At 49.7% G+C, this 57,671-nt stretch carries 55 protein-coding genes, 1 pseudogene and 1 riboswitch (1 of these 57 running past the window's edge); of the genes and pseudogenes, 30 read left to right on the top strand and 26 right to left on the bottom strand.

The features are described 5' to 3' along the window. Positions 1–132: 132 nt before the first annotated feature. From R5268_RS19425 to R5268_RS05595, 4 genes and pseudogenes are all read right to left on the bottom strand, one after another. Positions 133–897: a hypothetical protein gene (locus R5268_RS19425; RefSeq protein ID WP_410795823.1), complete on the bottom strand. Its 765-nt coding sequence runs from the start codon at positions 895–897 to the stop codon at positions 133–135. Continuing rightward, positions 895–2,946: pseudogene (locus R5268_RS05605) on the bottom strand (RHS repeat-associated core domain-containing protein); the annotation flags it as partial. The gene R5268_RS19425 and the pseudogene R5268_RS05605, both read right to left, overlap by 3 nt. A gap of 70 nt (positions 2,947–3,016) precedes the next feature. Next, complete coding sequence (locus R5268_RS05600; protein ID WP_317418920.1) at positions 3,017–7,327, bottom strand: SpvB/TcaC N-terminal domain-containing protein; 4,311 nt, start codon at positions 7,325–7,327, stop codon at positions 3,017–3,019. A gap of 102 nt (positions 7,328–7,429) precedes the next feature. Continuing rightward, complete coding sequence (locus R5268_RS05595) at positions 7,430–7,579, bottom strand: transposase (RefSeq protein WP_410795822.1); 150 nt, start codon at positions 7,577–7,579, stop codon at positions 7,430–7,432. Between the two features lie 267 nt (positions 7,580–7,846). Here R5268_RS05595 and R5268_RS05590 point away from each other — a divergent pair, with 267 nt between their 5' ends. The 3 genes from R5268_RS05590 to R5268_RS05580 all read left to right on the top strand — a co-directional run bounded on the left by R5268_RS05590 (position 7,847) and on the right by R5268_RS05580 (position 12,133). Further along, positions 7,847–8,491: a hydrolase gene (locus R5268_RS05590; protein ID WP_317418919.1), complete on the top strand. Its 645-nt coding sequence runs from the start codon at positions 7,847–7,849 to the stop codon at positions 8,489–8,491. Between the two features lie 105 nt (positions 8,492–8,596). Then, a complete protein-coding gene (locus R5268_RS05585) occupies positions 8,597–10,465 on the top strand; it encodes an amidohydrolase (RefSeq protein ID WP_317418940.1) in 1,869 nt (622 codons plus the stop codon). A 72-nt stretch (positions 10,466–10,537) separates the two neighbouring features. Next, the gene (locus R5268_RS05580; protein WP_317418918.1) at positions 10,538–12,133 is read left to right on the top strand and encodes an MFS transporter; all 1,596 of its coding nucleotides are present in this window, start codon (positions 10,538–10,540) and stop codon (positions 12,131–12,133) included. A 1,363-nt stretch (positions 12,134–13,496) separates the two neighbouring features. Here R5268_RS05580 and R5268_RS05575 read toward each other — a convergent pair. The 3 genes from R5268_RS05575 to R5268_RS05565 form a co-directional block, all read right to left on the bottom strand. After that, positions 13,497–14,834 (bottom strand): YadA-like family protein, encoded by a 1,338-nt coding sequence (locus R5268_RS05575; protein ID WP_317418917.1) that lies wholly within the window; start codon positions 14,832–14,834, stop codon positions 13,497–13,499. A 181-nt stretch (positions 14,835–15,015) separates the two neighbouring features. After that, positions 15,016–15,753: a VWA domain-containing protein gene (locus R5268_RS05570; protein WP_317418916.1), complete on the bottom strand. Its 738-nt coding sequence runs from the start codon at positions 15,751–15,753 to the stop codon at positions 15,016–15,018. Positions 15,754–15,858: 105 nt separating this feature from the next. Next, positions 15,859–16,905: a hypothetical protein gene (locus tag R5268_RS05565; RefSeq protein ID WP_317418915.1), complete on the bottom strand. Its 1,047-nt coding sequence runs from the start codon at positions 16,903–16,905 to the stop codon at positions 15,859–15,861. Between the two features lie 82 nt (positions 16,906–16,987). On the opposite strand from R5268_RS05565, the gene rlmA reads away from it, so the two are divergent. Then, positions 16,988–17,803, top strand: a complete 816-nt coding sequence (rlmA, locus tag R5268_RS05560; RefSeq protein ID WP_317418914.1) for a 23S rRNA (guanine(745)-N(1))-methyltransferase — start codon at positions 16,988–16,990, stop codon at positions 17,801–17,803. 62 nt (positions 17,804–17,865) lie between these two features. Here the strand turns inward: rlmA and mntP are convergent, their stop codons facing one another. The 8 genes from mntP to pabB form a co-directional block, all read right to left on the bottom strand. After that, a complete protein-coding gene (gene mntP / locus R5268_RS05555; RefSeq protein WP_317418913.1) occupies positions 17,866–18,435 on the bottom strand; it encodes a manganese efflux pump MntP in 570 nt (189 codons plus the stop codon). A gap of 45 nt (positions 18,436–18,480) precedes the next feature. Further along, positions 18,481–18,639, bottom strand: a riboswitch (yybP-ykoY riboswitch). 157 nt (positions 18,640–18,796) lie between these two features. Then, positions 18,797–19,255, bottom strand: a complete 459-nt coding sequence (locus R5268_RS05550; protein ID WP_046892284.1) for a DUF986 family protein — start codon at positions 19,253–19,255, stop codon at positions 18,797–18,799. A 121-nt stretch (positions 19,256–19,376) separates the two neighbouring features. Further along, positions 19,377–20,234 (bottom strand): PTS mannose transporter subunit IID, encoded by an 858-nt coding sequence (locus tag R5268_RS05545; protein ID WP_004237386.1) that lies wholly within the window; start codon positions 20,232–20,234, stop codon positions 19,377–19,379. Positions 20,235–20,247: 13 nt separating this feature from the next. Continuing rightward, on the bottom strand, positions 20,248–21,045 hold the full coding sequence (locus tag R5268_RS05540) for a PTS mannose/fructose/sorbose transporter subunit IIC (RefSeq protein WP_046892283.1): 798 nt from the start codon (positions 21,043–21,045) through the stop codon (positions 20,248–20,250). A gap of 63 nt (positions 21,046–21,108) precedes the next feature. After that, positions 21,109–22,092 carry a PTS mannose transporter subunit IIAB gene (manX, locus tag R5268_RS05535; protein WP_317418912.1) on the bottom strand — a complete coding sequence of 328 codons (984 nt, stop codon included), beginning with the start codon at positions 22,090–22,092 and terminating at the stop codon, positions 21,109–21,111. Between the two features lie 483 nt (positions 22,093–22,575). Next, the gene (locus R5268_RS05530; RefSeq protein WP_107679806.1) at positions 22,576–23,940 is read right to left on the bottom strand and encodes an L-serine ammonia-lyase; all 1,365 of its coding nucleotides are present in this window, start codon (positions 23,938–23,940) and stop codon (positions 22,576–22,578) included. A 190-nt stretch (positions 23,941–24,130) separates the two neighbouring features. Continuing rightward, a complete protein-coding gene (locus R5268_RS05525; protein ID WP_317418911.1) occupies positions 24,131–24,697 on the bottom strand; it encodes a CoA pyrophosphatase in 567 nt (188 codons plus the stop codon). Next, positions 24,684–26,072, bottom strand: coding sequence for an aminodeoxychorismate synthase component 1 (gene pabB, locus R5268_RS05520; protein WP_317418939.1), 1,389 nt, complete (start codon positions 26,070–26,072; stop codon positions 24,684–24,686). The genes R5268_RS05525 and pabB overlap by 14 nt, the downstream gene beginning before the upstream one ends. 124 nt (positions 26,073–26,196) lie before the next feature. Between pabB and R5268_RS05515 the strand changes: the two genes are divergently transcribed. Continuing rightward, entirely contained in the window at positions 26,197–26,388 is a 192-nt protein-coding gene (locus R5268_RS05515) for a YoaH family protein (RefSeq protein WP_046892279.1), read from the top strand. A gap of 143 nt (positions 26,389–26,531) precedes the next feature. Then, positions 26,532–26,915 carry a protein YebF gene (gene yebF / locus R5268_RS05510; protein ID WP_046892278.1) on the top strand — a complete coding sequence of 128 codons (384 nt, stop codon included), beginning with the start codon at positions 26,532–26,534 and terminating at the stop codon, positions 26,913–26,915. A gap of 54 nt (positions 26,916–26,969) precedes the next feature. On the opposite strand, the gene R5268_RS05505 is transcribed toward yebF, so the two are convergent. Beyond that, a complete protein-coding gene (locus R5268_RS05505) occupies positions 26,970–27,203 on the bottom strand; it encodes a DNA polymerase III subunit theta (RefSeq protein WP_004239531.1) in 234 nt (77 codons plus the stop codon). 237 nt (positions 27,204–27,440) lie between these two features. On the opposite strand from R5268_RS05505, the gene ftnA reads away from it, so the two are divergent. The 9 genes from ftnA (at position 27,441) to R5268_RS05460 (ending at position 34,837) form a co-directional block, all read left to right on the top strand. Next, positions 27,441–27,947 carry a non-heme ferritin gene (gene ftnA / locus R5268_RS05500; protein ID WP_107679807.1) on the top strand — a complete coding sequence of 169 codons (507 nt, stop codon included), beginning with the start codon at positions 27,441–27,443 and terminating at the stop codon, positions 27,945–27,947. 191 nt (positions 27,948–28,138) lie between these two features. Further along, positions 28,139–28,522 (top strand): copper homeostasis periplasmic binding protein CopC, encoded by a 384-nt coding sequence (gene copC, locus R5268_RS05495; RefSeq protein WP_046892276.1) that lies wholly within the window; start codon positions 28,139–28,141, stop codon positions 28,520–28,522. Positions 28,523–28,529: 7 nt separating this feature from the next. After that, the gene (gene copD, locus R5268_RS05490) at positions 28,530–29,429 is read left to right on the top strand and encodes a copper homeostasis membrane protein CopD (protein WP_317418910.1); all 900 of its coding nucleotides are present in this window, start codon (positions 28,530–28,532) and stop codon (positions 29,427–29,429) included. Between the two features lie 34 nt (positions 29,430–29,463). Further along, positions 29,464–29,799: a YebY family protein gene (locus R5268_RS05485; protein ID WP_171819800.1), complete on the top strand. Its 336-nt coding sequence runs from the start codon at positions 29,464–29,466 to the stop codon at positions 29,797–29,799. Positions 29,800–30,178: 379 nt separating this feature from the next. Beyond that, on the top strand, positions 30,179–30,676 hold the full coding sequence (locus R5268_RS05480) for a GAF domain-containing protein (protein ID WP_317418909.1): 498 nt from the start codon (positions 30,179–30,181) through the stop codon (positions 30,674–30,676). Positions 30,677–30,771: 95 nt separating this feature from the next. Beyond that, on the top strand, positions 30,772–31,464 hold the full coding sequence (gene proQ, locus R5268_RS05475; RefSeq protein WP_052927446.1) for an RNA chaperone ProQ: 693 nt from the start codon (positions 30,772–30,774) through the stop codon (positions 31,462–31,464). 18 nt (positions 31,465–31,482) lie between these two features. Beyond that, complete coding sequence (gene prc / locus R5268_RS05470) at positions 31,483–33,528, top strand: carboxy terminal-processing peptidase (protein WP_107679811.1); 2,046 nt, start codon at positions 31,483–31,485, stop codon at positions 33,526–33,528. Positions 33,529–33,971: 443 nt separating this feature from the next. Continuing rightward, positions 33,972–34,487 (top strand): methylated-DNA--[protein]-cysteine S-methyltransferase, encoded by a 516-nt coding sequence (locus R5268_RS05465; protein WP_317418908.1) that lies wholly within the window; start codon positions 33,972–33,974, stop codon positions 34,485–34,487. Then, entirely contained in the window at positions 34,484–34,837 is a 354-nt protein-coding gene (locus R5268_RS05460; RefSeq protein WP_317418907.1) for a DUF488 domain-containing protein, read from the top strand. The genes R5268_RS05465 and R5268_RS05460 overlap by 4 nt, the downstream gene beginning before the upstream one ends. 156 nt (positions 34,838–34,993) lie before the next feature. Here R5268_RS05460 and hemB read toward each other — a convergent pair whose 3' ends face one another. Next, positions 34,994–35,968, bottom strand: a complete 975-nt coding sequence (gene hemB / locus R5268_RS05455) for a porphobilinogen synthase (protein ID WP_046892269.1) — start codon at positions 35,966–35,968, stop codon at positions 34,994–34,996. A gap of 741 nt (positions 35,969–36,709) precedes the next feature. Here hemB and R5268_RS05450 point away from each other — a divergent pair. From R5268_RS05450 to R5268_RS05440, 3 genes are read left to right on the top strand one after another with little or no spacing between them, the layout of a single operon-like run. Next, positions 36,710–39,382, top strand: a complete 2,673-nt coding sequence (locus R5268_RS05450) for a DUF2339 domain-containing protein (protein ID WP_317418906.1) — start codon at positions 36,710–36,712, stop codon at positions 39,380–39,382. Beyond that, positions 39,379–39,585 carry a hypothetical protein gene (locus R5268_RS05445; RefSeq protein ID WP_317418905.1) on the top strand — a complete coding sequence of 69 codons (207 nt, stop codon included), beginning with the start codon at positions 39,379–39,381 and terminating at the stop codon, positions 39,583–39,585. The genes R5268_RS05450 and R5268_RS05445 overlap by 4 nt, the downstream gene beginning before the upstream one ends. Then, a complete protein-coding gene (locus R5268_RS05440) occupies positions 39,549–40,829 on the top strand; it encodes a DUF3999 domain-containing protein (RefSeq protein WP_317418938.1) in 1,281 nt (426 codons plus the stop codon). Before R5268_RS05445 ends, R5268_RS05440 begins: the two co-directional genes overlap by 37 nt. A 183-nt stretch (positions 40,830–41,012) precedes the next feature. On the opposite strand, the gene R5268_RS05435 is transcribed toward R5268_RS05440, so the two are convergent. Beyond that, entirely contained in the window at positions 41,013–41,234 is a 222-nt protein-coding gene (locus R5268_RS05435; RefSeq protein WP_046892266.1) for a DUF2594 family protein, read from the bottom strand. Between the two features lie 154 nt (positions 41,235–41,388). On the opposite strand from R5268_RS05435, the gene R5268_RS05430 reads away from it, so the two are divergent. The 3 genes from R5268_RS05430 (at position 41,389) to R5268_RS05420 (ending at position 43,354) form a co-directional block, all read left to right on the top strand. Continuing rightward, on the top strand, positions 41,389–42,252 hold the full coding sequence (locus R5268_RS05430) for an NAD(P)H-hydrate dehydratase (protein ID WP_317418904.1): 864 nt from the start codon (positions 41,389–41,391) through the stop codon (positions 42,250–42,252). Between the two features lie 78 nt (positions 42,253–42,330). After that, positions 42,331–42,759 carry a universal stress protein gene (locus R5268_RS05425; RefSeq protein ID WP_046892264.1) on the top strand — a complete coding sequence of 143 codons (429 nt, stop codon included), beginning with the start codon at positions 42,331–42,333 and terminating at the stop codon, positions 42,757–42,759. Positions 42,760–42,916: 157 nt separating this feature from the next. Further along, entirely contained in the window at positions 42,917–43,354 is a 438-nt protein-coding gene (locus R5268_RS05420) for a universal stress protein (RefSeq protein WP_052927453.1), read from the top strand. A 58-nt stretch (positions 43,355–43,412) separates the two neighbouring features. Here R5268_RS05420 and R5268_RS05415 read toward each other — a convergent pair whose 3' ends face one another. After that, positions 43,413–43,706, bottom strand: coding sequence for a DUF5339 domain-containing protein (locus tag R5268_RS05415; protein ID WP_046892262.1), 294 nt, complete (start codon positions 43,704–43,706; stop codon positions 43,413–43,415). Positions 43,707–43,963: 257 nt separating this feature from the next. Between R5268_RS05415 and R5268_RS05410 the strand changes: the two genes are divergently transcribed. Then, positions 43,964–44,374: a hypothetical protein gene (locus R5268_RS05410; RefSeq protein ID WP_218455487.1), complete on the top strand. Its 411-nt coding sequence runs from the start codon at positions 43,964–43,966 to the stop codon at positions 44,372–44,374. Between the two features lie 26 nt (positions 44,375–44,400). On the opposite strand, the gene R5268_RS05405 is transcribed toward R5268_RS05410, so the two are convergent. After that, on the bottom strand, positions 44,401–45,039 hold the full coding sequence (locus R5268_RS05405) for a TetR/AcrR family transcriptional regulator (RefSeq protein ID WP_218455488.1): 639 nt from the start codon (positions 45,037–45,039) through the stop codon (positions 44,401–44,403). Positions 45,040–45,244: 205 nt separating this feature from the next. On the opposite strand from R5268_RS05405, the gene R5268_RS05400 reads away from it, so the two are divergent. Both R5268_RS05400 and R5268_RS05395 read left to right on the top strand, forming a co-directional pair. Further along, entirely contained in the window at positions 45,245–46,033 is a 789-nt protein-coding gene (locus R5268_RS05400) for a threonine/serine exporter ThrE family protein (RefSeq protein WP_182107803.1), read from the top strand. Next, on the top strand, positions 46,033–46,506 hold the full coding sequence (locus R5268_RS05395; protein WP_247716798.1) for a threonine/serine exporter: 474 nt from the start codon (positions 46,033–46,035) through the stop codon (positions 46,504–46,506). Before R5268_RS05400 ends, R5268_RS05395 begins: the two co-directional genes overlap by 1 nt. Here R5268_RS05395 and R5268_RS05390 read toward each other — a convergent pair. Next, the gene (locus R5268_RS05390; protein ID WP_166707674.1) at positions 46,503–46,676 is read right to left on the bottom strand and encodes a hypothetical protein; all 174 of its coding nucleotides are present in this window, start codon (positions 46,674–46,676) and stop codon (positions 46,503–46,505) included. The two genes, R5268_RS05395 and R5268_RS05390, sit on opposite strands and share 4 nt — an antisense overlap. 179 nt (positions 46,677–46,855) lie before the next feature. Here R5268_RS05390 and R5268_RS05385 point away from each other — a divergent pair, with 179 nt between their 5' ends. Continuing rightward, the gene (locus R5268_RS05385) at positions 46,856–47,854 is read left to right on the top strand and encodes an endonuclease (protein ID WP_317418901.1); all 999 of its coding nucleotides are present in this window, start codon (positions 46,856–46,858) and stop codon (positions 47,852–47,854) included. Between the two features lie 310 nt (positions 47,855–48,164). Then, on the top strand, positions 48,165–48,950 hold the full coding sequence (phoH, locus tag R5268_RS05380; RefSeq protein ID WP_218455489.1) for a phosphate starvation-inducible protein PhoH: 786 nt from the start codon (positions 48,165–48,167) through the stop codon (positions 48,948–48,950). Between the two features lie 44 nt (positions 48,951–48,994). On the opposite strand, the gene R5268_RS05375 is transcribed toward phoH, so the two are convergent. From R5268_RS05375 to R5268_RS05360, 4 genes are all read right to left on the bottom strand, one after another. Beyond that, on the bottom strand, positions 48,995–49,819 hold the full coding sequence (locus tag R5268_RS05375) for a siderophore-interacting protein (protein WP_317418900.1): 825 nt from the start codon (positions 49,817–49,819) through the stop codon (positions 48,995–48,997). 200 nt (positions 49,820–50,019) lie between these two features. Beyond that, positions 50,020–50,175, bottom strand: coding sequence for a DUF2474 domain-containing protein (locus R5268_RS05370; RefSeq protein WP_072056843.1), 156 nt, complete (start codon positions 50,173–50,175; stop codon positions 50,020–50,022). Continuing rightward, positions 50,156–51,163, bottom strand: coding sequence for a cytochrome d ubiquinol oxidase subunit II (gene cydB, locus R5268_RS05365; protein ID WP_317418899.1), 1,008 nt, complete (start codon positions 51,161–51,163; stop codon positions 50,156–50,158). Before cydB ends, R5268_RS05370 begins: the two co-directional genes overlap by 20 nt. Beyond that, the gene (locus tag R5268_RS05360; RefSeq protein ID WP_054423600.1) at positions 51,153–52,493 is read right to left on the bottom strand and encodes a cytochrome ubiquinol oxidase subunit I; all 1,341 of its coding nucleotides are present in this window, start codon (positions 52,491–52,493) and stop codon (positions 51,153–51,155) included. Before R5268_RS05360 ends, cydB begins: the two co-directional genes overlap by 11 nt. Before the next feature lie 134 nt (positions 52,494–52,627). On the opposite strand from R5268_RS05360, the gene R5268_RS05355 reads away from it, so the two are divergent. Beyond that, positions 52,628–54,049 (top strand): PLP-dependent aminotransferase family protein, encoded by a 1,422-nt coding sequence (locus R5268_RS05355; protein ID WP_052927460.1) that lies wholly within the window; start codon positions 52,628–52,630, stop codon positions 54,047–54,049. A gap of 86 nt (positions 54,050–54,135) precedes the next feature. Here R5268_RS05355 and R5268_RS05350 read toward each other — a convergent pair whose 3' ends face one another. Beyond that, positions 54,136–54,744, bottom strand: a complete 609-nt coding sequence (locus R5268_RS05350; protein ID WP_107679827.1) for a LysE family translocator — start codon at positions 54,742–54,744, stop codon at positions 54,136–54,138. Positions 54,745–54,937: 193 nt separating this feature from the next. Here R5268_RS05350 and R5268_RS05345 point away from each other — a divergent pair, with 193 nt between their 5' ends. From R5268_RS05345 to R5268_RS05335, 3 genes are all read left to right on the top strand, one after another. Beyond that, complete coding sequence (locus R5268_RS05345; protein WP_046892251.1) at positions 54,938–55,402, top strand: Lrp/AsnC family transcriptional regulator; 465 nt, start codon at positions 54,938–54,940, stop codon at positions 55,400–55,402. Between the two features lie 251 nt (positions 55,403–55,653). Beyond that, entirely contained in the window at positions 55,654–56,499 is an 846-nt protein-coding gene (locus R5268_RS05340) for an AraC family transcriptional regulator (protein WP_317418898.1), read from the top strand. Positions 56,500–56,628: 129 nt separating this feature from the next. Beyond that, positions 56,629–57,671: the beginning of a TonB-dependent siderophore receptor gene (locus R5268_RS05335; protein WP_317418897.1), read on the top strand. Its footprint extends 1,129 nt past the window's final position; 1,043 of the gene's 2,172 nt are visible here — the first part of the coding sequence; the start codon lies at positions 56,629–56,631; its stop codon lies off the right edge, out of view.

Below are 57,671 nucleotides of genomic sequence, written 5' to 3'. Positions count from 1 at the left end.
TTCAGATAAGGGGGAGTGGACAACAGAACTCCATCTTGTTTAGAAGGAGCTCTGACCTAATGATACCGGAACAAGAATAACTGGCGGTAGTGGCTTTACTGCTTACGATAATATTGGCATCTGTACCATCTATCAATGAATAGTTGAACGAGACTTTCCATCACCTTCATAGCGTTTATTCCTGCCAACACGATACCAACCTACTATTTTTCTCCCTTCAACACCATGTGGAACAGCTATTTCCTTCGCATATTCATAGAACCTTCTTCCTAAGGATTTACCCGATTTATCCTGCCAGACTCCCGGATGACTCAAGACCTCATTCACATCAATATGTTCCTTCTGGCGTTTTACGATATACATATAACCTTCAGTTTCTTTTTGTACAGCATATCTTCTTGCGATTTTTTCATCTGTTGTGAAACTTACAAATACACTCTCTGCATTACTATGCACATATTTAACTAAATCTTCATTATTACCTCTTGGGGTAAAGCCCTCCTTTAAAATAATATCAGGTGAGCGCGTATCCCCTCTGAATATGATATTATCACCCATGTTTTTTAATTCTCTTTTTATCACTCTGTGAGGATATTTACTGACCGCAAGCTTGTCTGTATTGTTGATATCAAACAAAGCTCTCAAGTCATCTGTAATATCATTGTCTGTATCGAATATATCATTTCCTTTTGAAAGTGAAATCTCTGCATCAGCTTGTGCACTACTAAATAGTGCTTGTGCATTTTGCGATAGTTCATCAAATTCATCATCAGGTAAGCTGGAGTATTGATTTTTAAGAAGAGCGATTAACTGAGCCCACGCATTTGTGTCCTGAAAAGCATGCAGGATCCCTTCCCGGGGTAAGCCATCATTAACAAGATCGTCAACAGTTATCAACCCCGAACTATCAAAATTTGATACAGGATTATTCCGTACCATCCGGAACAGATTCAGGCCATCGACGGTCCCTGCGGGGTCGGCAGACAACCATCTGCCTGCCCATGGCTGATAATACCGGTAACCTTAGTAATACAGCCCCGTTGCATCCCGTTCTTTCCCTGCGTATCTGACCGTTTTACAGCTGTCCGCCACGTTGCGTGCCGTCCATATCGCTGTGCCGCCATACGGATAATATTCCTCCCGGCTGATGAGGTTCCCGTAGCCGTCCAACTCCAGAGTGCTGCTGCCGCTCAGGTTGTCATAGCCGTATCTTATCTGGTCGTTGCTGATACCATCCGGCCTGCCGCTCTCCCAGTGCAGCACGCGTACCTGCGCACGGCCACCCTTGCTCATGGTAACCACCTGCAGGCTCTCCATTTCCGTGTTACCGCGGATTGTGCTCCGGTGTTCCAGACCCGGCAGGTACAGCGCATGCTGTGTCTGCGTACTGTTGCCGGTCTTCTGTATGCTGACCTTCAGAATTCGCTGGCTACCCGCGTCGTAGCGGTAGCTCTCCCTGTCATCGGCGTCACCCTCACGCACCACTGGTGCCACCTTCAGTAACTCGCCGCGTGATGTCCAGCTCAGTACCTGCCCCGGCAGTAACTGCATCTGTTGCCCGCCGGGGGTAAACAGTGCATCAACGTCTGAGGGGTTTTCCGTCAGCGTGCTCAGTACCCCGCGGTTACTGCAATCGCTGACGGTGATGCGGGTTGTGTAACCTCTGCCGGTTGCCGGGGAATGGCGTATCTGCGTCAGGTTGCCGCCGCTGTCGTAGCTGTAGATGCGGGTGTAGTTCGTGTATGTGGCACTGTCGAAGAGGGCAGCATCAGGAAGGGCATGACTTTGCCGGCCGGCGTTTGCCATTTCACGCCCGGTGGCGCTGACCAGCCGGTAGAGACTGTCATACGTATACCGGTTCTCCGGTGCCACTTTCTGGTTACGCCAGAAGCGCGTCTCTTCAGCGTCGTTACTGACGCCCAGCACGTTACCCACCGGGTCGTACTCATAGCGCAGGTCCTGCAGTACCTTCGTCCCGGAGGCGTGTCCTGCCGGCCGTTCCGTTTTAATCCCGATCAACCGCTGCGTCTCTGCTTCATACGTGTACGCGGTTACCACGCCGTTGCCGTGCTCCTCGCGCAACTTTTGCCCTGCGGCCGAGTATGTCAGGGAGGCAACGATGGGCTGCTCTTTTCCGCCCTTAAGGGTCAACCAGCTGCCCGACAGCTGGCCCGCCACGTTATAGGCCACCCGCTGCCGGTTGCCTTTTGCATCCGTGGTTGTCAGCACTGCGCCGGTGGCATCTGCTGTGTTCAGGGTGGTGTACGCCTCGCCAGCCAGCAGTTCGCTCAGGGCCGGGGTATCGGCGCCCTGCCAGTCGGCCACAGTATCCGGATTGTCCGCGTCATTTAGCAATCGGCGGGTGACGGAGAGCGGGACGCCGGTCATGGAAATACTGTCGGTCTGTGTTAAGCCGGCCGTGTCGTAATGGCAGACGCAAGCACCGGCGAGGTTCAGAACTTTTTCCGCATCAGTATTTCCGCCATAAACAAAGCGCTCCGTGATGCGGGCGGTATCATCAGCTATCTGTTCAGTTATACTTAGCGGACGGCCGGGAAGCGCTGCGTCCTCATATTGCCAGGTATGCGTCACGGCCTGGTCTCTGTCCCGGGTGCCATCGGCGGTGGTGCTGATATTGCTGACCGCGATAAAGGGGCGGCCTGCGATATCGTTCAGCGCCACAGTCATGCCGTTATCCACGCCCTGCGAACGCAGAACGTTGCCGGCCAGGTCCGTAAGATATGTGAAGTTCGCCAGTCCGGCGTCGTGCATGCGCGGGTCAGTACTCTGCGTCAGAAAGCCGCGGGCGTTGTACTGATGACGGGTGATACGCTCACGGGTAACGTCCGGGGAATCCGGATGGCGGTAGTACGCGATGTCGCGCACGGTCAGGCCACGGTTATCCAAAATGGATACTTCCGGAGTTTTGCTATATATATTATTCATAGTGCTTTCTCTTATATGTACAGCATAAATATTGCTGTCCTTTGATACACTGATGTCAAGTCAAAGAGAACTATTCACCCGCAGTGTCGTTTTCATCCTCACTCACTGTAAACCATGGCGTAAATAACTGGTGACGCAGACCCCCCTTAGCTGTTTTAACTTGCCACTCACGCCCTGCAGGATCGTAATAATGCGTATCTGCATACAGATCTGATCGTGCAGATTCATCTCTCACATACTTCCAGCTATCAAGAAAATAGGGTTGATAGCTACGAATTGGTTGCCCTTTATTATCAAATTCAGTTTTGCCGGTGACGACCCAGCGTGAATTCGTATACACTGCTTCGGGTAAATTATCAGCACCGACTTTTAATACGCCTTCATCGGTACGCTGCCAGGCTTCACCAGCTTCAATGCGTACAGAGCTTTGCAACTCCCGGCCAAATCCGTCACTGAATACAACACTCTGTCTGACTTGCTGATTTGAATCACTGTCATAGAGGTCGGTGGTGAGTACAACGATATGAGGGGGTAATTTAGACGTATTTTCCCATGTCCAGCTATCAGAAATATAAACATAGCATTGCGTAACAGGGAGTGGGGCACTAAGTGCCAGTGCATTTTCAGCATTAACCGGGACAGTAAATAATCTGTCACTGTACCCTGCCACGGCACCATTCTCTGCACCACAGAAACGACTGCTGGTCACCCGCCCCAGTGCATCCAGCGTAATGCTGTGAACATTATTGTTAATATCCGTAATTTGAGCCGGCTTCAGGAATCGCCAGTCATAATGTACTTTCACGGTGAATCCTGCAGCATCTCTGTATTGGGTAATAACACAACTGTGCGGGTCCCGGGTGATCGTATTTTTCCCGGTTAACGGCGAGTTGCGATAGGCGAGAGGGTGCCAGAATAGAGACTTACCGGCATATTCCGTACTCCCTGAACGAGTGACCCAGAGTTTTTTCGTTTTTTCAGCATTTCGCGTAAAGAGGTAATCGGCCTGTTGATAACCAGCCTTTAAAAACTGTTCGGAAATGTCATCATCAGGCAATGAAATTTGTATCTGTTGCAATATTTCCTTATCGAAGATGGCTGTATCGCTAAAGGCTGCGCGGGGAGGAAAGGCTGGCGTTGTTGCCACCGGCGTGTTGTTTATGTCCAGCCAGTAAGTCTGTTGTTGTCCTGTTAATGAATAAGGATTGCTGTCAGCAATGGGGCTGTCATCGCTGTTCAGAATCTCCAGACTCATCTCCCCGGATGGGATCTTACCTGATTCGACAGTAAAGATATCACTGCGGGTTTTGTCCGGCAGAGCAGTAATCCATTCGCCTTTTGGCAGATTATCCAAATGATGCCAAGAGGACTGTGAAAGAAGCAGATACAGATTTTGCTGTTGCTCATCATAGCTACCGGCAAACAGAGTCTCCGGCAGGGTATCGGGGTAAGGATTGACAGCAGGTCGGGTTCGGCGGGGATAATTGACACTAACCATCCGTAAAGGTTGACCATACCGGTCGCTGCTCAATATGATTTGCTGAGAGCACTGCGGATCGGAGGCAACGCGTTCATAGAGGTAACTTCGGCTTTCTATGACGGAGGACCAGACGGTTGGTGTACTTCCTTTTTTTTCAATCAGTCGTGTCTGTAAGCGTTGCTCGGTAATACTATAAGGTGTATTTGCCAACTCACTGCCATCAAGGCCATATAATTCACTGCGCAACAGTAAACCTTTCATTGCCCGGGTAAGCCAGAAAGCATATTGCTGTTGCTCTTCTGCGGAGCAGTCAGTCTCATCATCGCTTTCACCCGTAGTAAAACGAGGAGTGAATGCTGAAAATGAATTATCATCGCCAGACCAAAATGAGGATATACATGCGGTGTCAATTGCATCAATGCCTGTGGCATACCAACTACACATTAAAGACGGGAATGCCACGTCATCAGTGCCGTCATTGGTGGCAACGTGGTCAGTATCCTGCAGCGCGACATAGCCAAAACCGCGAAATTCCCGTTCTTTTCCATCCCAGGCCCCGTGACGATAGGTGATTTCACTTACCAGATGATTACCAGTGATCTCATCATTCGTTTCGGTGCGCCACAGGGTGTGTAAAGGGAAAGGAAGATGGCAGGAAGGCCGCGGTGCTCCGCGTTTCCTTGCTTCTGCTTTTTCATCCAGCCAAAACTGGGCTGAGCTGCGGTATTTTAATCGCTGGGTGGCCCCCATATTAGTTCTGCTCTCAACGAGCAACCATGGTTTCTCTTTTGTAAGATGCAGTACATAGTGGTGTGTTTTCATATGGGGAACAATAAGCAACAAACTGGCTAACCCTAATCCCTGCACATCGGCAGCCTGTAACTGACACGTATGATCGTAATGAACACCAGGTGGTAATGCGATATCCAATGGTGCTGAAAACTGATTGCCGCTCTGGTTACGAAAAATAGCAAGCCTGTCAGCATAAGCATAGATCACATCAACAGCCCCGCTGCCATCAACGTCTGCAAGACAGACTTGATCCGGATTAAAGTCCTGCTCTGGTATACTAAATCCGGGCAGGATGATAGGTTGGCCAAAGCGACCATGTCCCAGATTCGGCCAGCAGGTAACACCATTGGCATTCACCCGGACGAGATGCTGTTGACCGGAGCCAAGAGGGTCGCTAAAAGCGACGAGAGTTTTTGGATCAGCGTCAGGTATCGGTAATAAAATGTTATCTGATTGGCGGACTGTTTGACCTGCCAGCCAGTTTTTTCCCTGACCAACATAGAGTCTGACACTGTTAGGGCCAATCAAAACCAAATCGGCTATTCCACTGCCGGTAATATCGGCTCGTTGAGCCTGAGGATGGCTAAACTCTACAGGCAACGCGGATAGCGGTGAAAATTGCAGCCATTGTTCAGCATTATTCCTGTCACGACCGTAATAGCCGCTAACGCCGCCATGTATAACCAGCCACTCCAGGTATCCATCACCATTTAGATCAATCAGCATCGAACCTGAGCACAATGAAGGTATGCTGGTGAGAAGGTGAGGTTGACTCCATATTACTGCATTACGATCATTACTTTCGCTGTCGCGTTCTGGTGCACGATACCACCATGCATCACTATCCTGGTATAATATACCTGCGATACCTTCTCCCCATAAATCAACATATTGCCAGGATTGCAGAGGAGTTAAGTGTTTAAGATCGAGTTTTTGCCAGTCTGACGAATTCCCTGTTTCATCAAACATTGACCAGCGCAGTGTCAATGGTGGTAGTACTAATGGGGATGCTTTATCATTGTCCTCAAATGCCATTTGGCAGGCAGAGACTAACGTGGTGATGAAGGGCGATTCATTATAAGTTAGCAGAAACCGGGAAACTAACGCTGGTGTATCCTCGCCGGAAGCTTTACCCGCTAATGTCTCCAGCCGATGGAACATCAGAATTTGCCGGCATAGTCGCCGGGTACGAAGATCGGAACCATAGCTATAGTCAGAAAAGCAGTCCCGGCGACAAGGCCATTGCGCAGAAGCGGTAAAGCCGGGAACGTCAGTGACGGTGGTGCTGCGTGTTCCATAGTCAAAGATGAGAATAAATAGCCAACCAGCGTTAAGTGCATCTTGCCCGTTTAAACAGGGAAACTCATGTCCGGCCTTCAGATTACCGTAATAGACTTCGCTTAAGTAACGCTGGGCAGTCGCGTTTGTGTGCGCACTTTTCTCTTCAAAACTGCAATTATCGTCGTTTTCCGATTGCCATAAATACCAAATTTGTTCGCCGGTTGCAGATACAGACGCATTAAGTAACCATTGTGCCGTATGAGTATTATCGGCAGAGGCTTCTACCCGTGCTTGTGATTCATAGCCCAGCAAATGGGCCTGGCCATCCGGGCTGTAACATACCCAAAAATCATTTACATTTTCACCTTCTTCTGGTTGCCAGTATTCAAAACGGCTAAAATCATGCTCTACTCTGGAACGGTAAGTAGTTACATTGAAAGTAGTATTCAGAGTTGTTTCTAATAGAGTCTCCCTGGGTTCAACAACAAGATTAGCTTTGTCATCTAATAAAGGTACTAACACCTCACCATCAGGCGCAACAAACTCATCCGCAGGTCCATAGGCCGGAACCCCGATATGAGTGCGGCGGCTAATCGAAGGTAGCCCGATAAACCAGCCGATACCAAAAGGCCCATTGCCCGCCTGATTACTGTAATTGAGGCTAACAGAAGGGGCATAGCCTCTTCCTGCTGTAATCGGCAGAGGCAATGAGAGTGTCGCTGCACCATCAGGCCCGACAGCGCCTATCCTCCCCCCGATGTTGGTGATAGCACCACCACCTTTTGGTAGTGAGGGGGGATCTAATCGTATATTTTTGGAATACTGCATAATTCTGACTCCTTAACGGGTCGGTTAAAAGCCGGTTCTTATCTGGCTGATACTCGCCGATTCATGCTACAGGCAGGGAGCTGCTTCTCTGTAAAACCTGATTCAGTACTTGCAAAACGGAGGTAGTTCATAGATGTAATATGTGGCGTTACTGCACTCGTTCTGACGACAAATCTTATCGATCTTCATGCCGGAATCAGTCAACTTTAAAATACTGACAATCTGCGACCCGGTAAAACGTGCTTTCTTCATCATGACCTCTGCTGTTTTCACTAATTATAGTTGGTCCATTTTAGGGAAAGCGGAAAAGCCAGCTCGCAGAGCTATTCATCTGTTTTGTAAAAATCAGCATAAAAAACAACATAATCAACAGATAACAAATCTCATTCATTTTTTTTGACTTCTAAAGTCAAATTTGCCATCTGGTCATTATCAGGTGAGAACTTATTATGTTTCCTGTCAGTAAGTGAGTTTAATACTCAGGCGTTATCAACTTAACTAATTGAACAGGAATATATTATGTCTAAATTAGAGCTGTTAAGTCCGCAAAACTTCGCCGTTATTTTTATTGATCATCAGCCGCAAATGGCTTTTGGTGTAGCTAATATTGACCGTCAGCAACTGAAAAATAATACTGTTGGTCTGGCAAAAGCAGCAAAAATTTTCAATGTGCCGACCATTTATACCTCTGTTGAAACAGAAAGCTTCAGCGGATATATCTGGCCTGAATTACTCGCCGTCCATCCTGAATCAAAACCTATCGAACGTACCTCCATGAACTCCTGGGAAGATCAGAAGTTTGTCGAAGCCGTTAAAGCAACCGGCCGTAAAAAATTAGTTATGGCGGCATTATGGACTGAAGTCTGCTTAAATTTCCCGACCTTAATGGCGATTGAAGCCGGTTATGAAGTTTATATTGTGACTGATGCATCCGGCGGTACGTCAGTTGATGCGCATGAACGTTCCATTGACCGTATGGTGCAGGCCGGGGCTGTTCCTGTGACCTGGCAGCAGGTATTACTGGAGTACCAGCGTGACTGGGCCCGCAAAGAAACCTATGACGCAGTGATGGGGCTGGTTCAGGAGCACAGCGGTGCTTACGGTATGGGGGTTGATTATGCCTATACCATGGTTCATAAAGCACCTCAGCGCGTTATCAGATAACAGCGTTATAACCGGGGAGGTCACTCTCCGGTTATTTTTTTATGCCGTTTGCCACAATACGCTTTGATAAGCAGTGAGTTCCTCATAAACAGGAAACACATCATGATGAATAAAATCTTCGCATCAAAAATATTTATTAACGGTGAGATTCATACTCTCGATCGTGAAAATCCCGTTGCTCAGGCCGTTGCAGTCCGTGACGGTAAATTTATTGCTGTCGGAACCAACGATGAGGCCATGCAGCTCCGGAATGAAGAGACGGAGATTATTGATCTTAAAGGGCGGGTGATTATTCCCGGCCTGAATGACTCGCACCTCCATCTTATCCGCGGCGGGCTGAACTATAACCTTGAATTACGCTGGGAAGGGGTACCGTCATTATCGGATGCCCTGACGATGTTAAAAGCACAGGCGGATGTGACACCGGCGCCGCAGTGGGTGCGGGTTGTGGGCGGCTGGAGTGAGTTCCAGTTTGCCGAAAGACGGATGCCGACATTAGACGAGATAAATGCCGTTTCACCGGATACGCCGGTTTTTGTACTGCATCTTTATGACAGTGCGCTGCTGAATAAGGCAGCACTGCGGGTGATTGGTTATACCAGAGAGACACCAAATCTGCCGGGCGGGGAAATTCAGCGGGATGAGCACGGTAACCCGACCGGTATGCTGATTGCGAAACCGAATGCCATGCTGCTGTATTCCGCTTTGGCGAAAGGCCCGAAACTGCCTCTGGATTATCAGGTTAACTCAACCCGTCAGTTTATGCGTGAGCTTAACCGCCTCGGGGTAACCAGTGCGATTGATGCCGGTGGTGGTTTTCAGAACTACCCGGAAGATTATGAGGTGATCGCGGAACTGGCAAAACAGAATCAGCTGACCATCCGTATCGCCTATAACTTGTTTACTCAGCGTCCGAAACAGGAACTGGAGGATTTCCGCGAATGGACATCCATGGTGTCGCCGGGGGAGGGAACCGATTTTTTCCGTCACAATGGTGCGGGGGAAATGCTGGTATTTTCTGCGGCTGATTTTGAGGATTTTCTGCAACCAAGGCCGGATCTGCCGGACAATATGGATGCGGAACTTGAAGCCGTGATCCGCCACCTCGTTGAGCACCGCTGGCCGTTCCGTCTGCATGCCACCTATGATGAATCTATCAGCCGCATGCTGGATGTGTTTGAAAAAGTAGATAAAGAGATCCCGTTTGACGGTCTGCACTGGTTTTTCGATCATGCGGAAACCATCAGTGAAAAAAATATTGAACGGGTAAAAGCCCTGGGCGGCGGATTGGCAATCCAGCATCGTATGGCATTCCAGGGGGAATACTTTGCGGACAGATATGGTCATGAAGCGGTGAAACACACGCCGCCGGTGGCAAAAATGCTCAACGCAGACGTACCGGTCGGTCTGGGAACGGACGCAACACGGGTGGCCAGTTATAACCCGTGGACAGCGCTTTACTGGCTGGTGTCAGGCCGGACAGTCGGCGGTATGAAAATGTACGATGACAATAACCGGTTAGACAGAGATACCGCGTTAGAGTTATGGACTATCGGCAGTTCCTGGTTCTCTGATGAACAGGGTAAAAAAGGGCAGATTAAATCAGGGCAGTTTGCGGATTTTATTGCCTTGTCTGACGACTATTTCCGTGTACCGGAAGCAGAAATTAAAGCGATTGAATCCCTGCTGACGGTGGTAAACGGCGAGGTTGTTTACGGCAACGGTATTTTCGGACCGCTGGCACCGCCGTCAATTCCGGTTTTACCTGACTGGTCACCGGTTATTAAAGTCCCGGGGCATTATTCTTATTTACAGCAGGAAAATAAAGCCGCGATTCTGAATCAGTTACACCAGTGCTGCGGCTCGTGTCACGTCCACGGCCATCAGCATGATATTGCCCGTAAATCGTCTGTACCGGTTGCGGATGATAATGCCTTCTGGGGCGCGCTGGGGTGTTCCTGTTTTGCATTTTAATTATTGCTGTGTCTGTTAATACGGTGGCTGGTGGTGAAACATCAGCCACATTAAACCGGAGATCATATTCACATGACTAATCCGCAATCATCCGCCTGGTCACCGCTGCGTAACCGTGTTTTCTTTGTGTTATGGGTGGCGACATTATTTTCTAACATCGGTACATGGATGAATGATGTCGGTGCAGGATGGCTGATGACAAATCTGAGCCCTGATCCTGTCATGATCGCGACTATTCAGGCGATGACTACATTACCGGTCTTTTTATTAGCCTTACCGGCCGGGGCTGTTGCTGATATTTTTGATAAGCGCAAGCTGCTTATTATTGTCAATATCACGATGCTTTTTGCCGCTGCATTACTGGCTGTTCTGGTTTATTCCGGTGCGGTCAGTATCGGCTGGCTGCTGTTTATTACTTTTATTCTCGGCGCCGGAGCTGCTTTTTCTGGTCCGGCCTGGCAGGCTATTGTCCCGGGTATTGTCGCGCCTCATGAATTAAAAGCGGGGATCGCATTAAACAGTATGGGGATTAATATCAGCCGTGCCATCGGCCCGGCACTTGCCGGTGTGCTGATCTCACAGGTGGGGCTTTATCTTCCGTTTGTTCTTAACGCGTTCAGCTTTATTGCGATTATTGCGGCGGTGTGGTGGTGGAAAGGGGAGAAGCACAAAGAAAATACCTTACCGGCAGAATCTGTGGTTGCTGCGATGATTTCCGGGCTGCGCTATGTCCGTTACAGTCCGGCATTAATTAAAACCATTATCAGAGCCGCTGCTTTCTTTATATTTGCCAGTGCTTACTGGGCGATGCTGCCGCTGGTTGCCAGAGTATCACTTGAGGGTGATGCAACGTTATACGGGATCTTAACCACCAGTATCGGTATCGGAGCGGTCATCGGAGCATTCAGTCTGTCCGCGTTACGCGCACGGTTCAGCACCGGAATGTTAGTGACATCCGGGACTGCCGGTACTGTGATTGTGCTGGTGATATTTGCCGTGACCACCTCGGAATATCTGGCGGTTGCAGGCAGTATTATTGCCGGATTCAGCTGGCTGATCACACTTTCCACCCTGATGGTATCAGCGCAGACAGCGTTGCCGGACTGGGTCAGGGCAAGAGGGCTGGCGCTTTATCTGACGGTATTTTCCGGCTCAATGGCATCCGGTTCATTAATCTGGGGGCAGATTGCGTCGCACACATCAGTTACGACAGCGCTGCTTGCGGCGGCTGCCGGTACGGTAGTTGTCTGGCTGTGTGTGCTGAAAGTAAAAATTGATCACGACAATATTAATTTGTCGCCTTCTGAGCATCTTATCCTGCCGGAGGAATTTCAGTATTATCCGGAGAATAATAAAAGTCCGGTAATGGTGTGTATTCAGTACAAAGTGAATACAGAGCATCAGGCACAATTTTTTGACCTGATGGAGCAATTAAAACGGGTCCGGCTCCGTGACGGAGGATATTCAAGAGGATTATTTTCAGTACCGGGTACACACGATGAATTTATGGAGACATTTATGGTGTCATCGCCTGCGGAGCATCACCGTCAGCATAAACGGGCAACAGTGGATGACCGTCAGATTGACAGTCAGTTAAGTGCCATTATTCAAAGCAAAACTGTTGTGCATTATCTTTCATATACCCGGGAAACGAACAAACAGAAATAAAACAGGAAATAAAAAAATCCGGCAATAAATAAGTATTGCCGGATAATATCAGCTAATTAAAAAACGATTACGATATCAGCAGAATTGGAAATAACACCCTCACAGAGATCGGGCTGTTCAGCCTGCGCCAATGGCAGTTTACAGCCCGTCATCCATAAAAAAACGAATATTTTTATTCGTTCTTTCCAGATAATAAGGTTGTGTTGATTTATTGCGTTGACAGCAATAAATCCGGCGTTAATTAAATAATGTTGCCAATAAAATTAGCGATATAAATAATCTGCGTCCATCATAAAAATCCGGCCGTATTGCGGAAGTGCCGGTCGAAATAGAGTCTGCAAAATCATTGTCAGTATGAGTATGACATCAAAATCATCCGGGATGCTGATGCAAGCCGCGGGTGTCAGGAGCTCCTGTATCTGTGTGTATGGCTGCTATGTAATTTTGGGTTAAACCAATTTGGTGCGTAATTTATTGGGTTTCTGATCTTAAGGCAAATAAAAATTGCGCCTGAACACGTTTTTTTAGTAAAAAAAACAGATAAACGCCTTTTCAGGTTTTCGGGATGGGTTTTCAATCATAAAATCTGATAATTTTAATTAATTCGATATTATTAGTGTATATAATTGTGTTTGTGTCAGATGGCGGATGTGACAAATATGCGATTTACAAGATAAAAATTCATTAATAACATAATGATATAAATTTTATTGCGTTGCATCATGCTTTGGGTGATAAAGAATTATCAACTAATTGATAGCATGGAACGGATTATTTCAGGTCCCGGCCGTACGGCATGCAGATCTTTCCGGGAAGGTGTAAAGCGGACAGAAAACGCACCAAAACAAAATGAGTTTCATTATCAGGTTTGCAGGGGGAGAAGCCATTACTCATCAAAAAAAGATTTCAAAAACAGTATATTTATTGACTAAATGGATAAGTAATATCATTATACCGTGATGGGTTTCACATAACTAAAATAAAATGAGTAGCGCTATGGATTCTGAAAGAGATGGGTAACAAACACGGATTAGTATTTCTTGAGCAAACATTGAAGGGTATATTCAGAACATTACTCGCATTGATTGTAATTGTATTTTTATCCTCGGTTGTTTTATTTTCTGTACTCTGAGAAATCAGCGTTAGTCGCCTGTTCTGAACTTAAGATGAGTGCTAAATTCTGATTTTTCCGGCATATTATTGGTATTTTTGTTTTTATATTTTGCTGAGCTGCCGCTATCCGGAACCAATTGCCGGATAATGGTTAACGACACGGAAAATAAACATTATTAATGTAATGGCTGCCGGCGCAGAATAGCAAAATGGTATCCGGCCGGCAGCCTGTGTTACTTTTAGCTGTTTATTACCATTCCAGATTCATACCGGCACCGTACATAACATCTCCGCCGTTTGACGCAGAAGTCGCGAGACTGGCTTTAACCGCGACATTTTCATTGAAACGGTAGCCGCTGCCGACAGCAACGGCATTTTCAGAGTTATATCCGCCGACAGCCGCGCTGAGGTTAAATTTACCGACGCTATACGGCTGGAACAGGTTTGATGTGGCGGCGGACATTGCAAAACCGCGCTGCATTTTGTCATTCAGCTCATCATAGCGCAGCTCCAGTTTATCAATACGGGCTGAGTTGTGTGTTGCCAGGTTATACGCATTATTCGCGGTATTATTGGCTTTCTGCGCTGTGGTATTGGCGGTATAAGCCGTATTACGGGCATCAATCGCATTGGTATTTGCCGTTACCGCCGTTTTTTGTGCTTCAGTGGCTTTACCGTCTGCGGCATCAGCTGCTTTTTTGGCATCCGTTGCTTTCGTATCAGCTGCTTTGGCCGTGTTTTCTGCCGCAGTGGCGGTATTATTGACCACGTTCAGTTGGGCAATATTCGCAGCATCGGTATCTTCTGAGCCACCGGCGACATTGGTGATCCGGCGGTAAGTATCTTTTTCACCCCATTCCGGTGCTTCTGCTTTTTTACCGATGGATAATTCACCGGTGTACTGAGCTGCCGCATCGGTTTTGTCCAGGAAGCGGGCATCACCGCTGGTTTTGCCGGCAACAGAGCCGGAACCCAGGGCGATGGAGTCAATGGCGCCGCCGGTGACTTTTGCATCACGGCCGATAGCAACGCTGTTGTTGATTTCAACTGTACCACCGAACGGGTTATCAATAGTACCACCCGCACCGGCGCTGGCATTGCCGCCGATACTGATCCCGCCGTTTTTCTGTTTCGCGGCATCACCGATGGCCACACCGCCCATTCCGTCAGAAACAGCTTTGCTGCCGAGGGCAACAGAGCCTTCACCTTTGGCAACGGCGCCATTACCGACAGCCATTGACGGAGCTCCGGCCTGGCCGTCAGCGGAACCGTCAGCATAGGCACTGTTACCGATAGCAATATCAGAATCAGACTTTGCCACCGGCGGCTTTGGCTGATTGTCCGGTATTTTGCTGTTCGGGTTTTCCGGCGGGATTTCATTTTTATCGGCAGTGTTACCGATGATAATCGTGTTATTTGCATCGTCACTGATAAACCCTGAACCTAATTTAACACCGGCAGATTGTTCTATTTTACCGGTAGCAAAATCAGGCATTGAGGTTGTGACATCATCACTTTCATCAATACCCGGTGCGGCAACAGAGATAAAAGGAATCAATGCTAAAAAAAGATAAGATTTATTAAACATAATTACACCTCGTGGTTGTTATTGGCATTAATATAGTCAAATTGGCGTAATTATCCGGCTGAACTTTGGTCATTTAATGTTCACGGTAAGCAGAGTTGCGGGGAAAAAAGAATGGCGGGACGAGAAAATAAAACAGTACGGCGAACCGTACTGTTTTGGTGAATAAATAAGAGGTGTTTTGTTATTTTTTACTGCGTTCGTTGTTATCTTTTTCGACGTCAGCTTTCCAGTCGGAGGTAATTGGTTTTGATTGCTGTTTGACTTCAACAGCTTTATTCACCGCTTCATACGCTTTGCCATAACCGGCTTTATCCTGCACATAACCGGTGGCGTTGTCGCTTTTAATTCCGATATTTCCGGCTTCTGCGATCGCATCAATATTGGCACCGAGGAAAATAAAGTCCCACTTATCTTCTTTTTCAGCAGAATTAATCATTGCTTTGATCTTATCGCGACTGTATTTACTGCTGCTGTTCTCTTCACCGTCGGTAATAATGACAAATAGTACATTATTGTTTTTGGTGATTTTTCGGTTTTCGCGGATTTTTTCAATTGTTACGCCGACCGCATCGAGTAATGCAGTATTACCACCGACGGTGTAATCATCCGGGGTCAGGTTTTTGACTTTACTGATAGGTTCGCGGTTGTGCAGTGTGCTGTTTTCCTGGTTGAATAAAACCGTTGTGACGTAAATATTTCCTTCTTTTTTACGGTTTTCCGCAAGAACGGAGTTATAACCGCCGATGGTGTCCTGCTCAAAACCGGACATTGAACCGCTTTTATCCAGAACAAAGACCAGATCCAGATCAGATGCGGCGGTTTTTTCCGGTGCTGCCGGTTTGGTATCTGTTGCGGCAAACAGCGAGGCTGAAAACAGCAGCAGAAGAGGGGTAATAAAGGTACGGGTGAATCCGGACATAGGTATTCCTTATATGGCTCCGGGGGCGGAGAGTAATCTGACGGGTAAAGCTTGTATTCTGCGTTGAACAAAAAATATTCACAGCAGATTTATCCGATTAGCGGGTCACTCCGTTTCTTCTGTCCGCCGTAAAATGGCAGTGAGATGCCCGGTATCCTGATACCGGTGCAGATAGCGGGAAACATCCTCTTCCCATGTACTGCCGTCACCCAGTATTGCCCGGCTGCGGGTGGCGTGGCGTCCGTAGCGGGTCTGATACAGACTGATTAAAGTCTGGTTTATTCCGCGGATATCCGGGCGCGGATTTTTATGCATCTGATGTTCTAATGCCCGCTGTACTTTTTCAATCTCAGCCGGATCGGGTTCGTAACGGCATTCATGGTACTGACTGAGTACAATAAAGGAGGGGGGGATATTTTCATCATACGCTGCCTGTAACCGCAAATGGCCGTCCAGGATGAGGTAGGATGCCAGGCCGCTGATATACCAGATCAGTACCGGGGGCAGTTTTCCTTCACGGGCAACTTTGCGCCAGTATTTCAGGCGGCTGCTTTGCGGTTCAACCGCGTAACGCGGCAGCAGTTGATAACCGCCGAACCACCAGTCCGCAAATATCACTCTTTCGGGGGATTGCAGATCCGGCAGGTCTTCACTGTATAACCGCCAGTCCGCATTGCTGATATCTTTGGTTACGGGTGATCGGAAGCACCATTTTTCACGCGGTTGCGGGGCATTGACACTATACGGCGCAGAGGGCGGGGTGATATTTAACGGACGCAGCAGCCACTCTCCGGCGGCGAGCAACGGTGAAGAGTGTTCCTGTAAATCACGGGCAAAGTACCGGCACCACTGCGGGGTTTGTTCTTCCGCCGGCAGGGCGCTGATTTTTTGAGTCTGCTGTGCACGGATCGGGGATAACAGATTACGCTGATCAGGATGATCCTGATTATAAACCAGCCAGACACCGCAATGGTCGCGCAGAACGGTTGCCCAGAACAGCGGAGTGCCGCGCAGCTGTAATTGCATCCGGCTGTTATGACCGCTGAGCAGAGCCGGTGCATCCTTATTTGCCGTTTCCGGATTAACCCTGATGAGCAGGCTGTGCCATTGCTGATAATCATCAATTTTATCCTGCCACCAGTAGGTTTTCATGGTATGGTTTCGCCTCAGATTTTCCGTCACCGGCACAGGCCGTTGCCGGTTGCACCCTTACATTATTTCACAGTGAATGATTATGTCTTACCAATGTCCGCTTTGCCAGCACCCGCTGACACGCCGTTCCGGCAGTTACAGTTGCGAAAATCACCATCAGTTCGATCTTGCGAAAGAGGGATATATCAACCTTCTGCCGGTTCAGTTCAAGCGCTCAAAAGAACCGGGTGACAGTAAAGAGATGATGCAGGCACGCCGGGCATTTCTGGATAATCATCATTACCGTCCGCTGCGGGATCAGGTGATCGCTGCATTTGAGCAATATTTACCGGTACAGGCAGAACAGGTACTGGATATCGGTTGTGGTGAGGGCTATTACACCAGTGCGCTGGCGGAAAGCCTTGCAGCACGGCAGATTACGGTTTACGGGCTGGATGTGGCGAAGGTCGCAGTCCGGTACGGGGCAAAACGTTATCCGCAGGTCAGCTTCTGTGTGGCATCCAGTCAGCGCTTACCCTTTGAGGATAACAGTCTGGAGGGCGTGCTGCGGATCTACGCGCCGTGTAATCCTGACGAGTTAACCAGGGTAGTGAAACCGGGCGGTATTGTGATTACGGTAACACCGGGACCGCGTCATCTGTATCAGCTGAAATCGCGTATTTATGATGAGGTACATCTGCATCCGCTGAAAGAAGAACATTTTCCGGGATTTGGCCCGGCGGAGGAACAGCAGGTGGCTTATCCGATGGTACTGAACGGTGCGGATGCACTCGCGCTGCTCTCCATGACGCCGTTTGCCTGGAAAGCGACGGATGCGGTCAGAAATCAGCTGGCAGCCGAAACCGCATTTTCCTGTGAAACCGATTTTCTGATCCGCGTATACCGCCGGGAAGAATAAGTCAGATTCAAAAACAACAAGACCCGCCGGAGCGGGTCATGAAAACGTATCACCACTGCGGATTAACCGATGTGTTCATACAGAATGGTGAATCCGATAATAATCAGTATAATCCCGCCGATAATTTCAGCCCGTTTGCCCAGCAGCGGGCCGATATAACGCCCGAGTATCATCCCTGTGGTGGCCATAATCATGGTCATCAGCCCGATAGTCATCGCGGTATGGACAATATTAACTTCCAGGAATGCAAGACCGACGCCAATTGCCATGGCATCCAGGCTGGTGGCAACGGCGGTGGTTGCCAGATGTAATGCGCTGTGACGTTGTGGTTTTTCATGACGGGCACAGCAGTCATCACCGGCGGTGACACTGTTGTAAATCATGCGGGCACCGAGGATAAACAGCAGTGAGAAGGCAATCCAGTGATCCCATTCCATCACATACTGACTGGCATAAATACCAATTGCCCAGCCGATAAGCGGGGTGACAGCTTCAATTATGCCAAAGATAAAACCGGTGCGCAGTGCTTCACGTAAAGGTGGTTTGTTCAGGGTAGCGCCTTTGCAGACAGCAACGGCGAAGGCATCCATAGACAGGGCCAGGGCAAGGACGAGGGTGGCGTAAAAACTCATAAACTCAGTCTCGGTCGGGTAGCTTATCCATATACACACAATCCAACCCCGACCTCCGGTGAACTGCGTGTCTATGGTCTTGCCAACCGAAACGGCATCCGCACCATGCTGATATAATATCACGCAAGTATGTTGACACGGATTTTCTGTTATTTCTCTGTGAGGTTAATAACAGAACAGGCTACTCCCCAATGACGTGACCGGAAAGATATCACAGAAAATAAAAAAGGCAAGAATATATATTTTAATTTAGAAAGATGCTAATGAGAATGATTTTCATTACTGGGTTATTTAATAAGAAAATAAAGACTAATATTATCATTAGTCTTTATTTCTGTAGGGGGATAAAAATCAGGGGTTATTATTTATGATTAATCATAAAATTATAAATCTTTTGTAAATCATCAAGATGGGTAACTTTTATGTAAATTTTCCGATTTTCCAAACCCACAAGAAGAATGCCGTCTTCTGATAAATTCATTGTTTTTATTCTGTCATATTTAATATATGCATTGGCGTAAAAAAAGCCATCCTGCTTAAAATATAACTTTGGTGAACGAATAAAGGCCAGATAAATTGCAATGATAATACACCCGGAAAGTAAATAGGTTGTTAACGGGCTGCCGTGTCCGGTTATATTATTATAAATAACAATACCGATAAGCAGGATAAAGATCACGGCATCAGCGCGATGGTTACGGCGCAGTTTTATCCGCAGCTGTGTTTTGCCTTTCAGTGTGTTAACAATAAATTCGTCATAAACGGCAAACAGCAGCATCAGCACAATCACGGCCAGCAGAACAATATCATTTACAGTCATTGTGGTTCTTTCCCCTGAAGTGAAACAAAAAACGGGAGGCGAGCCTCCCGTTTAAACTAACATATTCATTCTGAAAATACGCGTTTTGAAAATATACGTCCGTTAACGCGTGTGTTGCCGGTTACAGTCCCAGGAAACCAAAGACGTAACCCAGAATGCCCAGCACAAAGAAGCCGATAATAATCAGCAGGGCATTCACTTTGTGGCGCAGCAGCCACATACAACCGAATGTCAGCAGCAGCGGCATCAGGCCCGGCATCAGCTGGTTAAGGATGGTCTGGACAGTGGTGATTTCCATCTCGCCGGTGGTCGGGTTTTTAATTTCCGACACCACAAGCGGGATATTCACTTTTGTCCATTTATTCACCAGCGCGCCCATAACAAACAGACCGAGGATTGACGCCCCCTCTGTCAGTTTCTGCAGGAAGCCGCCGCCCATATCCTGAACAATATCCAGTCCTTTTTTATAGCCGTAAGCCACACCGTAATAACGGGTTGCCAGGCGAACCAGGTTAAACAGGAAGAAGAACAGTAACGGCCCGAGCAGGCTGCCGGTCATGGCAATCCCCGCACCTAGGGCAGCAAAGACCGGACGCACGGTACCCCAGAAGATCGGGTCACCGACACCGGCCAGCGGTCCCATCAGACCGACTTTGATGCCGTTGATGGCACCATCATCGATAGCCGCGCCATTCGCACGCTGCTCTTCCATCGCACAGGTCACACCGAGGATAGGGGCAGCCATATACGGATGTGTGTTAAAGAACTCCATATGGCGTTTGATAGCCTGTCTGCGTTCTTCATTATTTTCCGGATAAAGACGGCGGATCACCGGTACCATCGAGAATGCGTAGCCCATCGCCTGCATACGTTCAAAGTTCCATGAACCCTGAAACAGGTTTGAGCGGATGAAAACACCCCGGATATCGCTCTTTCTTAACTGTTTTCTGCCGGTTACGTTGCTTGTAGTATCAACCATGTTGCTCACCTTCTTAGTCTAACTCGTTATCCAGGTCGTTTTTGCTGCCGGCAGCGACAACGACTTCCGATTTGTTGTATTTCGGACTGAGCTGGATATACAGCACAGCCATAACCGCACCGATAACACCCAGCGCAACCAGGTTGAAATCAGTAAATGCCGCGGTAACGAAACCCAGATAGAAGAATGGCATCAGGTAGCCGGCACGCATCATGTTGATAACCATCGCGTAACCGACCACAACAATCATGCCGCCTGCGATATTCAGACCGTTGGTGACCCAGTCCGGAATCGAGTCAAGCATTTCACGGACAACATCAGTACCGACAGACACGGCCACAATGACAGCCGGGATAGCGATACGCATTGCCTGTAACAGCAGGGCACTGACGTGGATCATCCCCAGAGCGGTGAGATTCCCCTTATCCGCCGCACGGTCACCCATGTGCTGGAAGGCAACGGTGATGGTACGGACAATAATGGTCAGTACCTGACCGGCTGCTGCCAGCGGAATCGCCAGCGCGATACCGGCACCGATGTTCTGACCCCCGGCGATAACCAGGATAGTGGAAATGATGGACGCCAGCGCCGCATCCGGTGCCACTGCCGCACCGATGTTCATCCAGCCGAGCGCGATCATTTCCAGCGTACCGCCGATCATGATCCCGGTTTTCATATCACCCAGTACGATCCCCATCAGCGTACAGGCGACCAGAGGGCGGTGGAACTGGAATTCATCGAGGATTGACCCCATACCCGCGACACAGGCAACGATGAAGACCAGGACGATTTGTACAACGGAAAGTTCCATTGTGTTTCTCCTTTAACCAGTCATTTTGCAAACAACAAATTTTGTATTGAGTAATGGGTCAAATTAACTTTCAGCTTTGCTGATTAAATCCATCATTTTTATTTTTGAATCGGTGGAGACTTTGCGGACTTCCAGCTCGATGTTGCGGTCATTCAGTGCTTTAAATGCCTCAATATCTTTCTCATCGATGGAAACCGCATTGTTAACCTGTTTTTTACCTTCGTGGAAAGCCATCCCGCCGATATTAACCGATTTGATCTCCACGCCGTCTTCCACCAGGCGCAGAACATCGGCCGGGTTGGTAAACAGGAGCATACAGCGGTCATTGGCGTATTTCGGGTTATTCCAGACACGGACCATTTTGGCGACATCCACCACGTGCGCGGTAACACCCGGAGGCGCGACCTGCTTGAGCAGTGTTGAGCGGACCGTATCGTTGGCGACATCGTCACTGACAACAATAATACGTTTGACGTTGGTTTCTTTGGTCCAGCGGGTGGCGACCTGGCCGTGGATCAGACGGTCATCGATACGGGCGAGGGCGATGATCATGTGTCCGCCCGGGCCTGCCGGTGCCGCCGGCTGTGCGGCCGGTTTTGGTGCAGGTGCCGCTTTCGGTGCCGGTTCGTCCTGTGCTTTCAGGGCGCGGATACCTTCGCGGCCGGTTTCCAGTGCGACCGCAACCAGTTCCTGTAATGACGGATTGTCATCGCGGCACATAAAGGTTTCGACCAGCATCGGTACGTTGACGCCTGTGACTATCTCATAATTACTGTTGCCGCCTGCGGCCTGGTCCTGCTCGGTTACGATGCGGTTTGCTGCGTTGAACGGGCTGCCGCCCCAGGTATCAACGAGGAATAAAACCCCGTCAGCGGTTGATAAACCGGGCAGCTTTTCATTGTACTTCGCATATAGTGTGTCGGCATTTTCCCCCGGTACGAAATCGATGAAGGAGACGTTCTCCTGTTCACCGATCAGCATTTCAGTCGTGCGCAGTAACTGCTCAGCGGCTTTACCGTGGGTGCCAATCATAATGGCTATACTCACCTCTGTTCCCCCTTAACATCAGACAGGATGGTTCTTGTGTATTACACAGAATCTTTTATGGGTCAGGAAAAAAACCGTAAGACTCCGGTGTAAAGATAGTCTCAGGCCCGTGATACCGCTAATTATTTACGTTTAAGCAGCGGTAATTAATTTCGGGGCACTAATTAAATGACAGAGTAACATTCTATGGATGTAAAAAAACTTGCTTTCCGTCAGAAAACAACAAAACAGAAACATTAAACACTTAATTATAGTTAATTATTGTGTTGAAAGAGTTATTTCTCAGAGTGATGGGTTGCGAATGAGGTATTTATCAGAGTGTTATGTTGATGAGTTTCACATATTGTTAGCATTTCTGCCTGAAAACAGGATGGTTTGATTGAAAAACAACCGGTGCTGATGCGCTTCAGGTAAAAAATATCCCTGCAATGTTGCAGGGATATTAATGTTACCGAATTATGTTTTGAGACTTAATTCACAAAATCAGTCGCACTGAACCTTGATTGCAAGACCGCCGCGTGATGTTTCACGGTATTTGGCGTTCATGTCTTTCCCGGTTTCATACATAGTTTCGATGACTTTATCGAGAGAAACGCGCGGTGCGCTGGTACGGCGCATAGCCATACGGGCGGCGTTGATCGCTTTCACGGAGGCAATGGCGTTACGTTCGATACATGGCACCTGAACCTGACCGGCAACCGGGTCACAGGTTAAGCCCAGGTTGTGTTCCATGCCGATTTCGGCTGCGACACAAACCTGTTCCGCACTGCCGCCGAGGATTTCAGTCAGACCGGCCGCTGCCATGGAGCAGGCTACGCCGACTTCGCCCTGACAACCGACTTCCGCACCGGAGATAGATGCGTTCATCTTGTACAGAATACCGACCGCGCCGCAGGCGAGGAAGTACCGGAGGTAGGTTTCCGGCGTGACTTTCTCGATGCAGTGATCATAATATGCCAGTACGGCAGGCACTATCCCGCAGGCACCGTTTGTCGGTGCGGTGACCACACGGCCGCCCGCGGCGTTTTCTTCGTTGACGGCCAGTGCAAACATGTTAACCAGATCAACCACGTTCATCGGGTCTTTGGACAGATTACCGGCTGAGTTGATCAGGCGGTTCAGCGCAGCAGCACGGCGCGGTACACGCAGCGGCCCCGGCAGAATACCTTCGGTTTCCAGACCGTGGGCGATACAGTCAGTCATGGTTTTGTAGACATCGGCGAAATACGCGTCGATCTCTTCACGGCTGTGCATATCCAGCTCATTTTTCAGCATCAGAGAGGAGACAGAAAGCCCGGTCTGATGGCAGTGATTGAGCAGCTCTTCAGCTGAAGCATACGGGTAGGAGACCGGTGTTTCGTTGGCGTTATCCTGGCCGAAATGCTCTGCATCGACGATAAACCCGCCGCCGATGGAGTAATAGGTTTTGGTGTACAGTTCTTCATCACCGGCAAATGCAGTGATGCTCATACCGTTTTCGTGCAGCGGCAGGTTACCGGTGTGGAAATTCATGCCGCCTTCACGCGGGAAATCCACAGTCTGCTGACCATTGGCCAGTGACAGACGCTCAGTCTCTTCCACATTGCGGATAAAACCGGCAATACCATCGATATCCACGGTTGCCGGTAAGTTCCCGGCCAGACCCATAATGATGGCGATATCGGTGTGGTGACCTTTCCCGGTTAAGGAGAGTGATCCGTAGACATCAACAGAAACGCGGGTCACACGGGAAATCAGACCTTTTTCAACCAACTCATCAGCAAACTGCTTCCCGGCTTTCATCGGCCCTACGGTATGGGAGCTGGAAGGACCAATACCCACTTTAAACATGTCAAAAACGCTAATCACGTCAGACTCCTTAAAAAACAATGTAATAGTGATTTATCGTAAAGCGCGTTACTTTACTGTTATTTGCTCACACGGATAAAGTAGTTTATCGCATTTTTCACTGCGTAACAGCGCTTTCGGATAAAAATCGGGCATACCTGATGAAAAAAAACAGGGGGAAATAGGGCAGAAGTGTGAAATCGGTTACAAATCAATCATTTTTCACTTGCGTTGCGAGACGATATAAAATACCGGCTGTTAACCCCCAAATCATCCGTCCTTCATATAAGTAAAAGTAGAGGCGGCGCTCCACGGTATTACGGGTCATATCAATGTAGCGGTAACGGCTCAGGTCAAGGGCGGCATCAAGCGGCAGTTCAAAGATATCCGCCACTTCCTGCGGGTTACCCGACAGCGGCAGTGATGACGGAATAATTCCGACCACCGGTGTCACCCGGAAACCTGTCACACTGTCCACCGGCGCCATCTGTCCCAGCACCTGTACAGACTGCGGCGGAATACCGACTTCCTCGCGTGCCTCACGCAGTGCTGTGGCGATGGGGGAGATTTCACCGGGGTCCGCCGCGCCGCCCGGCAGGGCAATCTGGCCGGGATGGGAGCGCATCGACGCGGCCCGCTGAGTCAGCAGAATGCCGGGCCGCTCTTTATTGGTAATGGACAATAACACTGCCGCCCGGCGGTCACGTTCACCGGCAATTTCTGCTTCAGAGGGGCGGGTTAACTGAAACCGCGGAATAAAGCGTTCAAGCGGACTCATTTTTTCTCTCCGGCAGCACTGTCAGGATGCGGCCCAGTTTATCAAACGTTTCCTGGTATTCATCTGCGGCACGGCTGTCGGCGACGATCCCGCCACCAGCCCGGCAATAAAGATGGTTGTCTTCCGCAATCAGGGTTCTGATCGCGATATTGGTATCCATAGTGCCGCAGGCGCTGATATAACCGATAGCGCCGCAGTAGGCGTGGCGGCGGACAGGCTCGAGTTCTTCAATGATTTCCATCGCGCGGATTTTCGGCGCGCCGGTAATGGAACCGCCGGGAAAACAGGCCCGCAATAAATGTGCCGCCCGGCATGCCGCAGGTAATTGTGCGGTAATGGTACTGACCAGATGCCAGATCGCAGGGAACGGCTCAACAGCAAACAGCGACGGTACGCTGACCGAACCCGGAAGTGCCACCCGGCCGATATCATTACGCATCAGATCAACAATCATCAGGTTTTCCGAACGATCTTTTTCTGACGCGGCCAGTGCCTGTTTTTCTGCCTCGTCAGCCTGCGGATCAGCCAGATGACGGGGACGGGTACCTTTGATAGGACGGGTTTCGGCGGTGCCGTCTTTCAGCCACAGGAAGCGTTCCGGTGACACCGATAACACGGCGGCATCCGGCAGGCGGAGAAATGCGGAAAACGGCGCTTTGTTTTCGTCATTCAGCCGCAGAAAAGCCTGCCATTCATCCCCCTCATACGGGGCGGTAAATCCCTGTGATAAGTTGACCTGATAACAGTCACCGGCCTGTAAATAGTCATGAATACGGGCAATATTGGCGTGATATTCCGTTTCGGTCATATCGGACTGCCAGTCACCGGTCAGGGCGAAAGGCACGGTTTCCGGTGCGGTCTGGTTTTCCAGCCAGTGCAGACGTGCGGCGGGATCCGTATAAGTGATTAATGTGGCGCAGCGGCGCTGGTGGTCAACAATCACCGCCCAGTCGTAAATACCCGCGGCCATGTCCGGGACAGAGAGTTCATTGCGTGCCAGCGACGGCAGGGATTCAGTCCGCCGTCCGAGATCATATCCCCACAATCCCATAGCACCGCCCGCAAACGGATAATCATCGTGCGGCAGCGGATTCAGTCCGCACTGCGCCAGTGCAGTATCCAGTAACTGAAACGGGTCCTCATTTTGACGGACACACCGGCCCCGGCTATCTTCAGTTAAGGTTTCATCCCCCCGGGTGGTCAGGGTCATCAGGGGATCGGCGGTCAGAATATCAAAGCGGTTATGCTGATGTTGTGCACTACCGGAGTGCAGCAGCATGGCCCACGGCTGGTGTGACAGCGGGGCAAACAGGGTCAGGGCAAGACCGGGTTGGTATTCGAGCGGTGTCAGTACAGGTACGGAATGTGATGTCATCATTAAATTTGTCAGTAATCTGTGTCCGGAAACTGCCGGTTATTTTATCGGAAAACAGGCGGATGCGTACCGCCATCATTATGAGTATAATGTGTTTTTTACTGAAATGTTATAGAAGGTGATTATGTTTACCGGAATGCCCGCGTTAAGTCATGAAGAACAGCAGGCCGCTGTTGAGCGTATCCATACCCTGATGCAGGAAGGAATGAGCAGTGGTGAGGCCATCGCACAGGTTGCGGCAGAGTTACGCGAACGGCATCACGGCGGTGAGCAGATCCGCGCGATGTTTGATGAGGAAGATGACGATAGCGAATAACAGAAACAAATATTTAACAAGTGTCACAATTTCCTGATAATAAATATGTTAGTTTGAATCAATAAGCATTAAGTAAAATTTGATTAAGCGCTATTGTATAAAAATGACATTTAGTCTCTTTCGGGATTAAAACAGGAGGTTTTATGAAAGCAATGAATCTGTTCACCCGTACCGGATTGGCAGGTGCAGGTATTCTGCTGGCATTCACCGTCAGCGCACAGGCGCCGGCGACAGCAGAAGTCAAAAATGAGCGTATGGTGACGTTCCCGTCGTGCGAATCGCTGAACAAAGATCAGATAGCGGCACAGGTGAAATATGATTTTGTGCAGAGCCGTTACCCGCGCTGGCAGGATGATAAAGCGCTGCTGGGCAGCAAGCCGGTTGCCTGGGTTAATGTGGCGGAAGTGACTGAGAAAGACGGTAATTACAGTGTGCCGCTGGTAGTGCGCGGCTCGAAAAAGCAGGTCAGCTATACTGTTGATATCAATTGCGCGGCGAAAACCATGACTTACAGTCTGCCGCAGTAATGACACTGACGGTTAAACCGTAAAAAGGCGTGTAACTGCACGCCTTTGTTATATTCAGCGTTTGGCGTTCGGCTCATACGGCAGGCGGGATAATCCGGCACTGCGCTGACGGTAAAACACCAGACGTTCAGCAAAATAGGCACGCAGGGATTCCGGCAGTGTCTGCTGCACCTGCTCGGCAATCACCGGCATATTATAGCGCTCTTTAAAGGCGACACCGGATGCGGCTAAGTCCGCATTAATTTTATCCATCTCTTCCTGACTGAGTTCGGCAAGATTATAACTCACAATATGCTCCTGTAACGGCTGACGGCCTTAACTTAACTGAGCTTCCGCCGGACTGCAAGCCCGGATTGGGGCGTGTTCATTTCAATCATAAAGAGAATGCGATTAATTCTGATTATCTTTACAAAATCATTTTGTTTTCAATATGTTGTGAAATTATTAAATAGCACTTTTCTTCCCGGCAGGAGTGTGCATAATGACCGCAGATGATGAAATAAACTATTACTCAGGAGCCTGTATATGTTAAAGACGGATATGGTCAAACAACTGAATGCCCAGCTGAATCTTGAATTCTATTCCTCAAATTTATATCTGCAGATGAGCGCATGGTGTGCGGATAAAGGTTACGAGGGTGCTGCCGCATTTTTAAAAGCGCATGCCGCGGAAGAAATGGAACATATGCAGCGCCTGTTTAATTATCTCAGCGATACCGGCGCGATGCCGCTGCTGGGAGCCATCGATGCACCACCGACTGAATTCGGTTCAGTGAGTGAAGTTTTCACTCTGACGCTGGAGCATGAAAAATTAATTACTGATGAAATTAATAAACTGGTACATGCTGCGCTGACCTCACAGGATTACTCCACCTTTAACTTCCTGCAATGGTATGTGGCTGAACAACACGAAGAAGAAAAACTGTTCAAATCTGTACTGGATAAATTTGCGATGGTGGGTGACAGCGGTAAATCGATGTTCCTGCTGGATAAAGATCTGGGTCGTATGGCGAGCGAGCCTTCAGCAAGCTGATTATTGCTAACAGCATTATTATTTATAATATAACCACACAATTATCATAATGTACTGATATTTGTGTGGTTTTTATTTGTGTTACCGATCACAAAAAACACTCTTCGGCCTGTGAAGGTTTCCGCAATACCCCCGGTTGCGCTAGTATGTCCCGCATAATTACATCACCTGCAAAAATGAGGCATACCATTATGTTAACTAACCTGACGGCGCACTGGCGCAAATTATCTGCTGTTGTTGTTTTATTCGTTGGTTTATCCGGCCAGCAGGCTTTCGCGCATGCGCATGTCAAAACGCTGGTTCCGGCGGCTGATACCGCAGTGACCGGATCGCCTGAACATATCTCTCTGGACTTCTCCGAAGGTATTGAACTTAAATTCAGTAAAATCAGTGTGAAAGATGCACAAAATAAGAGTGTGGCAGCCGGAAAACCGGAACTGGCGGAAGGGAATGATACCCGTCTGATCCTCCCGCTGACGGAAACGCTGCCTGCCGGTGTCTATCATGTCGAATGGAAAGTGGTTTCTGTTGACGGACATAAAACCAACGGTGACTATCAGTTTACGGTGAAATAAGCCGGTTATGGAACTGACACCGGAAGCGCTGCTGATTATCTGCCGCTTCATTCATTTTACGGCCGTAATGCTCCTTGCGGGCTGCGGCCTGTTCTCTGTTCTGCTCTCCGGTGATCGGGTGGCGCTGCTGCTGCGGGTCAGGCTTCGTTACACGGCGCGCTGTGCAGCGGTGCTCACGGCTCTGACAACCTTTCTCTGGCTGCTGTTACAGGCAGCACTGATGGGGGACGGCTGGGCAGATATGCAGGACCCGGATATTATATTCACCGTACTGTCGACATCTTTCGGGGAGATCTGGCGCTGGCAACTGGTGCTTGCGGTGGTTCTCTGCGGCGGACTGCTTCTGCCGGCCGGCAGAGCACAAAGTTCGCTGTTTCTGGTGTGTGCGGCAGTAATGCTGGCGCTGCATGCGTTTACCGGCCACGGTATGCTGTACAGCGGCTGGACAGGGCGGTTATATCAGCTTAATCAGGTTGTTCATCTGCTCAGTGCTGCTTACTGGTTCGGCGGATTATGGCCGTTCCTGGTTTGTCTGCTGATCCTGCTCCGGCGGGACACGCTTGCAGAGGGACTGCCAAAGGACGTTACCGCGACACTGATCCGTTTTTCGAACCTGGGTCACCTTGCTGTCTTCCTGGTACTGGCAACCGGCCTTATCAGTACTCTGATGCTGCTGCCGGACTGGCCGCAGTGGAGCGGCAGTGATTATCAGGCACTGTTGTGGCTGAAAACCGGGCTGGTACTGACGATGGTCCTGCTGGCGGTAATCAACCGTTATGCGGTAGTACCGAAAATCGCACAATCAGGCCGCTTCCGCCTGTTGATGATTAACAGCTGGATTGAGATAATTCTCGGCACACTGGCCATTTTAATGGTGGCGATTTTTGCAACTTATCAGCCTGCGTAACTCTCAGGCAGGCTGACAACCGGGACACACGATGATGAAAGCTCTGGCATTAATTCCTCTTTTACTGGCGGGAGCGGCACAGGCTGCGCCGCTGAAAACCATCAGCAAATTCCAGTTTGGTGAGAAATGGCCGTTTACCCGTGAGGAAGTGATGATCAACTGCCGGGACGGAAATGCACTGTGGGTGATTAATCCGTCCACACTGATGTCATACCCGCTGAATGATGTGGCGGCACAACAGGCGAAAGAGCAGAAAATAAAAGTGACTGACCTCTCAGTTATTACATTAAAACAACCCGGAAACCCGGAAAAAGAGATGGATCTGACCCCGGTGAAAGAGGCTGCCGGTGCGCTGTGTGGTGATAAATAACACATATTAATTATGAAATTTAACGATTAATATTCGGTTATTAATTAACTAACTGAAATATAAGCCATTTAAATCAGATATATGTTAACGATTTGATAAATAAATATTTTGCATATGTAACCAAACCGACTAATCTTAATCATGTAGGTTGTACGATATTTTCAATGGCAATTTTAGCGCACGGCTCGCTACGAGCCTTTTTCCCTGGACCGGATAGAGGACTTTATCCGGTCTTTTTTTTATTCCCGCCGTTTTTTCTCTCCTTATTCCCGGAAAATGTGAAAGGATTTGTAATTATTCCTATAGGGCTGCCCTGTTATTTGATATAAATTAAACATTACTTTAACCGGATATTTAACCCGTAACTGTAGTGTGACACATGAACAAACTCGCGTTTTATCAGGATTTAACCCGCCGTTTAACATCGCTCATCAGTGATGAGAAAGATGTCATCGCAACACTGTCCAATGTCAGTGCTGTCCTGTTTGATGAACTGGAACAGATAAACTGGGCCGGATTCTATCTTCTCCAGGGTGATACCCTTGTGCTGGGACCGTTTCAGGGCAAAGTCGCCTGTGTCCGTATTCCTGCGGGACGGGGTGTCTGCGGAACGGCGGTTGCGCAGGGACGGGTCATCCGTGTGGATGATGTGCATGATTTCGCCGGACATATTGCCTGTGATTCGGCCAGTAACTCAGAAATCGTGTTGCCGCTTATCGTAAATGGTCAGATTATCGGCGTGCTGGATATCGACAGCCCGATTTTTAATCGTTTTGATAATAATGATGAAATTGGTCTCAAAGCCTTGAATGACGCGCTCTGCGCACATATTGCAACGTGCTTTATGCCGAAATATCGTGAAATGATCGCAAGTTAGGCCTCCGGGAGCATAGCATTTGTCTGCAACACTATTATAATGACGCCTGTTCATGCCTGCTGGTTGGCAAAGCACCGTTGTAATCAGGAAAATTCATGGAAAATCAACCCAAGTTGAATAGCAGTAAAGAAATTATTTCATTTTTGGCTCAGCGCTTCCCGCAATGTTTTGTGGCAGAAGGCGAAGCCCGTCCGCTGAAAATCGGCATCTTCCGCGATATCGTCAGTCGTATCACTGAAGAAGATGGTATCAGTAAAACACAGTTACGTACCGCACTGCGGATGTATACCTCAAGCTGGCGCTACCTGTACGGCGTTAAAGAAGGGGCTAAACGTGTTGATCTGGATGGTAACGATTGCGGCGATCTGGAAGCGGAACATGTTGAACATGCCCGTACCCAGTTAACGGAAGCTAAAGCCAGAGTCCAGGCACAGCGCGCGCAGAAACGTGAGCAGGAAGGCGGGAAAAAACCGCGTCAGGCAGATAAAGCTGCCGCTGACTCCCGCAGCAGCCGTACGGACAAGCCTAAAGCGCCGCGTACCGGCAAAGCTCAGTCGCCAAAATCCGCTGACGCACCACGTAAACCACGTGCACCCCGTCCCGAATCTCAGTCTGAACTGACACCAATTACTGATATTCAGGCACTGAAGGTTGGACAGCAACTGAAAGTGACAGTCGGTTCCGGCGTTATGGATGCGCAGGTTCTCGAGATCACCAAAGACGGTGTACGTGTTCAGCTGCCTTCAGGGTTGGCAATGATCGTGCGTGCGGAACACTTAAAATTCTGATACGGAGTCAACCGAGGCATGAACAAATTTTTACCCCTGGCGTTGCTCATCGGATTCAGTTTAACCGGCAATACGATGGCAAAAACCGGCACCACTGCGCTGCCGGATGTCAAAATCAGCCAGTTACCGGATACTCAGCAGGCACCGGAGCACTCCACGGTCAGTGAGCGTGTGACATCCCGGTTTCTGCACTCCCATTACCGCCAGTTTCAGCTGGACCCGGAATTTTCAGCGAAAATCCTGGAACGCTATCTGAATCTGCTGGATTACAGCCATAACGTCTTTTTAGCGTCTGATGTGGCGAAATTCAGCAAAAATAAAGCAGATGTCGGCAACTATCTCCGCAAAGGGGAGTTACAGCCGTTATATGATCTGTTTAATCTGTCACAGAAACGCCGTTTTGAGCGCTTTCAGTATGCGCTGAACCGCCTGAAACAGCCGATGAATTTTGACGGCGATGATGTCATTGATGTGGACCGCAGCAAAGCGCCGTGGCCGCAGACAGAAGCCGAGCTGGACAAACTGTGGGATGCCAAAGTCAAATATGACTGGCTGACCCTGAAACTGTCCGGCAAAGATGACAACGAAATCAAAGAAACTCTCACCAAGCGCTATACCTACGCCCTTAAGCGTCTGACTCAGACCAAAAGTGAGGATGTCTTCCAGCTGATCATGACCGCGTTTGCCCGCGAGATCGATCCGCACACCAGTTATCTCTCCCCGCGCAATACCGAGCAGTTTAACTCTGAAATGAGCCTGTCTCTGGAAGGCATCGGTGCCGTGCTGCGGATGGATGATGATTATACGGTGATTAATTCACTGGTCGCCGGTGGTCCTGCGCTGAAGAGCAAGGAACTGGCGGTCGGGGATAAAATTCTGGCTGTCGGCCAGACCGGAAAGCCGATGGTGGATGTGGTCGGCTGGCGCCTGGATGATGTGGTATCACAAATCAAAGGTGCCAAAGGCAGTAAAGTCCGACTGGAAGTGCTGGGTGATACCAAAGGTGCCAAACCGCGTATTGTAACCCTGACCCGTGAGCAGATCCGCCTGGAAGACAGAGCGGTGAAAATGACCATCAAACAGGTCGGCGACCAGAAAGTCGCGGTGCTCAATATTCCGGGCTTCTATGTGGGTCTGACCAATGACACCAAAACCCAGCTGCAGAAACTGGCGAAAGAGAAAGTGGATGCGGTGATTATCGACCTGCGCGGCAACGGCGGCGGTGCACTGACTGAAGCGGTGGATCTGTCCGGTCTGTTTATCACCAGTGGTCCGGTGGTACAGGTGCGGGATAATAACGGCCGTGTCCGTGAAGATGCTGACAGCGATGATGTCATTTACTACAAAGGTCCGCTGGTGGTGATGGTTGACCGCCTGAGTGCCTCCGCGTCTGAGATTTTCGCGGCAGCGATGCAGGATTACGGCCGTGCACTGATTGTCGGTGAGCCGACCTTCGGTAAAGGAACTGTGCAGCAGCACCGTCCGGTCAGCCGGATTTACGATCAGATGCTGCGCCCGGAATGGCCGGATTTAGGTTCTGTGCAATATACCATCCAGAAATTCTACCGTATCAACGGCGGCAGTACCCAGCGTAAAGGGGTGACCCCGGATATCATTATGCCGACCGGCTTTGATAACGACGATATCGGTGAAAGTTTTGAGGATAATGCACTGCCGTGGGACAGCATTGCCCCGGCGGAGTATTCACAGACTGATATTATCCGTAAAGCAGTACCTGAGCTGGCGCAGAAATATCAGGAACGTTCAAAAGCCGATCCGGAATTCGGATATATTTATGAGGATCTGACTCGGTTTAAGGCGAATAAGCCAACACAGTATATTATCTCTCTGAATTACGCGAAGCGTGATAAAGAAGATAAAGAACTGGAAGGGATCAGACTGAAACGGATTAATGAACGTTATGCCCGTGAAGGTAAGAAACCGCTGGCGAATCTGGAGGCACTGCCGAAAGATTACGAAGGACCGGATGCGTATCTTGATGAAACCGTTAAGATTGCCGCTGACCTGGCCAAAGTGCCGGATATCGCAAAAAGCGCACAATAAACCGTTAGTTGCGGAATAACATAAATAAAAAAATCGACAGCATTTGAGCTGTCGATTTTTTTTGTGCCGCCTGAATAACAGCGGCACCGGCAATTTGTCGCGTCTTAATTAAAAGAAGTGCGGTACAGAAATTGTCATAACTGCAGTGGTAATACGATCGAAAGTTGTTTTTGTGGATTTAATTAATTTAGCCATAACAATTCCTCCATTATTTCTGAAAATAATGTTCAATACTCAGGTGAACGTGTTTATCTGTTAATCTAAAATGGTACAGTCAATGTGCTGTATCGATGGGATGTACTTTACTCATTAGTGTGAGTTCAATCAAGTTTTCACTAAAAAGAAGTTGAGCATAATAAAATCAATTTTAACTCAAAAAACAGACAGTTTCGTAAAGAAAACAGTACACCTTATAACGGTACGCGAAAAACAAAGGAACTCTGATGATATATCGTACACAAATCAGCACAGTATTGGGTGATATGTCGGCAGCAGCAACGGAGCAGGGTATCTGTTTTCTGGAATTTACTGAGGATAACCGTCGTGAAGATACCTTGCAGCTGGTTTCGGCCCGGCTGAAAATGGCGGTGGCAGACGGAAGTCATCCTTATCTGGCACTGCTGGATACACAATTGCAGGACTATTTTGCCGGTAAACTGACGGAATTTACGGTTCCGCTGGTGCTGCCGGGAACGCCTTTTCAGCAAAAAGTCTGGGATGCTTTACTGTCCGTGCCGTTTGGCTGTACGGTTACTTACAGTATGCTGGCTGAGTCGTTATCCTGCCCGCGTGCTGTCCGGGCTGTCGGACGGGCAAATGGCATGAATCCGGTTTCGGTACTGGTGCCGTGTCACCGCGTTACCGGCAAAAATGGTGAGCTGACCGGCTATGCCGGAGGAACTGAACGCAAAGCCTGGTTACTGACTCATGAAAAACAGATTAAAGGAGCCGCAATATGATTTTCTGCAAACGGGTTTATGATGAGGTCGCGGAAAGTGATGGTTACCGTGTGCTGGTTGACCGGCTGTGGCCGCGCGGCATTAAAAAAACCGATCTGAATTATGATGAATGGAATAAGGATGTTGCGCCGGATACCGATTTACGCAAGTGGTTCCACGCTAACAGCGATCAGTTTGCTGAGTTTGAACAGCGTTACCGCGAAGAACTGGACAGCAGACCGCAGGGATGGCAACCGCTGCTGGACAGAGCCGCGCAGGGTAATCTGACACTGCTGTTTGCGGCAAAAGATAAAGAGCACAATCAGGCGAAAGTGCTGAAAGCGTATCTGGAAGAAAAAAATAAGAAGTGAGGTCTGTAAGTCCGGAGTTTACGCCTGCCGGTAACGGGCAAAACGAAAAGTCGCTGTAAACACATCCGTGTGCGCTCAGGCGCGTCATCCGTGACGCGCATGCTTTTCGTTGACCTGCCCGTTACCACAGGCTAATCAGCTTGAGCTTTTACACAATCAGCTCAGGATCTTATTCTCTGCCAGACTCAGGGCAAAGTAACTGAAGATTAAATCGGCTCCGGCGCGCTTGATTGAGCCCAGCGTTTCCAGTGCCACGCGGGTTTCATCAATTGCACCGGCCTGTGCGGCCAGCTTGATCATCGCATATTCGCCGCTCACCTGATAGGCAGCCAGCGGCAGGTTTGAACGCTCACGCACATCACGCAGAATATCCAGGTAAGCACCGGCCGGTTTTACCATCAGCATATCAGCACCTTCCTGCTCATCAATCAGTGATTCACGGATGGCTTCACGGCGGTTCATCGGGTCCATCTGATAGGTTTTGCGATCACCTTTCAGGCAGGAACCAGCGGCATCACGGAACGGGCCGTAAAGGGCAGAGGCAAATTTGGTGGAGTAGGAGACAATCCCGGTCTGATGGAACCCGGCGGCATCCAGAGCCAGACGGATCGCCCGTACCTGGCCGTCCTGAGCAGCAGAAGGAGCAATAAAATCAGCACCCGCCTGCGCGGCAATCACTGCCTGCAACCCGAGGTTATGCAGTGTTTCGTCATTATCCACCACGCCGTCATGGACGACGCCGCAGTGCCCGTGGCTGGTGTATTCACAGAAACAGGTGTCGGACATCACGACCATTTCAGGTACCGTCTCTTTACAGATACGGGACATCCGGGCAACCAGCCCGTCTTCCGCCCAGGCATCACTGCCGGTCGCATCCAGATGGTGAGACACGCCGAACGTCATAACGGATTTGATACCGGCTTTGGCGATCCGTTCGATTTCATAAGCAAGACGCTTTTCCGGAATGCGCATAACGCCCGGCATACTGTCGATGGCTTTATAGTCATCGGCACCTTCCTCGACAAAAATCGGTAACGCGAGATCATTGAGGCTTAATGAGGTTTCCCGGAACAGATCACGCATCTGCGGGGTCTGACGAATTCTTCTGAGACGCTGGATGTCATGTTGCATAACGACAGTTGCTCCTTATTTCATAAAAAATAATGCGGTCAGTATAAACCTTTCGGTGCAGGATGGGGTACAGCGCAGAAAAAAATAAGGCTCCGCAGAGGGAGCCTGAAACGATGTGCGTTTATCTTCAGAATATAATACGGGCGATTTTATTGAGCTCTGAGATAAAACGTCTGATATTTTTTATTGCAGGTAACATAATTGCGTTCTTGTTTATTGCGTTCTCACAATTCGATGACATAACTGTAGCACTTTGTTGATGAGAGTCAACCTTTGTCACAAATTAAATTTAACATTTCAACTAAATTTGATTTGGAACGATATGACTCAAAAATGCTGACCGGCTTTATCCGAATTCAGAGACGGTTCCGGTAGAATGCGACCACACAGAAGGACGCAGTGACATTATCTAACTCTTTTAAGAAACGGGCTAAAAATCGCATAATGAGTGTCCTTATATTGTTGTGATCAGTATCTCAAAATTGCCTCTTTTTGTGATAACAGTCAATATTTAAAATCCGAAAAAATGATTTTCAGTTAAAACATATACGAAACCGGGGTACCTGCCGCTATTAGTGGTGTTTTAACAACGCATTAACGGGATAAAACAGCATTTTATGGTATTTGTCAGCTATCCGTATTTATTCGCCGGATTTTTAGCAGCATAACAGGCAGTATGTGAGATAACGGAAATTAAAAATTGTCTACACTGTAAGTTAAAGACTAAAAAACAGGATAAACATGGATTCATTACTCTTCTGGGGTTTTGTGCTGGTGGCGCTCATTGTGGTGACGCCGTTTATTGCTGTTGCGGCGCTGCGGCGCACAACGCAGCTGAGAATGCAGGTCAGTATTCTGACAGAGGAAACGGAATCACTGCGCAGGGAGCTGGATGCACTGACCGGTGGTCAGCCGGTGGTAAATACTGACATTCAGTCTGCTGAGTTGTCTGACGTTGTCACGGTGATGCCGGAACCGGTTATATACGATGAACCGGAACCCGATCCTGAACCGGAGCCTGTTATTACACCATTACCGGCCGGTACTGCGGATACGGCGCGGAAAAGTCCGGCTGCCGGTATTATTGAATGGTTGCTTAATGGTAATCTCCCGGCTAAAACCGGTATTCTTCTGCTGTTTATCGGCCTCTCATATCTGCTGAAATTCAGTATCGAAAATAATATCCTGACACCGGAAGTCCGTCTGATTGGCTCGGCAATTTTGTCCGTGACGCTCTTTGTTGTCGGCTGGTGTGTCCGTCATAAAAACCGGCTGTACAGCCTGATAGTTCAGGGCGGCAGCCTCGGTGCGTTTTATATCACGATATTTGCCGCTTATAAGCTCTATCAGTTCCTGCCGCTGACGTTTGCACTGGCGCTGATGGTCATTATCTGTCTGGCGTCTGTTTTCTTTGCTGTGATACAAAACGCGGTCAGTCTGGCCGTTCTGGCGGTGATCGGCGGTTACGCGGCTCCGGTGCTGCTCTCCACCGGCAGTGGTAACTATATCGCGCTGTTCTCTTATTATCTGATGCTTTCCGTCTCGATTCTGGTGATGAACTACTGGCAGGGCTGGCGGGTTCTGAATATTGTCGGTTTCACCTTTACGTTTGTGGTCGGCGTACTTTGGGGCGTGGAAAATTACCGTCCGGAATTTTATCTGAGCTGCCAGATCTTTATTATTCTGAACCTGGTGATCTACGGGCTGATGACGCAGCAGTATGCCCGCCATCATGTCCTGACTGACAACGGACGAAAACAGCTGATGGTGGATTCGGTGCTGCTGTTCGCACCGCCGGTACTGGCGTTTTCACTGCAATATGCCATTACAGAACCATTTTATCTCGGTACGGCAATCTCGTCCCTTGCTTTCGGGCTGCTCTATCTGCTGCTGACGGTGGTCAGTCTGCGCCGTTTCCGGGCGGACGGGCAGCGTCTGTCTCTCGGGTTCCTGCTGCTCAGTATTGGTTTTATCTCGCTGGCGGTGCCGATGGCGCTGTCACCACAATGGACGTCGATGGCCTGGACGATTGAAGGGCTGGCGATCCTGTGGTTTGCCTGTCTGCAAAAACAGCGGATTGTCGGCTGGAGTGCCACCGGACTGGTGCTGCTCGGATTTGCCTCTCTGCTCTACAGCATGGACTTCATCTGGTGGTCAGAACAAACGACCTGGATGTATATCTTCCAGTGGGGCGGGCTGCTGGTTGCCGGGGCGCTTCATCATCATTTCCGCCTGATGCCGCGCAGCAAACTGATTTCCGGGCTGCTGATTATCCCGGCAATGATTACCTGGCTCTCCTGGCTGTGGATTCTGCCGTGGTTATCACCGGCGGGGGAATTACTGTCCGGTGAGGAGTATGTGCTGACCGGGCTTGTGATCTCCGTCTGGAGCTGGTTCTTCCTGGCCCGGAAAGTACAGTGGACTCAATTGTATTACTGCATCAGCGCGCTGTGGATAGTGAGTCTGCTGATGCTGTGCGGTTATATTTCTGCCGGGATACATCCGGCCGGGTCACTGTACGGCGGCTTTATCTGGCTGCTGGTCATCAGCACGATGATTGCATTGATCCGGCTGCTGCCGGAACAGGCACCACGGGTTGTCAGCAATCTGATGCACGGTGCAACACTCTGGACACTGATCGGCCTGCTGATCACTGAAGTCTTGTGGGCGGAAGCACAATTGCCGTGGGGCATGGAAGAGTGGGCTTACTTTATTGCGATGCTGGCAGTATCCGGCGTATTTTTCGTGCTGTATGCCATGCAGCGCCTGCGGTGGCCGCCGCTGGATAATCACGGTGCGCTGTACTGGCAAAGCGTGTATCCGCTGGCCGTTCTGCTGGGAATGGGATTATTTGCCGGAAATATGCAGGATGGTCAGTTATCACTCTGGCAATATGTCCCGCTGCTGAATCCGCTGGATGAAGCCGGATTGTTCGGTCTTGCCGCCCTGTGGTGTCTGCGTGATGCCGTGATGCGGACCACACCGAAAGTCCGTTCCCGGGCCGATGTGGTCCGCGTGCTTGGTATTATTACCGCCGGTCTGGCTGTCTGGTGGGCGAACGGGATTCTGATCCGTGCTCTGGCCTTTGCGGACGGAACAGCATGGACAACCGCGGCACTGTTACAGTCCCGTCTGATCCAGACCACACTGGCGATTGTCTGGGCACTGACGGCGGTGATCCTGATGACAACCGCCACCCGGCGGCATAAACGCCATTTGTGGGTCGCGGGTGCGGTTATCTTTGCTGTGGTGATCCTCAAACTCTTTGTGGTTGATATGAACCAGAGCAGCGGGCTTGCCAGAGCCGGTGCATTTATCGGGGTGGCACTTCTGATCCTGGTTGTAGGCTATTTCTCGCCGTTACCACCGAAGACGGGCACTGATATACAGAATAATAAGGAAAATAACGGATGATCACAGGTAAAAAGACAGCATTTCGCCGCAAATGGCATACCGGAACGGTGCTCCTGGCGGCGGTACTGGCATCAGTGACAATGCTTTCCCGTGCGGAAACCGGGGCTAAAACACTGAATGATTTTAACCAGGGGGCGGAGTTACAGCCGGGGACAGAGAATTCACCATTTTACCGGCTGACAGTACCGGATATGTCTGGCTGAACAGTGCATGGCCGGATCTGCGGGATATCCGTATCTTTGACAGCACCGGAACACCGGTGCCGATGTCACTGACGGCGGCAAAGCAGATAAAAGATGAAAGTGCGCGTATCCGCTTCGTTATTTATCCGTTGTCACAAAGCCGTGCGGAAGAGCAGGACGGCAACCGCAAAATCCGTCTGAAAGCGGATAACGGCACAGAACTGACCATCTACAATGATAATGCGGACAGCCTGGTGCGCCCGGCAACCGAAACCTATCTGCTGGTGCCGGATAATAAACAGCAGCTCCCGCTGCCGCTGCGCGAAATCACACTGAACTGGCCGCAGCAGACCGGGAATATGCAGGCCAGAGCGTCACTGTTCAGCAGCGATGACAAACAGAACTGGTCTCCGGTGATCCGCGATGTGCCGCTGATGGATCTGAAATCCGGCGATGACACACTGCTGGCACAGCAGATAAAAATCCCGGACTATATCCGCGGTGATGAAAGCAGGGCGAAATACTGGCTGCTTTCTGTGACCGGGGATAACAATCAGACACCACCGCAGATCACAACAGCGGAAGGAACGGGTTCGCGGACAGTGGAACGCCGGGAGGTTAACCGTTTCGGCTTTACGCCGAAAGCAGACACCTATGGCAGTATGATTTACAGTCTGCCGAATACGCAGAATCTCAGCCGCCTGGATTTTCATATCGATCAGGAAAATACGGTTCTGCCGGTGCGGATAGAATACCGGAGCGGTACAGCGGGAAACTGGCTGCCGCTGGATAACAAAGTGCTTTATTCACTGGTATCGGATGATACAGAAAACCGGAACAGCAGCATCCGGATGAATGACCTGCCGGTCCGTCAGGTGCGGCTGACTGCGATTAACAGCAGCTGGCGCGATAGTCCGCCTCAGGTTACCGGGGTGAAATACGCACAATATCTGACCTTTAACGCCCAGGGCTCTGCGCCGTATCTGCTGGTATGGGGGGCTCATGATGCCGGAGCGGCGTTTTTACCGCTGGCACAGTTGCTGCCGGGTAATTATCTGAATAATCAGGATGCGATTCCGCGGGTGGATGTATCAGAAAAGGTGGTTACGCTGGGCGGCGAAGCGAAGTTACTGCCGGCACCGGAAGCGGCACCGCCGTTTGCCTGGAAAACCTGGCTGTTGTGGGGGGTTCTGGTTGCAGGGGTGGCTGTACTCGGGATATTTGCTGTCCGTCTGCTGAAAGAAGTGAAACCGGATAAGCAATAACAGTACAGTATAAAAAAAGTCCGCACGTTGTATAACAAAATGGTATAACAGCGTGCGGACAGAAACGAAAATAAAAAAGAAAGGGTATTTAGTACAGGAACATTATCCTGACACAAACAACTCATCCTCTCTTTAGCGATTCGTTGCATTATTCCCGGACAGCATTAATTGCCAGGCCGGAAATTATTTCCGGTACTCTGTTTTAATCTGAGCAATGGTATCTTTAAATGTACCGGCCAGATGTTCATCATCAATTTCACTGATCTGGCGTTCCATATTGACGATAATACGGCCGGCATCCGCCTGACCCACCGCCTTCAGTAAATATGTCACCAGTGCCTTTAAGCAGGTCACTTCCGCAGCCAGTTTTTCAGTATCGTTTTCTGTTTTAAATGCGTTATTCATGGTTAACCTCAACCGTTATATTTATCGTTCCCGGATATTTCAGCCGCAAAGAATACCAGATCTGCCCGTCACTGCTCTACTTTCTTTTTTAGTTTCCTACTATGCTGATAAACAGGGTGTATTCATTATCCGCTGAAAAAGGCAAAATAATAAGATGAATATTATTGATATCAATGCCATAACCCGTGATTACCCGATGTTAAAGACACCGGGTCCGCAGGACAGCCATAAAGGAACCTTTGGTACACTCGGGATCACCGGCGGTGCGGAGGGAATGACCGGCGCGATAATTCTGGCCGGGTGTGCGGCACTGAAAACCGGTTGCGGTAAAGTGATCCTGGGATTTAACCAGCCGCAATTACCGGTACCGTTTATTGAAAATGCGCCTGAACTGATGCTGCGGACAGCCCGATCCCCGGCGGATGACCCGGCGGTAACCGCGCAGGTCACCGGCCCCGGCCTGGGGCAAAGTGCAGAGAGCCGCGCACTGGCGGAAGCTGCGTTTATACAGACAGGAAAACCACAGTTGCTGGATGCGGATGCACTGAATATTCTGGCGGTGACGCCGGGTATTGCGCTGGATGATCAGTGCGTGATCACCCCGCATCCTCAGGAAGCCGCCCGGCTGCTGCATACCACGGTGGCGGATATTCAGGCAGACCGCCCGGCCGCAGCACTGGCACTGGCGGCACAGTATCACTGCTGGGCCGTACTAAAAGGGCACCGCAGCCTGATTGCCTCACCGGAGGGCGTGTTGTGGTGTAATCACAGCGGTAACCGCGGGCTGGCTACCGCAGGCAGCGGGGATGTATTATCCGGCATTATCGGCAGTCTGCTGGCTCAGCGGTTGCCGGTACAGGAAGCCGTGTGCGGCGGGGTCTGGCTGCACGGCGCGGCAGCAGATGAATGTGTGGCTGCCGGTACCGGCCCGGTCGGATTAACCGCCCATGAAATTATTGATTACGTCAGACTGATCCGTAACCGCCTGATAACAAAAACACAGGGTAATAAGAGTTAACGGTATCAATCTCACAGATATTTTCCGCACTGTTCAGTATAGTAATGGCATATCGCATGACTTACCCGAGGAGGCAGTATGTATAATACAATTTTGGTTCCTATTGATATTTCAGAAGAAGAACTGACCAGCAAAGCTGTCCGCCACGCACTCTATCTGGCGAATGAAACAGGGGCTAAGCTGCATATTGTCCATGTCCTGCCTATTTCATCCGCGATTATTAATGCGTATGCGCTGGGTTATATGGAAATAAAAGATAAAGCGACCATCAAAGCGGAAGAAGATATTCATATGCTGATGGATTCTATTGATCTGCCGCCGGAACGTCTTGCTTATACCATTACATTCGGTTCCCCGCGTGATGAAATTATTCAGGCTGCGGAGGAAGTGAAAGCGGATATTATTGTTATCGGCTCCCGCCGTCCGAATATTTCCACCCATCTGCTGGGTTCCACCGCCGGTGGTGTTGTCCGTTATGCCCCGGTATCGGTGATGGTCGTCCGCTGAGTTCAGCGCGTCTCTGATATTTCTCCGGTGGCCTTCAGTGCCACCGGATATTTTCCTGTCTGTTTCTTCTGAAAAAACATGATGCCGGGCACGGTGGTTTCCGGTTTATTGCCTATACTTAAATCAAATATAACACGGGCTGACAATGAGGGATGGTATGTATAAAACGATATTAGTTCCTATTGATGTGACAGAAGATGTACTGACAAGCAATGCACTGAAACATGCGATTTATCTGGCGAAAATGTCACAGGCGAAACTGATGTTGTTTCACTCTGTGCCGGATATTTCTAAATTCTCGATAAGCTATAACTATCACTATGAATTACTGAATTCATTTGCCGAAAAAGCGGTCGCCCGTTCAAAAGAAGAGCTGAAAGCGATTGCAGAAAAAGTGGATTTACCGGCGGAACAGATCAGCTATTTTGTGGATTACGGCACCCCGAGAGATAAGGTGCTGGCAAAAGCAAAAGAAATTCATGCGGATTTAATTGTTGTCGGTTCGCGGCATCCCAGTATCTCAACGCATCTGCTGGGGTCAACTGCATCGGGGATTGTGGCACACGCACCGATTTCTGTACTGGTTGTCCGCTGAGTATCATGACAGGAACGGAAAGGTCCGTAAACACGGACCTTTTTTGCAGAAGACAGAATTACTGTTTTTCCATCGATGCTTTGAATTCTTTCAGTGCATCCAGACCTTGCTGACACGCCATGTCCTGAGTCTCTTCCGGCACGGATTTAATCTGTGTTTTCGCTGTTTCCAGCTGTTGTTTCATGGCATTGATCTGTGCTGTTGCATCAGCATCGCCTTTGGCTTCCTGTTCTGCAAGTTTGACCATCGCGTCAATCTCGGTGAAATATTCATCACAGACTTTGCTGGCGTTGGCAGCGAAAGCAGTAACAGAGAACAGGCATCCCAGGGAAATTAGTGTCAGCTTTTTCATTATAGACCTTATGTTGTAGGCAGGAACGGATATGAATAATTAATCAATATGCCCCGAAATATCATGGAATATATATAAGAATAAGATGAATCTCAGAATAACTACTTACTTTTTGCATAAGAATAACATGGCCGGGGATAACTGATCAGACAATGAACAATTTGTGCGGATGCAATTGAAACGCATTCTTATTTGTTGACAGGTTATGGACGTAACAATATTGTACCAATGAATACAAAAAAGATTACGGAGTAATTATGTCAGCAGTTAATTTTGTTCATATGGATACCACTGCATTTCCTGTGGTGATAATGCAGTCATTCCCGGAAAATATGGCACAGACAGAACAATGGGTGAAAGAGCTGGATGCACTGCTGGATAAGCAGACACCTTTTGCCTTAATTTATCCGCCGAAAACCGGTCCGGAAAAACCGGATACGCAGGAAGATATGGATGCACGGAAGTATGTCCGCCGCTGGCTGAAAACCGGAAAAGAGAAAATGGCGGCATATTGCAGCGTGATGATCCTGACCGCTAACCGGGAAACCGGTGATAAAGCACAACTGGAAAAATTCGCGCCGATGGCTGGTGCCGTTTACGGTGTACCGGTATTTGTGGCTGATGATATGGCTGCGGCGCAGGCAAAGGCGGCAGAAGTTACCGCCTGAAGGCAGATGTTAACAGTAACCGCTGTTCATTGGGGTGTTAATTTGTGGCGGAGGTAACAGGCGGTTATCTCCACGGATAACGGCAGCTGCTTTTCAATAAATTCCGCCGTTGGTTTCTTATGCTGATGACTGAAAACCGGCAGATAAAGGTCGGCTTTCAGCATTTCCAGAAAACGGGCGGCAACAGCCAGCAACGTTTCCTCAGACGCGGTAATTCCGGGCAGTGTTTTCAGCCCGGCAGCCAGTTGCTGTGCGGCGCGCAGCGGGCCTGCACAGTAAAATTGTTCACTGATTTGCGGGAAGCGCTGTGATTCCGCCAGAATCAGCTGATATAAGCCGAGTGACTGCGGGTGAACAATACTGTTCAGGTAACGTCTTCCGCTGGTGTATAACAGTGTTTCCGCATCGGTGGCTGTTTCCGGTTCTTCCTCTTCATTATCCTCAAAAATTCCGCTGATAAGATGTTCGATAACTGCCAGAAACAGCGCTTCTTTCCCGCCGAAAGAGGTATACAGTGTGGAACGTGAACCGCCGGATTGCTCAATAATCATATCCAGTGTCGTGCCTTCGTAACCATGAAGGATAAAAACATCCGCAGCGGCAGTAAGAATGGCATGACGGCGGCGCTGCCCTTTCGGGGTTAATGGTGACGGGGTTGGTGACATAACAGATACGGGCTCCGGTAACAGTGACAAGCTCTGATTTAACCACGCCGCGCCGGATTGCTCAATAGCCCGTTTCCCTGCCATACTGCAATTACGGTACAGTATGACGATTTATTATCAAACTATTGATCAAACCCAGTGAGTTGTTAATACAAAGAATTAGAATAGCGGGAAAGTCGGACCATCAACGGTTAACGGTAAAACTATGGGGCAGGGGAAAGAGGTGACACAGGATATGCAGCGGACCATCACCCGTTTGTGTATCGAATGCGGGCTGCTGCTGTTACAGCACGGCGCGGAAAGTATGCTGGTGGAAGAACTGGCGGGGCGGACAGGAAAAGCACTCGGGGCAGATCAGGTGGATTGCGCCATCTCGGCGAATGCCATTGTGCTCACCACGATCATTGACGGGCACTGCCTGACATCCACCCGTAAGGTGGTGGATCGCGGTATCAATATGCATATCGTGACAGAGGTGCAGCATGTGGTGATCCTCGCGGAGCACGGACATCTGGACTGCAAAGGGGTGCAGAAAAAATTCGCGCATATGAAACCGCTGCGCTACCCGCGCTGGGTAATGGTGCTGATGGTGGCACTGTCCTGCGCCTGTTTCTGCAAACTGAATAACGGCGGCTGGGACGGGGCGGTGATTACCTTTGCGGCCAGCGGTTGTGCCATGTATGTCCGTCAGGTGCTGACTGCACGGCATATGAACCCGCTGATTAACTTCTGTTTTACGGCGTTTGTTGCCACGATAGTGGCAGGAATGATGCTGAAAATCCCGCTGTTTTCGGCAACATCCGGTATTGCCATGGCCGCGAGTGTACTGCTGCTGGTTCCGGGGTTCCCGCTGATTAATGCGGTTGCGGATATGTTCAAAGGGCACGTTAACACCGGTCTTGCCCGCTGGGCGATGGCCAGTCTGCTTACCCTGGCGACCTGTATCGGTATCTTTACCGCGATTACACTCGGCAGCCTGAGGGACTGGATATGATGACGATATTATCCTTCCTGGCAGCACTGGCACAGGATATGCTGCTGGCGGCGATCCCCGCGGCCGGGTTTGCTATGGTATTCAATGTACCGAAACGGGCACTGAAATATTGTGCACTGCTGGGGGCAATCGGCCACGGCAGCCGGTTTATCCTGATTGCCGCCGGTTTTGATATTGTTTCCGCCACATTCTGGGCATCGGTTCTGGTCGGGATCATCGGTATTCAGTGGTCCCGCTGGTGGCTGGCACACCCGAAAGTTTTTACGGTGGCGGCCATTATTCCGATGTTTCCGGGAATTAATGCCTATATGGCGATGCTGGCGGTTATTAAACTGTCGCAGTCAGGTTTTACCCCTGAACTGCTGGAAATGCTGGTGAGTAATTTTCTGCGGGCGGCCTTTGTGGTCGGAGCTTTATCCATCGGGCTGTCAGTACCCGGTTTATGGCTTTACCGTAAGCGTCCGCGCGTTTAACTGATACGGGTCAGATTCAGAATAATGTCCATCACCGGTTTATCGGTCACACTTATCTGAATCTGCACCCGGTTATTGCTCTCCTGCACACGGACATCAACTTCTTCCTCATTATGGGCACAGGCGGTGCCGACTATCTCATCTATCATTTCATCAACCAGCGGATGCATGATTATTCTCCAAAATTATTATTGATGTCAGCAGAGTATAAAGTTTCGGATTAAAACCATTCTGTAAAAAAACGCCCTAAAAAGGCCTTATCCGGCGGATTGGCGGATAAATAAAAGATCTGAGGCGATAATTCCTGCACGGCGTGGCATAATTGTCCTCCCTGGTATTCTGTTGGCTTATGATTTATATGCATATTTTTCAATCATTTCGTATTTTATTATTTTTATTTTGTGTTATTACGTCTGCCGCTTATGCCGCAGCACCGGAACGGTTCGACGAGGCAAAAATAGTTGCCCGTGAGAAGGTCTATTACGACCAGAACCGTAATCCGCAGGGAGAGGGAACGCTCTATTGCGGCTGTCAGTGGGACTGGGCCGGAAAATCCGGCGGCCGGGTGGATCTCAGCAGTTGCGGCTATCGTGTGCGGGCACAGGTAACCCGTGCAGAGCGGATTGAGTGGGAGCATATCGTTCCGGCCTGGGTCTTCGGGCATCAGCGTCAGTGCTGGCAGAACGGCGGACGCAAAAACTGTATCAGTGAAGACCCGGTATTCCGTGCTATGGAAGCAGATCTTCACAATCTCGCCCCGTCGGTCGGTGAAGTTAACGGTGATCGCAGTAACTTCCGGTACGGCGTCGCCCGCGGTGCCGGTTCACAGAGTTACGGGCAGTGCACCAGCCGGGTGGATTTTAAACAGCGTGTTTTCGAACCGCGCGATGAAGTCAAAGGTGAGGTGGCGCGTGTCTGGTTTTATATGCATGACCGCTACGACCTGGCAATGTCAGAACAGCAGCAGAAATTACTGATGGTCTGGGACAGCGAATTTCCGCCGTCGGCGGCCGAGCGGGAACGGGATCGCCGTATCAGCGCGGTGACCGGGCAGTCAAACCCGTTTGTGACCGGTGAACGACGCTGGGAACAGGGGCATATCAACAGTGCTGACGGTATTTTTACCCGTCTGCCGTCTGCACCGGTAACACCGGTGAAAGTACCGCCGAAAGCAGAAAAAAAAGCGGCTGATCAGCGTATCCGCGGTAATCGTAACAGCAGGATTTACCACTTTCCGGATTGCCCCGGCTATAACCGGATCAGCAGTAAAAATATTGAAATGTTCCCGGATGCGGTATCCGCGCAGGCAGCAGGTTACAGCATGGCGAAAAACTGCAAAGCACGCTGATGTGCGGCGGATAACAGGGATGTGACAAAAATGTTAAATATCCGCAGATTTTAATTGCTGAAAAGAAAGTATTGTCATTATACTGTCACAAAGTCAGTTTAGTGTTCGCTTTAGTTTGTCATCTGAGGATAACGAATGCGACATACAGACGAACGACAGTACCGGCCGGTGATAAATACCCTGAACAACAGGGCGGATTTATCACCGGCTTTTTTTTATCTGAATGTTCACTCATGGCTTGAGGGGAGCCGCCGGTTGCTAACTCACTGTTTCAGTTATTCCGTCATCATAAATCAACAGGATTAAGATTATGGGCAGACAAAAAGCGGTAGTCAGAGCACGCAAAGAGGCAAAACGAATGAGCCGGAAAGAGTCGCGCAGGGCACGTTTTAATGATGATAATGTGGCGGTATTTATCCCGGCAGGCGGGGTGGAAGCCATCGGTATGGCGCGGGAAAAACGCGATAACAGTACTGTTTTGCCGCGAAATGAGGCGCAGGATAAATACATCCGGGCGATAGCCCATAAACAACTGATTATTGCCAACGGCGAGGCGGGATGCGGCAAAACCTTTATCAGTACCGCACTGGCGGCAGATGCACTGATTAATAAGGAAATAGAGCGGATTATTGTCACCCGTCCGGTATTACAGGCGGAAGAAGATCTGGGCTTTCTGCCCGGGGATATCAGTGAAAAATTCGCCCCGTATTTCCGTCCGGTATATGACGTTCTGGTGAAACGGATGGGTGCCTCATTTTTGCAGTATTGTCTGCGTCCGGAGATAGGTAAGGTCGAAATTGCGCCGTTTGCCTATATGCGCGGGCGAACCTTTGAGAATGCGGTGGTGATCCTCGATGAGGCGCAAAACGTGACTGTCACACAAATGAAAATGTTTCTGACCAGGATGGGGGAAAATGTGACAGTTATTGTCAACGGCGATATCAGTCAGTGTGATTTACCGGGCAATGTCCCGTCCGGGCTGGCAGATGTGCTGCGCCGTTTCCGGGATGATGAGATGGTATCAGTGGTGTCTTTCACACAGGATGACTGCGTGCGTTCATCGCTTTGTCTGCGGGCATTACAGGCGTATAACTGATTCACAGCAGCTGCGGCAGAGAACCTGCCGCAGCCTGTTTATCATCAGTCGTCAGCATCCATCACATCGTGGCGCTGGCGGTGATAACCCTCTTCATCATAACCGAAGCGCCAGTAAGGGATCGCATACATCTGGCTGTGTTCCCCGTTCAGTTCCCGGCGCACATAGCGGCGCAGATCCCTGACCATCGCATCTTCCCCGGCAATCCAGAACGTACACTCTGTCACATCGGCGACCGGCCAGCTTTTAAACAGTGCGGTGATCTCCGCAGTTTTTTCCGTACCGCCGGTTACCCAGTGCAGGGTGATTCCGGCCGGTTTGTTCAGCTCCTGCTGATCCTCAGCATGATCGATACGGATAACCACATTTCCCTGCGCCTCAGCGGGCATTTTTTCCAGCAGCGCGGCAACCGCAGGCAGTGCGGTTAAATCAGCCGCCATATAATAGTATTTTGCTGCCGGCAACAGCGGATCAGGCCCGCCGGGATTGGTAATCCCGAGATAATCACCCGGTTTGGCGTTTCTCGCGAAATCCACTGCCGGGCCGGCATCATCGTGCATGGCGAATTCAATATCGATTTCTTTCAGTTCAGGGCGGATTGCACGCACCGTATAGGTCCGGGCAACCGGACGCGGTTTGTCTTCCGGCCAGACCGGTCCTTTATCTGACAGTACCGGCAGTGCAGGCGGGTTCGGCGCATCTTTGGCAATAAACAGCTTGAGGTGACCCCCTTCACAATCCGCCGGATAGGTGTCCAGAGAATCTGCCGTAAAGGTAATGCGGCGCAGATTAGGGGTAACATCGGTAAAGGATTTCACCTGAATAAGACGCGGTGGTGCAGGGCGGTAGATATTTTTTTCCCGGCTCATGCGCAATTCTCCGTTTTATTGTTGTTAGTTTCGTTATATCTATTTCGCGGAGTGTATCAGGAATTTGGAAGAATGGTAATCATTATCAATAAAATTATTAAAAAAAAGCACACCGCATGGGGGTGCGGTGTGCCGGGCAATGCAGCTGTATAAACAGTGCATGAAGTACTGATGAGGTACTTACTGATGAGATATGACGACTATTTTACTTTCATTCCCGCCGCCGTCATTAATAAGCGGAAAAGTGATGAGACTGCAAACAGTGCCAGCACACTGCCTGCCCAGATAGCCAGCATCCAGGCGGTTTTTTTCCACCAGGGTGCCGGTGCGGCAGGATCAGTGGTAGCCCTGGTCATGGGTGATTTTTCCTCTGAAGACATAGTAACTCCACCAGGTATATACCAGGATCACAGGTATGATGAATAAAGCACCAACCAGCATAAAGCTCAGGCTTTCACCGGGGGCGGCGGCCGTTTTGTAATCAATCACCGGCGGAATAATCATCGGCCAGATACTGATACCGAGTCCGGTGAAACCCAGGAAAACCAGACCGAGTGCCGCAAAAAACGGCGTGTAGTGCAGATGGCGGCTGACACTGCGGAACAGCGCAACGACACAGATAAGCACCAGCAGCGGCACAGGCAGGAAGAACAGAATATTCGGGAAACTGAACCAGCGTGCCGCAATGGCGTCATGCGCCAGCGGCGTCCACAGGCTGATCACAGCCAGAACCGCCAGCATTACCAGCGTCAGCGGCTTCAGCACCTTATACATCTGCTGCTGTAAATGGCCTTCTGTTTTCATCACCAGCCAGCCGCAGCCGAGCAGGGCATACGCGATCACCAGACCGAAACCGCAGAACAGCGGGAACGGTGCCAGCCAGTCAAAGGCACCGCCGGTAAAGGCACGGTTGGCAACCGGAAAACCTTCAATCACGCTGCCAACGACCACACCCTGAACAAAGGTGGCGATGACTGAGCTGATCAGAAACGCGCGATCCCAGAAATAACGGTGGTCTTCATCCGCTTTAAAACGGAACTCAAAGGCCACGCCACGGAAGATTAACGCCACCAGCATCAGTGTCAGCGGAATGGCGAGCGCATCCAGAATCACGGCATAGGCGAGCGGGAAAGCGCCGAACAGCGCGGCTCCCCCCAGCACCAGCCAGGTTTCGTTGCCGTCCCAGACCGGTGCGACACTGTTCATCATCAGATCCCGGTCAGCGTTGCTTTTCACAAAGGGATAGAGGATGCCGATGCCGAGGTCAAAGCCGTCCATCACGATATACATCAGTGTACTGAATATAATAATGACGAACCAAATCAGGGGTAAATCAATGCCCATGAGACACCTCCGGCGCGATACCTTTGCGGATCAGCTTCATCATATAGATATAGCCAATGCCGAACACAGAACCATAAACAGCAAAGAAGATCAGCAGACTGATGCTCATGTGCATATCACCGTGTGCCGAGACAGCATCAGTTGTGCGCTGCAATCCGTAAACCACCCACGGCTGACGGCCGATTTCAGTCACAAACCAACCCGCCAGAATGGCAATCAGCCCGGACGGTGCCATCCATAACATAAAGCGCTGGAAAGGGCGGGAATCATACAAGCGCCCGCGGTAACGCAGCCACAGACTCAGCGCGGCAGCAAGGAGCATCAGCATCCCCAGCCCGACCATCACACGGAATGACCAGAACACCGCAAACACGTTATCCGGTCTGTCTTCCGGTGGAAATTCAGTCAGTGCAGGCACTTGTTTATCAAGACTGTGTGTCAGGATCAGACTGGCCAGCCCCGGAATCTCCACGGCATAACGGGTTTTTTCCTGTTCATTATCCGGAATCCCGAACAGGATCAGCGGTGTGGCTTCGCCGGGTTTATTCTCCCAGTGACCTTCCATCGCTGCCACCTTAACGGGCTGATATTTCAGGGTATTGAGCCCGTGCGCATCACCAATCAGCGCCTGGAGCGGTGCAAGTACCACAATCAGCCACAATGACATGGAAAACATCTTTTTCATGGCACCGGATTTATTGCCGCGCAGCAGATGCCAGGCTGCAGAGGCGGCAATAAAAAAGGCGGAGGCAAGAAATGCAGCTGTTGTCATATGCAGCAGGCGGTACGGGAACGACGGGTTGAAAATCACGGCAAACCAGTCCACCGGCACGACAACACCGTTGATCACCTCATGCCCCTGCGGGGTCTGCATCCAGCTGTTGGACGCCAGAATCCAGAAGGTGGACATCAGCGTGCCGAGTGCAACCATACAGGTCGCGAAATAGTGCAGCTTTTCACCGACACGGTTCCAGCCGAACAGCATCACGCCGAGAAAACCGGCTTCCAGGAAGAACGCAGTCAGAACTTCATAGGTGAGCAGCGGACCGGTGATTGATCCTGCAAACTCAGAAAAGAAACTCCAGTTGGTACCGAACTGATAGGCCATCACCAGACCGGAGACCACACCCATACCGAAATTCACGGCAAAGATGGCTGACCAGAAATGAAAGAGCTTTTTGTAATCCTCATTGCGGGTTTTCAGCCACATTCCCTCAAGCACCGCCAGAAATGACGCCAGACCGATGGTGATCGCAGGGAAGATGATATGAAACGACACAGTGAAGGCGAACTGAATTCGCGCAAGCTCAAGGGCACTTAACCCAAACATAGTGACCTCTCGTTGTTATAGCTATGCAAATACTACGCAGATGAAATGTGTGGCACAGTACACCATGTGTTGCTAGACTATAATAGTGACAATTAATCATAATATGTATATAACAGTTATCCGGGGATTGCGTCATGACACGCTATGAACAGTTAGCAGAACAGATAAAACAACAGATAGAAGATGATATCTGGCAGGTCGGGGACAGACTTCCGTCCCTGCGTGAAAGTGCCAGACAGTCGGGGCTGAGTCTGATGACTGTCGTACAGTCGTATCAGTTACTGGAAAGTCAGGGCTGGGTGGTGGCGCGTCCGCAGTCCGGTTACTTTGTCGCTAAACGGGCACCGGCGTTTGCCCCGGCCAAAGGCGGCCTGGGTATGCATCTGAGTGAAAATGTGGAGATTAACGCATCACTGTTTGATGTGCTTCAGGCCTGCAAAGATCCTGCTATCATCCCGTTCGGCTCTGCATTCCCTGATCCCTCGCTGCTGGTTCAGCCGAAGCTCTCCAAAGCGCTGGGTGCCGTGGCCCGCCGTATCGCCCCGCAAAGTGCGGTGGTCAATATGCCGCCGGGGAATGAAAAACTGCGGCGTAATATCTCGCGTCGCTATGCCGCGCAGGGTATCCATGTTTCACCGGATGATATTGTTATCACTGCCGGGGCAATGGAATCTCTGTCGCTGAGTTTACAGGCGGTTACCAAACCGGGTGACTGGGTGGTAATTGAATCCCCGGCATTTTACGGAGCATTACAGGCGATTGAGCGTCTGCGCCTGAAAGCGGTGGCGATCAAAACTGACCCGCAGACCGGCATGGACCCTGATGCACTGGAAGACGTGGCCGGCCGCTATGATATCAAAGCCTGCTGGCTGATGACCCACTTCCAGAACCCGCTCGGCGGCACAATGCCGCCGGAAAATAAACGGCGGCTGGTGGAGATCCTGACACGGCATGATATTGCGCTGATTGAGGATGACGTCTATAGCGAGCTCTGGTTTGGTAATGAAGCCCCGCAGCCGGCGAAAAGTCTGGATAAAGACAACAATTTCTTCCACTGTTCCTCTTTTTCCAAATGCCTGGCGCCGGGCTTCCGCGTCGGCTGGGTGGCGGCCGGAAAGCATGCGCGGAAAGTCCAGCAGTTACAGATGATGAGTACCGTATCCGCCAGTATGCCGACACAGCAGGCCATTGCGGAATACCTCGGTCAGGGCGGTTATGACGCACATCTGAAAAAACTGCGCCAGCAGCTGGAGCAGCGTCAGCACCGGATGCTGTATGCCATCAGTGAATATTTCCCGGAAGATGTGAAAGTGAACTGTCCGCAGGGCGGTTATTTTCTCTGGCTGGAATTTGAACCGCCGTTTGATGCGGTCAAACTGTACCGGATGGCACTTAATGAACAGATCAGCATAGCTCCCGGCTCCATGTTTTCCACCAGCGACCAGTTTAACCACGCTTTCCGCCTGAACTGTTCATTTGAATGGAATGACCGGCTGGATAACGCGATGAAAGTGCTGGGGCAGTTGTGCCATGTACTGAAGAAAACACAGGGATAAGATAAAGCGGATTACCGCGGCATACAGAGAAACAAACATAAAAAACGGGCACTGAAAGTGCCCGTTTTGCCGAAAACAGATGCGGATTAACTAAATGCCAGACTAACTGCGGCGGTGGCCAGTAATCCTCCGGCAACACCTTCACCGAGACGGCGGCGCTTGTCGTTGTATTCCCCTTTGCTCATCTGGCCGAAAATCAGAGCCACGCCACTGTAAACTATTGCACAGCTGGCGATATAGACACCAGATAACAGCAGGGACTGCATCGCGACACTTTCACTGCCGGAAATAAAGTTCGGCAGGATAGCAAAGTAGACCAGCAAGCCTTTCGGATTCAGGAAACTGGTGAAAAAACCTTTGGTAATGACAGATTTGGCCGCCGGTTGCATCGGCGGCATTTCGCTCCTGTGCATGGCGGACATCACCATGCGGACAGCCAGATAAGCAATATAGGCCACACCGAACCAGCGCATGCCGTTAAACAGAACCGGGGATGCCACAACAACGGCTGCCAGTCCGAATGCCGCCAGAACCGAATGCATCCCGTAGCCCAGCAGCACGCCCATATTGGCTTTCAGCGCCGCACGGGAACCGCTGGCAAGACCTTGCGACGAAACGAATAAAATATCGGGTCCGGGAGCAAATACAATGGGTAACACGGTTGCGCCAAACACCATCAATGTATTTATGACCATACGACACCCCAAGTTCAAAAATATATTAATAATTCACAATTTATTGAATATTAAGAATTTAATTCAATTTTGTGACGTTCTGATTTGTTATGTGAATTATACGGAGCTTTGCAGGAAATTAGGTTGTTAAATTGACCCGAAAAAACTATTCTTAGCAATATTATTGCGCGGAAGTCGTCAGGGGATGATTTAAATGTCAATTGAACTGGATAAGATGGATCGGCGGATACTGGATCAGCTGCAACGTAACGGCAGAATACAAAATGTGGAGCTGGCACGCGAAGTCGGGCTCTCGCCGTCACCGTGTCTGAGACGGGTGCGGCGTCTGGAGGAAACCGGCGTTATCAGGCGCTATGCGGCGATTCTGGACGGCAGCAAGATAGGTGCGGGGCTGATGCTCTATGCCCGTATCTGGTTTAAGGGACAGGATGCTCAGACGATCAATGATTTTGTCGCCGCCATTAATGAAATGCCGGAAATTGTCGAGTGTCATCTGATGGCCGGTGAATGTGACGCCATGATCCGCATTGTGACCAAAGACCTGACTTCTTACCGGCGCTTCCATGCTGATCATCTGACACAAATACCCAGTATTCAAAGTGTTAAGACAGAAGTGCCGATGGAAACCCTGAAGGTGACACACGCGTTACCCCTGTAAATTGTGAGGGCTATCACGAAAAGCAACAGAATTGTGCACTCAGACGGGTTATAAGCAACAGGATTGCGCTGCAATTTTGTGATGATGATCTTATTACCGGTACGCAACAGACATTATTCCTGATAGTCAAATTAACTGTGTTTATAGATAAATGAAGGATAATGGACTGATGGTATGAGATGGCCGGGGTAGAAATTAAATGTGATAATGGTTACTATTCGCTTTTATTCAGGTGCAAAAGGTGAAATATCATGCACGGTGGTAAAATGAATGCATTGCTGCCCGGCGCGGATTCCTTTTTTTATTGCGGAAAAATGACACCGGATGCCGGACAATGGGTCAGCGAGCCGTTATGGAAAGGGCTGAAACTGGTTCTGATGATGAATGGTGAACTGGAATGTCAGCCGGATAATAAAAACAGTATTTCACTTTCCGGGGCTTCCTTATGTGTTATTACCAATAACCATGATGAACAGGAAAGCCGTCAGCGCTTTTTACAGCAGGAAGACATTCGCTTTGTGTCAGTCTGTTTATCAGACAGTCTGATGGATGCATTTAAAATCGCACCACCGCCTTTATTAACCGCGGCTGTATCGGCAGGACCACAATTACTGTCCGGAAAAGCGGGAAATGTCTTAACTGCACTGGGAAATCAGATTCTGAATAATCCGCTTGGCGGCGCGCCGGGTGAGATGTATCTGACAGGCAAAATTCTTGAATTATGCGCAATATCGTTTGAGTACATTCAGCAAAATACCCGCACGACCCATCATCCTAAACTGACGGCAAATGATATACAGCGTTTGTATGATATCAGAGACTGTATTTTAGCCGATTTGGCCAATCCGCCGGGGGTATATCAGCTCAGCCGCCAATCCGGTCTGAATATGCGTAAACTCAGTTTTGGTTTTAAGCAGCTGTTTGGTTTGTCTGTCGCATCATTTATTCAGGAAGAGCGCTTACAATCAGCGCATCGCCTGCTGTGTGCCGGTGACAGACGGGTATCTGCTGTTGCCTGGCAGGTCGGTTATTCACCGGCTGCATTTTCAACGGCTTTCCGCAGACGGTTTGGTTTTTCACCTAAAGATTTATGTTAATATAATCAAACAGATAGTATTTGTGATAAACAAATAGTCATAACAGCGAAAGTCTCCCGCAGAAGATAAAACGGTAAATGAGATACATTATCATTACTGTATTCATTCTCTCTGCGGGTTCGTATTTCAATGAAAAAATCTGTTCTTTATTATCCGGTTATCTCAGGTCGTACATTTTCTCCGGTATGTATTGCTCTCCTGCCGCTGTTGTTTTCCTCTGTTGCCGCGTCTGAAACTCAGTCCGGCGAAAATAATGATGAAATAATCGTTACTGCCAAACCGGCACAATCACCCGCCGGTAAAATAGACGGCTATATTGCCACCCGCAGTGTCAGTGCAACAAAAACAGATACACCGCTTATTGAAACGCCACAGTCGGTCACGGTATTAACCCGTGATGAAATGACCGCGCATAATGCACAGTCTGTCAGTGAAGCATTGCGTTATACCGCCGGTGTTTTGCAGACAAATGATGCCGCATCTTCCCGTTTTGATAATTTAAGTATCCGCGGCTTTAATATTACCAGCACCGGGATGCTGAGGGACGGGCTGCGCAGCACAACGGCACAGGCATGGCCGAAAGCGGAACAATACGGGCTCGAACGTATTGATGTGATCCGCGGGCCTGCATCTGTACTATACGGTCAGAACTCACCCGGCGGTATTATTAATCAGGTAACAAAGCGCCCGTTATATAAACCCTTTCATGAAATTGAGGTACAGGGCGGTAATTATAACCGCAAACAGACCCAGGGCGATTTAAGTGGCCCCGTGGGCGACAGCGACCATTATTTTTACCGGCTGACCGGGCTTGTCCGTAACAGTGATACGCAAATTGATCATGTTAAAGATGACAAAGTCTATATCGCTCCCGCACTGACCTGGCTGGATGACGATACAACACTGACTGTTTTAGCCGATTACTCACATGATAAATTTGGCGCACCACGCCCGTTTTTACCTCTGGCAGGAACACTGTTACCCAATCCTGACGGTAAAGTGAATCCGAATGTTTTCCTGGATGAGCCGGGATTAAAAAATAACCGTACACAGGCGTCACTGGGATATCAGTTAGATCATACCTTTAATGATACTTTTTCCGGGCATTCAGGTGCGCGGTTCAGTCATACTGACTTAAATACCAATATTGCTCAGGGGTTATATCTGTCACC

This window comes from Morganella sp. BCCO 40_0007 (genome assembly GCF_032989665.1).
Taxonomy (GTDB): Bacteria; Pseudomonadota; Gammaproteobacteria; order Enterobacterales; family Enterobacteriaceae; genus Morganella; species Morganella sibonii.
Note: the sequence above shows the minus strand (reverse complement) of the source record. Positions and strands in the feature narration are given on the sequence as shown.

Excerpts from the sequence above, each read along its gene's own strand:
- copD (WP_317418910.1), top strand. The coding sequence starts at position 28,530 with ATGGAACTGACACCGGAAGCGCTGCTGATTATCTGCCGCTTCATTCAT.
- mntP (WP_317418913.1), bottom strand. The coding sequence starts at position 18,435 with ATGAGTTTTTACGCCACCCTCGTCCTTGCCCTGGCCCTGTCTATGGAT.
- hemB (WP_046892269.1), bottom strand. The coding sequence starts at position 35,968 with ATGCAACATGACATCCAGCGTCTCAGAAGAATTCGTCAGACCCCGCAG.
- R5268_RS05485 (WP_171819800.1), top strand. The coding sequence starts at position 29,464 with ATGAAAGCTCTGGCATTAATTCCTCTTTTACTGGCGGGAGCGGCACAG.
- R5268_RS05415 (WP_046892262.1), bottom strand. The coding sequence starts at position 43,706 with ATGAAAAAGCTGACACTAATTTCCCTGGGATGCCTGTTCTCTGTTACT.
- R5268_RS05345 (WP_046892251.1), top strand. The coding sequence starts at position 54,938 with ATGTCAATTGAACTGGATAAGATGGATCGGCGGATACTGGATCAGCTG.
- R5268_RS05525 (WP_317418911.1), bottom strand. The coding sequence starts at position 24,697 with ATGAGTCCGCTTGAACGCTTTATTCCGCGGTTTCAGTTAACCCGCCCC.
- R5268_RS05595 (WP_410795822.1), bottom strand. The coding sequence starts at position 7,579 with ATGAAGAAAGCACGTTTTACCGGGTCGCAGATTGTCAGTATTTTAAAG.
- cydB (WP_317418899.1), bottom strand. The coding sequence starts at position 51,163 with ATGGGCATTGATTTACCCCTGATTTGGTTCGTCATTATTATATTCAGT.
- R5268_RS05355 (WP_052927460.1), top strand. The coding sequence starts at position 52,628 with ATGACACGCTATGAACAGTTAGCAGAACAGATAAAACAACAGATAGAA.
- R5268_RS05580 (WP_317418918.1), top strand. The coding sequence starts at position 10,538 with ATGACTAATCCGCAATCATCCGCCTGGTCACCGCTGCGTAACCGTGTT.
- proQ (WP_052927446.1), top strand. The coding sequence starts at position 30,772 with ATGGAAAATCAACCCAAGTTGAATAGCAGTAAAGAAATTATTTCATTT.
- R5268_RS05425 (WP_046892264.1), top strand. The coding sequence starts at position 42,331 with ATGTATAATACAATTTTGGTTCCTATTGATATTTCAGAAGAAGAACTG.
- R5268_RS05370 (WP_072056843.1), bottom strand. The coding sequence starts at position 50,175 with ATGACCAGGGCTACCACTGATCCTGCCGCACCGGCACCCTGGTGGAAA.
- R5268_RS05350 (WP_107679827.1), bottom strand. The coding sequence starts at position 54,744 with ATGGTCATAAATACATTGATGGTGTTTGGCGCAACCGTGTTACCCATT.
- R5268_RS05585 (WP_317418940.1), top strand. The coding sequence starts at position 8,597 with ATGAATAAAATCTTCGCATCAAAAATATTTATTAACGGTGAGATTCAT.
- R5268_RS05570 (WP_317418916.1), bottom strand. The coding sequence starts at position 15,753 with ATGTCCGGATTCACCCGTACCTTTATTACCCCTCTTCTGCTGCTGTTT.
- R5268_RS05390 (WP_166707674.1), bottom strand. The coding sequence starts at position 46,676 with ATGCATCCGCTGGTTGATGAAATGATAGATGAGATAGTCGGCACCGCC.
- R5268_RS05395 (WP_247716798.1), top strand. The coding sequence starts at position 46,033 with ATGACGATATTATCCTTCCTGGCAGCACTGGCACAGGATATGCTGCTG.
- pabB (WP_317418939.1), bottom strand. The coding sequence starts at position 26,072 with ATGACATCACATTCCGTACCTGTACTGACACCGCTCGAATACCAACCC.
- R5268_RS05445 (WP_317418905.1), top strand. The coding sequence starts at position 39,379 with ATGATCACAGGTAAAAAGACAGCATTTCGCCGCAAATGGCATACCGGA.
- R5268_RS05545 (WP_004237386.1), bottom strand. The coding sequence starts at position 20,234 with ATGGTTGATACTACAAGCAACGTAACCGGCAGAAAACAGTTAAGAAAG.
- R5268_RS05450 (WP_317418906.1), top strand. The coding sequence starts at position 36,710 with ATGGATTCATTACTCTTCTGGGGTTTTGTGCTGGTGGCGCTCATTGTG.
- R5268_RS05480 (WP_317418909.1), top strand. The coding sequence starts at position 30,179 with ATGAACAAACTCGCGTTTTATCAGGATTTAACCCGCCGTTTAACATCG.
- R5268_RS05385 (WP_317418901.1), top strand. The coding sequence starts at position 46,856 with ATGATTTATATGCATATTTTTCAATCATTTCGTATTTTATTATTTTTA.
- R5268_RS05460 (WP_317418907.1), top strand. The coding sequence starts at position 34,484 with ATGATTTTCTGCAAACGGGTTTATGATGAGGTCGCGGAAAGTGATGGT.
- R5268_RS05590 (WP_317418919.1), top strand. The coding sequence starts at position 7,847 with ATGTCTAAATTAGAGCTGTTAAGTCCGCAAAACTTCGCCGTTATTTTT.
- R5268_RS05375 (WP_317418900.1), bottom strand. The coding sequence starts at position 49,819 with ATGAGCCGGGAAAAAAATATCTACCGCCCTGCACCACCGCGTCTTATT.
- R5268_RS05465 (WP_317418908.1), top strand. The coding sequence starts at position 33,972 with ATGATATATCGTACACAAATCAGCACAGTATTGGGTGATATGTCGGCA.
- R5268_RS05550 (WP_046892284.1), bottom strand. The coding sequence starts at position 19,255 with ATGACTGTAAATGATATTGTTCTGCTGGCCGTGATTGTGCTGATGCTG.
- R5268_RS05340 (WP_317418898.1), top strand. The coding sequence starts at position 55,654 with ATGCACGGTGGTAAAATGAATGCATTGCTGCCCGGCGCGGATTCCTTT.
- copC (WP_046892276.1), top strand. The coding sequence starts at position 28,139 with ATGTTAACTAACCTGACGGCGCACTGGCGCAAATTATCTGCTGTTGTT.
- rlmA (WP_317418914.1), top strand. The coding sequence starts at position 16,988 with ATGTCTTACCAATGTCCGCTTTGCCAGCACCCGCTGACACGCCGTTCC.
- R5268_RS05515 (WP_046892279.1), top strand. The coding sequence starts at position 26,197 with ATGTTTACCGGAATGCCCGCGTTAAGTCATGAAGAACAGCAGGCCGCT.
- R5268_RS05600 (WP_317418920.1), bottom strand. The coding sequence starts at position 7,327 with ATGCAGTATTCCAAAAATATACGATTAGATCCCCCCTCACTACCAAAA.
- R5268_RS05540 (WP_046892283.1), bottom strand. The coding sequence starts at position 21,045 with ATGGAACTTTCCGTTGTACAAATCGTCCTGGTCTTCATCGTTGCCTGT.
- ftnA (WP_107679807.1), top strand. The coding sequence starts at position 27,441 with ATGTTAAAGACGGATATGGTCAAACAACTGAATGCCCAGCTGAATCTT.
- R5268_RS05410 (WP_218455487.1), top strand. The coding sequence starts at position 43,964 with ATGTCAGCAGTTAATTTTGTTCATATGGATACCACTGCATTTCCTGTG.
- phoH (WP_218455489.1), top strand. The coding sequence starts at position 48,165 with ATGGGCAGACAAAAAGCGGTAGTCAGAGCACGCAAAGAGGCAAAACGA.
- R5268_RS05400 (WP_182107803.1), top strand. The coding sequence starts at position 45,245 with ATGGGGCAGGGGAAAGAGGTGACACAGGATATGCAGCGGACCATCACC.
- prc (WP_107679811.1), top strand. The coding sequence starts at position 31,483 with ATGAACAAATTTTTACCCCTGGCGTTGCTCATCGGATTCAGTTTAACC.
- R5268_RS05575 (WP_317418917.1), bottom strand. The coding sequence starts at position 14,834 with ATGTTTAATAAATCTTATCTTTTTTTAGCATTGATTCCTTTTATCTCT.
- R5268_RS05420 (WP_052927453.1), top strand. The coding sequence starts at position 42,917 with ATGTATAAAACGATATTAGTTCCTATTGATGTGACAGAAGATGTACTG.
- R5268_RS05565 (WP_317418915.1), bottom strand. The coding sequence starts at position 16,905 with ATGAAAACCTACTGGTGGCAGGATAAAATTGATGATTATCAGCAATGG.
- R5268_RS05430 (WP_317418904.1), top strand. The coding sequence starts at position 41,389 with ATGAATATTATTGATATCAATGCCATAACCCGTGATTACCCGATGTTA.
- yebF (WP_046892278.1), top strand. The coding sequence starts at position 26,532 with ATGAAAGCAATGAATCTGTTCACCCGTACCGGATTGGCAGGTGCAGGT.
- R5268_RS05435 (WP_046892266.1), bottom strand. The coding sequence starts at position 41,234 with ATGAATAACGCATTTAAAACAGAAAACGATACTGAAAAACTGGCTGCG.
- R5268_RS05360 (WP_054423600.1), bottom strand. The coding sequence starts at position 52,493 with ATGTTTGGGTTAAGTGCCCTTGAGCTTGCGCGAATTCAGTTCGCCTTC.
- R5268_RS05405 (WP_218455488.1), bottom strand. The coding sequence starts at position 45,039 with ATGTCACCAACCCCGTCACCATTAACCCCGAAAGGGCAGCGCCGCCGT.